This is a genomic window from Flavobacterium sp., assembly GCF_041911335.1.
Taxonomy (GTDB): domain Bacteria; phylum Bacteroidota; class Bacteroidia; order Flavobacteriales; family Flavobacteriaceae; genus Flavobacterium.
Genome location: NZ_JAYRPD010000019.1, coordinates 1 through 57,671, shown reverse-complemented (window position 1 = coordinate 57,671; position 57,671 = coordinate 1). Strand labels below are relative to the sequence as shown.

The 57,671-nt window shown below is 32.2% G+C and carries 51 protein-coding genes, 3 tRNA genes and 1 pseudogene (1 of these 55 running past the window's edge); 26 read left to right on the top strand and 29 right to left on the bottom strand.

What is annotated here, in order from left to right:
• The 5 genes and pseudogenes from acs to ACE3PD_RS02250 all read right to left on the bottom strand — a co-directional run.
• Nucleotides 1-685, bottom strand: partial view of an acetate--CoA ligase gene (acs, locus tag ACE3PD_RS02270; protein ID WP_374399132.1) — the 5' portion only. 1,223 nt of this gene lie to the left of the window's left edge; only the first 685 of its 1,908 coding nucleotides appear in the window; it begins with the start codon at nucleotides 683-685; the stop codon falls past the left edge of the window.
• A gap of 199 nt (nucleotides 686-884) precedes the next feature.
• Nucleotides 885-2,780 carry an acetate--CoA ligase gene (locus ACE3PD_RS02265; RefSeq protein WP_374399130.1) on the bottom strand — a complete coding sequence of 632 codons (1,896 nt, stop codon included), beginning with the start codon at nucleotides 2,778-2,780 and terminating at the stop codon, nucleotides 885-887.
• 198 nt (nucleotides 2,781-2,978) lie between these two features.
• On the bottom strand, nucleotides 2,979-5,648 hold the full coding sequence (locus ACE3PD_RS02260; RefSeq protein WP_374399128.1) for a tail fiber domain-containing protein: 2,670 nt from the start codon (nucleotides 5,646-5,648) through the stop codon (nucleotides 2,979-2,981).
• Between the two features lie 293 nt (nucleotides 5,649-5,941).
• Nucleotides 5,942-6,106, bottom strand: a pseudogene (locus tag ACE3PD_RS02255) (response regulator transcription factor); the annotation flags it as partial.
• 8 nt (nucleotides 6,107-6,114) lie between these two features.
• Nucleotides 6,115-8,091: a thiamine pyrophosphate-dependent enzyme gene (locus ACE3PD_RS02250; RefSeq protein ID WP_374399126.1), complete on the bottom strand. Its 1,977-nt coding sequence runs from the start codon at nucleotides 8,089-8,091 to the stop codon at nucleotides 6,115-6,117.
• Between the two features lie 313 nt (nucleotides 8,092-8,404).
• Here ACE3PD_RS02250 and ACE3PD_RS02245 point away from each other — a divergent pair, with 313 nt between their 5' ends.
• The 8 genes from ACE3PD_RS02245 (at nucleotide 8,405) to ACE3PD_RS02210 (ending at nucleotide 14,221) form a co-directional block, all read left to right on the top strand.
• Complete coding sequence (locus ACE3PD_RS02245) at nucleotides 8,405-9,358, top strand: isopenicillin N synthase family oxygenase (protein ID WP_111565848.1); 954 nt, start codon at nucleotides 8,405-8,407, stop codon at nucleotides 9,356-9,358.
• Nucleotides 9,359-9,504: 146 nt separating this feature from the next.
• A complete protein-coding gene (locus ACE3PD_RS02240; RefSeq protein WP_374399123.1) occupies nucleotides 9,505-9,888 on the top strand; it encodes a GxxExxY protein in 384 nt (127 codons plus the stop codon).
• 52 nt (nucleotides 9,889-9,940) lie between these two features.
• A complete protein-coding gene (locus ACE3PD_RS02235) occupies nucleotides 9,941-10,273 on the top strand; it encodes a translation initiation factor (protein ID WP_374399222.1) in 333 nt (110 codons plus the stop codon).
• A gap of 50 nt (nucleotides 10,274-10,323) precedes the next feature.
• A complete protein-coding gene (locus ACE3PD_RS02230; RefSeq protein ID WP_374399121.1) occupies nucleotides 10,324-11,190 on the top strand; it encodes a nucleoside phosphorylase in 867 nt (288 codons plus the stop codon).
• 51 nt (nucleotides 11,191-11,241) lie between these two features.
• The gene (locus tag ACE3PD_RS02225; protein ID WP_374399119.1) at nucleotides 11,242-12,087 is read left to right on the top strand and encodes a substrate-binding domain-containing protein; all 846 of its coding nucleotides are present in this window, start codon (nucleotides 11,242-11,244) and stop codon (nucleotides 12,085-12,087) included.
• A gap of 27 nt (nucleotides 12,088-12,114) precedes the next feature.
• Nucleotides 12,115-13,044 (top strand): transglutaminase, encoded by a 930-nt coding sequence (locus ACE3PD_RS02220; protein ID WP_194095478.1) that lies wholly within the window; start codon nucleotides 12,115-12,117, stop codon nucleotides 13,042-13,044.
• 38 nt (nucleotides 13,045-13,082) lie between these two features.
• Entirely contained in the window at nucleotides 13,083-13,676 is a 594-nt protein-coding gene (locus ACE3PD_RS02215) for a hypothetical protein (protein WP_374399117.1), read from the top strand.
• An 11-nt stretch (nucleotides 13,677-13,687) separates the two neighbouring features.
• Nucleotides 13,688-14,221 carry a hypothetical protein gene (locus tag ACE3PD_RS02210; protein WP_374399115.1) on the top strand — a complete coding sequence of 178 codons (534 nt, stop codon included), beginning with the start codon at nucleotides 13,688-13,690 and terminating at the stop codon, nucleotides 14,219-14,221.
• 409 nt (nucleotides 14,222-14,630) lie between these two features.
• On the opposite strand, the gene ACE3PD_RS02205 is transcribed toward ACE3PD_RS02210, so the two are convergent.
• On the bottom strand, nucleotides 14,631-15,296 hold the full coding sequence (locus ACE3PD_RS02205) for a uracil-DNA glycosylase (RefSeq protein ID WP_374399113.1): 666 nt from the start codon (nucleotides 15,294-15,296) through the stop codon (nucleotides 14,631-14,633).
• A gap of 83 nt (nucleotides 15,297-15,379) precedes the next feature.
• Here ACE3PD_RS02205 and ACE3PD_RS02200 point away from each other — a divergent pair, with 83 nt between their 5' ends.
• The 3 genes from ACE3PD_RS02200 to ACE3PD_RS02190 all read left to right on the top strand — a co-directional run bounded on the left by ACE3PD_RS02200 (nucleotide 15,380) and on the right by ACE3PD_RS02190 (nucleotide 18,256).
• Nucleotides 15,380-17,548, top strand: coding sequence for a DNA mismatch repair protein MutS (locus ACE3PD_RS02200; RefSeq protein ID WP_374399111.1), 2,169 nt, complete (start codon nucleotides 15,380-15,382; stop codon nucleotides 17,546-17,548).
• A gap of 69 nt (nucleotides 17,549-17,617) precedes the next feature.
• Nucleotides 17,618-18,040: a thiol-disulfide oxidoreductase DCC family protein gene (locus tag ACE3PD_RS02195; protein ID WP_374399109.1), complete on the top strand. Its 423-nt coding sequence runs from the start codon at nucleotides 17,618-17,620 to the stop codon at nucleotides 18,038-18,040.
• Nucleotides 18,041-18,112: 72 nt separating this feature from the next.
• Nucleotides 18,113-18,256, top strand: coding sequence for a hypothetical protein (locus tag ACE3PD_RS02190; RefSeq protein ID WP_374399107.1), 144 nt, complete (start codon nucleotides 18,113-18,115; stop codon nucleotides 18,254-18,256).
• A 33-nt stretch (nucleotides 18,257-18,289) separates the two neighbouring features.
• On the opposite strand, the gene ACE3PD_RS02185 is transcribed toward ACE3PD_RS02190, so the two are convergent.
• Nucleotides 18,290-19,168 carry a T9SS type A sorting domain-containing protein gene (locus ACE3PD_RS02185; RefSeq protein ID WP_374399105.1) on the bottom strand — a complete coding sequence of 293 codons (879 nt, stop codon included), beginning with the start codon at nucleotides 19,166-19,168 and terminating at the stop codon, nucleotides 18,290-18,292.
• A 139-nt stretch (nucleotides 19,169-19,307) separates the two neighbouring features.
• The gene (gene aroC / locus ACE3PD_RS02180; protein WP_374399103.1) at nucleotides 19,308-20,372 is read right to left on the bottom strand and encodes a chorismate synthase; all 1,065 of its coding nucleotides are present in this window, start codon (nucleotides 20,370-20,372) and stop codon (nucleotides 19,308-19,310) included.
• A 264-nt stretch (nucleotides 20,373-20,636) separates the two neighbouring features.
• Here aroC and ACE3PD_RS02175 point away from each other — a divergent pair, with 264 nt between their 5' ends.
• Nucleotides 20,637-21,338, top strand: coding sequence for a hypothetical protein (locus ACE3PD_RS02175; protein ID WP_374399101.1), 702 nt, complete (start codon nucleotides 20,637-20,639; stop codon nucleotides 21,336-21,338).
• Between the two features lie 50 nt (nucleotides 21,339-21,388).
• Nucleotides 21,389-21,892 carry a hypothetical protein gene (locus tag ACE3PD_RS02170; protein ID WP_374399099.1) on the top strand — a complete coding sequence of 168 codons (504 nt, stop codon included), beginning with the start codon at nucleotides 21,389-21,391 and terminating at the stop codon, nucleotides 21,890-21,892.
• 33 nt (nucleotides 21,893-21,925) lie between these two features.
• Here the strand turns inward: ACE3PD_RS02170 and ACE3PD_RS02165 are convergent, their stop codons facing one another.
• The 12 genes from ACE3PD_RS02165 to ACE3PD_RS02110 all read right to left on the bottom strand — a co-directional run bounded on the left by ACE3PD_RS02165 (nucleotide 21,926) and on the right by ACE3PD_RS02110 (nucleotide 34,797).
• Nucleotides 21,926-22,351, bottom strand: a complete 426-nt coding sequence (locus ACE3PD_RS02165) for a protease complex subunit PrcB family protein (protein ID WP_374399097.1) — start codon at nucleotides 22,349-22,351, stop codon at nucleotides 21,926-21,928.
• Nucleotides 22,348-23,481: an N-acetyl-alpha-D-glucosaminyl L-malate synthase BshA gene (gene bshA, locus ACE3PD_RS02160; RefSeq protein ID WP_374399095.1), complete on the bottom strand. Its 1,134-nt coding sequence runs from the start codon at nucleotides 23,479-23,481 to the stop codon at nucleotides 22,348-22,350. The genes ACE3PD_RS02165 and bshA overlap by 4 nt, the downstream gene beginning before the upstream one ends.
• A gap of 65 nt (nucleotides 23,482-23,546) precedes the next feature.
• On the bottom strand, nucleotides 23,547-24,002 hold the full coding sequence (locus ACE3PD_RS02155) for a DUF1801 domain-containing protein (RefSeq protein ID WP_374399093.1): 456 nt from the start codon (nucleotides 24,000-24,002) through the stop codon (nucleotides 23,547-23,549).
• Nucleotides 24,003-24,041: 39 nt separating this feature from the next.
• Complete coding sequence (locus ACE3PD_RS02150; RefSeq protein WP_374399091.1) at nucleotides 24,042-26,960, bottom strand: glycoside hydrolase family 3 N-terminal domain-containing protein; 2,919 nt, start codon at nucleotides 26,958-26,960, stop codon at nucleotides 24,042-24,044.
• A 141-nt stretch (nucleotides 26,961-27,101) separates the two neighbouring features.
• Complete coding sequence (serB, locus tag ACE3PD_RS02145) at nucleotides 27,102-28,325, bottom strand: phosphoserine phosphatase SerB (RefSeq protein WP_374399089.1); 1,224 nt, start codon at nucleotides 28,323-28,325, stop codon at nucleotides 27,102-27,104.
• 21 nt (nucleotides 28,326-28,346) lie between these two features.
• Nucleotides 28,347-28,829, bottom strand: a complete 483-nt coding sequence (locus ACE3PD_RS02140) for an ABC transporter ATPase (protein WP_374399087.1) — start codon at nucleotides 28,827-28,829, stop codon at nucleotides 28,347-28,349.
• Between the two features lie 2 nt (nucleotides 28,830-28,831).
• Nucleotides 28,832-29,434, bottom strand: a complete 603-nt coding sequence (locus tag ACE3PD_RS02135; protein WP_374399086.1) for a hypothetical protein — start codon at nucleotides 29,432-29,434, stop codon at nucleotides 28,832-28,834.
• A 2-nt stretch (nucleotides 29,435-29,436) separates the two neighbouring features.
• Nucleotides 29,437-30,228, bottom strand: coding sequence for a (Fe-S)-binding protein (locus ACE3PD_RS02130; protein WP_374399084.1), 792 nt, complete (start codon nucleotides 30,226-30,228; stop codon nucleotides 29,437-29,439).
• 32 nt (nucleotides 30,229-30,260) lie between these two features.
• A complete protein-coding gene (locus tag ACE3PD_RS02125; RefSeq protein ID WP_374399082.1) occupies nucleotides 30,261-31,583 on the bottom strand; it encodes a 4Fe-4S dicluster domain-containing protein in 1,323 nt (440 codons plus the stop codon).
• 10 nt (nucleotides 31,584-31,593) lie between these two features.
• On the bottom strand, nucleotides 31,594-32,547 hold the full coding sequence (locus ACE3PD_RS02120) for an MlaD family protein (protein ID WP_374399080.1): 954 nt from the start codon (nucleotides 32,545-32,547) through the stop codon (nucleotides 31,594-31,596).
• 35 nt (nucleotides 32,548-32,582) lie between these two features.
• Nucleotides 32,583-33,695, bottom strand: a complete 1,113-nt coding sequence (locus ACE3PD_RS02115; RefSeq protein ID WP_374399078.1) for an N-acetylmuramoyl-L-alanine amidase — start codon at nucleotides 33,693-33,695, stop codon at nucleotides 32,583-32,585.
• 13 nt (nucleotides 33,696-33,708) lie between these two features.
• Nucleotides 33,709-34,797 carry an N-acetylmuramoyl-L-alanine amidase gene (locus ACE3PD_RS02110; protein ID WP_374399076.1) on the bottom strand — a complete coding sequence of 363 codons (1,089 nt, stop codon included), beginning with the start codon at nucleotides 34,795-34,797 and terminating at the stop codon, nucleotides 33,709-33,711.
• A gap of 122 nt (nucleotides 34,798-34,919) precedes the next feature.
• On the opposite strand from ACE3PD_RS02110, the gene ACE3PD_RS02105 reads away from it, so the two are divergent.
• From ACE3PD_RS02105 to ACE3PD_RS02095, 3 genes are all read left to right on the top strand, one after another.
• Nucleotides 34,920-37,562 (top strand): putative LPS assembly protein LptD, encoded by a 2,643-nt coding sequence (locus tag ACE3PD_RS02105; protein WP_374399220.1) that lies wholly within the window; start codon nucleotides 34,920-34,922, stop codon nucleotides 37,560-37,562.
• Nucleotides 37,563-37,573: 11 nt separating this feature from the next.
• Nucleotides 37,574-37,954 (top strand): RidA family protein, encoded by a 381-nt coding sequence (locus ACE3PD_RS02100; protein ID WP_374399074.1) that lies wholly within the window; start codon nucleotides 37,574-37,576, stop codon nucleotides 37,952-37,954.
• A gap of 179 nt (nucleotides 37,955-38,133) precedes the next feature.
• Nucleotides 38,134-38,460, top strand: a complete 327-nt coding sequence (locus ACE3PD_RS02095) for a hypothetical protein (protein ID WP_374399072.1) — start codon at nucleotides 38,134-38,136, stop codon at nucleotides 38,458-38,460.
• Between the two features lie 12 nt (nucleotides 38,461-38,472).
• Here the strand turns inward: ACE3PD_RS02095 and ACE3PD_RS02090 are convergent, their stop codons facing one another.
• The 5 genes from ACE3PD_RS02090 to ACE3PD_RS02070 all read right to left on the bottom strand — a co-directional run bounded on the left by ACE3PD_RS02090 (nucleotide 38,473) and on the right by ACE3PD_RS02070 (nucleotide 46,454).
• Nucleotides 38,473-38,844 carry a methylglyoxal synthase gene (locus ACE3PD_RS02090; RefSeq protein WP_374399070.1) on the bottom strand — a complete coding sequence of 124 codons (372 nt, stop codon included), beginning with the start codon at nucleotides 38,842-38,844 and terminating at the stop codon, nucleotides 38,473-38,475.
• Nucleotides 38,845-38,931: 87 nt separating this feature from the next.
• Complete coding sequence (locus tag ACE3PD_RS02085) at nucleotides 38,932-39,783, bottom strand: BadF/BadG/BcrA/BcrD ATPase family protein (RefSeq protein ID WP_374399068.1); 852 nt, start codon at nucleotides 39,781-39,783, stop codon at nucleotides 38,932-38,934.
• A 69-nt stretch (nucleotides 39,784-39,852) separates the two neighbouring features.
• Nucleotides 39,853-40,863, bottom strand: a complete 1,011-nt coding sequence (gene gap, locus ACE3PD_RS02080) for a type I glyceraldehyde-3-phosphate dehydrogenase (protein WP_374399066.1) — start codon at nucleotides 40,861-40,863, stop codon at nucleotides 39,853-39,855.
• A gap of 27 nt (nucleotides 40,864-40,890) precedes the next feature.
• Nucleotides 40,891-41,877 carry a 6-phosphofructokinase gene (gene pfkA, locus ACE3PD_RS02075; RefSeq protein ID WP_374399064.1) on the bottom strand — a complete coding sequence of 329 codons (987 nt, stop codon included), beginning with the start codon at nucleotides 41,875-41,877 and terminating at the stop codon, nucleotides 40,891-40,893.
• Between the two features lie 137 nt (nucleotides 41,878-42,014).
• Entirely contained in the window at nucleotides 42,015-46,454 is a 4,440-nt protein-coding gene (locus ACE3PD_RS02070) for a translocation/assembly module TamB domain-containing protein (protein WP_374399062.1), read from the bottom strand.
• Between the two features lie 162 nt (nucleotides 46,455-46,616).
• On the opposite strand from ACE3PD_RS02070, the gene tsaD reads away from it, so the two are divergent.
• The 8 genes from tsaD (at nucleotide 46,617) to ACE3PD_RS02030 (ending at nucleotide 54,005) form a co-directional block, all read left to right on the top strand.
• A complete protein-coding gene (gene tsaD / locus ACE3PD_RS02065) occupies nucleotides 46,617-47,639 on the top strand; it encodes a tRNA (adenosine(37)-N6)-threonylcarbamoyltransferase complex transferase subunit TsaD (RefSeq protein ID WP_374399060.1) in 1,023 nt (340 codons plus the stop codon).
• A gap of 4 nt (nucleotides 47,640-47,643) precedes the next feature.
• Entirely contained in the window at nucleotides 47,644-48,612 is a 969-nt protein-coding gene (locus tag ACE3PD_RS02060) for an alpha/beta hydrolase family protein (protein ID WP_374399058.1), read from the top strand.
• A 6-nt stretch (nucleotides 48,613-48,618) separates the two neighbouring features.
• The gene (locus ACE3PD_RS02055; RefSeq protein ID WP_374399056.1) at nucleotides 48,619-49,323 is read left to right on the top strand and encodes a 16S rRNA (uracil(1498)-N(3))-methyltransferase; all 705 of its coding nucleotides are present in this window, start codon (nucleotides 48,619-48,621) and stop codon (nucleotides 49,321-49,323) included.
• Nucleotides 49,316-49,954: a DUF4159 domain-containing protein gene (locus tag ACE3PD_RS02050; RefSeq protein WP_374399054.1), complete on the top strand. Its 639-nt coding sequence runs from the start codon at nucleotides 49,316-49,318 to the stop codon at nucleotides 49,952-49,954. The genes ACE3PD_RS02055 and ACE3PD_RS02050 overlap by 8 nt, the downstream gene beginning before the upstream one ends.
• Before the next feature lie 160 nt (nucleotides 49,955-50,114).
• Complete coding sequence (locus ACE3PD_RS02045) at nucleotides 50,115-51,074, top strand: zinc metalloprotease (protein ID WP_374399051.1); 960 nt, start codon at nucleotides 50,115-50,117, stop codon at nucleotides 51,072-51,074.
• Between the two features lie 80 nt (nucleotides 51,075-51,154).
• Nucleotides 51,155-52,249: an AI-2E family transporter gene (locus ACE3PD_RS02040; RefSeq protein WP_374399049.1), complete on the top strand. Its 1,095-nt coding sequence runs from the start codon at nucleotides 51,155-51,157 to the stop codon at nucleotides 52,247-52,249.
• A gap of 2 nt (nucleotides 52,250-52,251) precedes the next feature.
• Nucleotides 52,252-53,430 carry a class I SAM-dependent methyltransferase gene (locus ACE3PD_RS02035; RefSeq protein ID WP_374399047.1) on the top strand — a complete coding sequence of 393 codons (1,179 nt, stop codon included), beginning with the start codon at nucleotides 52,252-52,254 and terminating at the stop codon, nucleotides 53,428-53,430.
• A 5-nt stretch (nucleotides 53,431-53,435) separates the two neighbouring features.
• Complete coding sequence (locus ACE3PD_RS02030; protein WP_374399045.1) at nucleotides 53,436-54,005, top strand: hypothetical protein; 570 nt, start codon at nucleotides 53,436-53,438, stop codon at nucleotides 54,003-54,005.
• A gap of 148 nt (nucleotides 54,006-54,153) precedes the next feature.
• Here the strand turns inward: ACE3PD_RS02030 and ACE3PD_RS02025 are convergent, their stop codons facing one another.
• The 4 genes from ACE3PD_RS02025 to ACE3PD_RS02010 all read right to left on the bottom strand — a co-directional run bounded on the left by ACE3PD_RS02025 (nucleotide 54,154) and on the right by ACE3PD_RS02010 (nucleotide 55,106).
• Nucleotides 54,154-54,735 carry a nitrite reductase gene (locus ACE3PD_RS02025; protein WP_374399043.1) on the bottom strand — a complete coding sequence of 194 codons (582 nt, stop codon included), beginning with the start codon at nucleotides 54,733-54,735 and terminating at the stop codon, nucleotides 54,154-54,156.
• A 109-nt stretch (nucleotides 54,736-54,844) separates the two neighbouring features.
• Nucleotides 54,845-54,918: transfer RNA gene (locus tag ACE3PD_RS02020), tRNA-Arg, on the bottom strand.
• Between the two features lie 14 nt (nucleotides 54,919-54,932).
• Nucleotides 54,933-55,007: transfer RNA gene (locus ACE3PD_RS02015), tRNA-Pro, on the bottom strand.
• A gap of 15 nt (nucleotides 55,008-55,022) precedes the next feature.
• Nucleotides 55,023-55,106: transfer RNA gene (locus ACE3PD_RS02010), tRNA-Ser, on the bottom strand.
• A 269-nt stretch (nucleotides 55,107-55,375) separates the two neighbouring features.
• Here ACE3PD_RS02010 and ACE3PD_RS02005 point away from each other — a divergent pair.
• Nucleotides 55,376-56,554 (top strand): acetyl-CoA C-acyltransferase, encoded by a 1,179-nt coding sequence (locus ACE3PD_RS02005; RefSeq protein WP_374399041.1) that lies wholly within the window; start codon nucleotides 55,376-55,378, stop codon nucleotides 56,552-56,554.
• 87 nt (nucleotides 56,555-56,641) lie between these two features.
• Nucleotides 56,642-57,403, top strand: coding sequence for an NlpC/P60 family protein (locus tag ACE3PD_RS02000; RefSeq protein ID WP_374399039.1), 762 nt, complete (start codon nucleotides 56,642-56,644; stop codon nucleotides 57,401-57,403).
• The last annotated feature ends 268 nt before the right edge of the window (nucleotides 57,404-57,671 follow it).

The following is a 57,671-nucleotide window of genomic DNA, read 5'->3' as shown; positions in this document are numbered from 1 at the left end:
CATCCATTAAAGGTTGCAACCATAAATCTCTTCCTTCTTTCATGTTAACTTCCGTATTGGTTCTTTTTACAACCAAAACTGTTTCAACACTTGGACATTTCTCTAAAGCTTCGTCTACAATTCCTTTTAAATCGATAGCTTTATTTCCGCGGTAACTTCCATCTGAAGTAATGACCATCTTACATTCGCTATCATTAATACGAGCTGCAACGGCAGAAGAAGAAAATCCAGCAAATACAACTGAATGTATTGCTCCAATTCTAGCACAAGCTAAAACAGCTACAGCTAATTCTGGAATCATAGGCAAATAAATACAAACTCTATCTCCTTTTTTAATTCCTTGTTCACGTAAAACATTAGCTAATTTCGAAACTCTTACATATAATTGATTGTACGAAATATGTTGTGCTGCTTCGCTTGGATCATTTGGTTCAAAAATAATAGCAGTTTTATCACCACGTTTTGCTAAATGTCTGTCGATACAGTTTTTAGTGACGTTTACTTTTGCATTTAAAAACCATTTGAATTCTGCTTCTTGCATATCAAATTCGAAAACTTTGTCCCATTTTTGATACCAAGTAAAATTCTCATCGGCAATACGATCCCAAAACTTTCTTGGTTCGCGCACCGATTTCTTATACATTTTAAAATAATTCTCTAAGTCTTTAATTTTATAGTAACTCATTTTTTTAGCTTTATTTTTAATTGATTATGTAAATATAATCAATCCGTTTTAAGAATTTATTATTTTTTTGCTAAATAGATATAGTTAAAATTTCAAAATCAAGCTCAAGTCAAAAAAATCAAATTCAAAATTGAAACAAAAAAACTTAGTGAACTTTGTGCCTTCATTGTGTTCTTAGTGGTTAAAAAATTAGAACATCCTATTTAAAACAACCAATTTTAGCATGTTCTAAAACTTCTCTGATTTCATCGATAATAGCTTCATCATCAATAGTTGATGGAATTTGAAATTGTTCGCCATCAGCTATGCTACGCATCATTTTTCTAAGAATTTTTCCAGAACGTGTTTTTGGTAGACGATTTACCACAACTACATCGCGCAATGAAGCAACGGCACCGATTTGTTCTCTAACCAAATGCACTACTTCATATTGCAATTGGAAATGTTCTATATCTTCACCGGATTTTGCAACAACTAATGCTAAAGGAATTTGTCCTTTTAATTCATCATTTATTCCAATAACAGCACATTCTGCAACCGAATGATGAGATGCCACAATTTCTTCCATTTCCGCAGTTGAAAGTCGATGACCTGCAACGTTGATAACATCATCTACTCGACCTGTAATGTATATGTAATCATCATCATCTTTATATCCACCATCTCCAGAGAAATAATAACCTGGGAATTTATTCAAATATCCTGCTTTGAAACGTTCGTTATCTTTCCATAAATCCAATAAAGTTCCTGGAGGTAAAGGCAATTTGATAACTACGTAACCTTCTTCATTTGGGCCTAATTCTTGTCCGTTTTCTCCAAAAATTCGGATATCATAACCTGTCACAGCTTTTCCGGCTGACCCAGGTTTTATTGGTAAATATTCCACTCCCATCATGTTAGCAATCATGGGCCAACCTGATTCTGTTTGCCACCAATGGTCGATAGCAGGAACTGGAATATGTTCGCGATACCAATCCAAAGTCGCTACATCACAACGTTCTCCTGCTAAGAACTGAATTCGTAAACTGCTTAAATCATATTGTTTGATGAATTCTCCATTTGGATCTTCTTTTTTGATGGCACGAATGGCTGTTGGAGCCGTAAACATGATATTTACTTTGTGCTCCGCAATAACTCGCCAAAACGTACTCGCATCAGGTGTTCGGATAGGTTTTCCTTCAAATAAAATAGTAGTATTTCTATTAATTAATGGTCCGTAAACGATATAACTATGACCCACAACCCAACCCACATCAGAAGCTGCCCAAAAAACATCACCTTCTTTGGCATCGTAAATATGTTGCATGGAAAATTTAAGTGCGGTTGCATAACCACCTGTATCTCTGACAATTCCTTTTGGTTTTCCAGTGGTTCCAGAAGTGTATAGAATATATAATGGATGTGTCGAATTTACAGGAACACAAGGCGTTTCTTCTGAACCGTAAACTAAAGCATCATAATCGACGTCATGTTTCTTAAAGGGAACTCTAGCTCCTAATTTTCTATTGAAAACCACTACTTTTTCAGGTTTGTGATTCGCTAATTCAATAGCTTCATCAACTAAAGGTTTATAAGCAATTAATCTGTCGATTTCTATTCCTGATGAAGCGGTTATAATAGCTTTTGGTTCACAATCATCGATACGAATGGCTAATTCATGTGGGGCAAAACCTCCAAAAACTACCGAATGTGTTACTCCTATTCGAGCGCAAGCTAACATTGCGAATGCGGCTTGTGGAATCATAGGCATGTAAATCACAGCAGTGTCGCCTTTTTCTAAACCAAGCGATAATAAACCTCCGGCTAGTTTGGCAACTTCGGTTTTAACTTCGTTAAATGTATACTTTTTAACAGTTTGTGTAACGGGTGAATCGTAGATGATAGCAACTTGTTCGCCATAGCCATCTTGAATGTGTTTATCAACTGCAAGGTAACAAGCATTTAAATTTCCATCAGCAAACCATAAAGGATAGCCATTTTTATCGGTTGATAAAATGTTGGAAGGTTGATTATACCATTCTAATTGATTCGCTTGTTCTTTCCAGAATTCTTCAGAAGAAGTGATGCTTTTATTATATATATCGCAATAATTCATTTGTATTATTCAATTTATGTGATTTATTTTCTTTAGTAAATGTAGAAAATAAAATAATGCCAAATGAATTAATGTTGCTAAATAGGTATATAAATAGCTATATTGATTTTTTTTGTATAAAATTTATATCACAAAAATCTCTTAAATAAAAAATGCTACGATTAACTCGTAGCATTTACAATTTTTTAAGAAAACAATTTAGAATTTATCATTTAAAGAATCTAACTTCTTTTTCATTTCTATAATCAATTTTTGAAGTTCTAAAATTTGCTTTTGTTGTTCTAAAATTTGCTTTTGTTGTTCTTGTGTAGCTAATATCATAGGAGCTAACAAATCATTATAGCGTACACCTAACATACCATTATCATCGGTACTAATTATTCCTGCATTTTCTACTCCAAATTTTTGCAACGATGCTTGAAGTTCTTGCGCAATAAAACCGTATTCTACAGATTTTTTTACATCATTTTTTCGTGTATAAGACACAGGTTTTAGTTGGTTTATAAAGCTCAATCCTAAATTAGAAGGTTGAATATTATCTTTCCAACGTTCATCTGAGGTTGTTGTCCATCCTACTTGTATTCCTGCATAAGTTATGTTTGTATCTCCAATTCGTACTTGATTTGAGTTAGTTGCAACTGGTACTTGTGCATTATAACCAATACCTATATTATTGCTACCCGTTGTAACTAAATTTAAGGCTTGTTGTCCAATACCTACATTTGTTTGACCTGTTGTGACGCCAATAAGCGCGTCTCTACCAACAGCAACATTTTGTGAACTAGTAGCGTTATATAAAGCATTAGTGCCAATAGCTATATTATCATTTCCTGTTTGATTAGTACGTAAAGCATATATTCCTAATGCGGTATTATTAAATCCTGTTGTGTTGCTATATAAGGATCTTGTACCAAGAGAAATGTTTTGTGAACCAGTTGTGTTACTGTACAAAGAACGATATCCATGACTAACATTGTCATTCCCTGTTTCGTTGTAAAACAAACTCTCTTCACCCATTGCAATATTTGATTGTCCTGCAGTGTTTCTGTTTAAGGCATAGCTTCCTAATGCAATATTTATATTTCCTGTAGTGTTAAATCGTAATGCATCTAAACCTAAGGCTATATTATTGCTTCCAGATGTATTAAAAAACAAAGATCTATAATTCATAGCAATGTTATTCATTCCTGTTGTGTTAGAATATAAAGCCAATCTACCAAAACCTATATTGTTTTCACCTGTTGTGTTACTAAATAAAACATTGTTTCCTAAACCTATATTATGTATACCAGTCGTGTTGTTATACAAAACTTCATCACCAACAGCAATGTTGTTATGTCCTGTTGTGTTAAAAGCTAAAGTTTCGTTTCCTATACCAAGGTTGTTAAAACCTGTTGTGTTTCTAAGTAATGATTGATAACCAATTGATGTATTGTTATAACCTGTTGTGTTTGCCATTAATGTTTGAAACCCTAAAGAGATGTTGCTATATCCAGTGGTATTAGCAGTTTGTGAGACGTAACCTATTGCTATGTTGTTTGAAGCAGTATTGTTTAATAAAGCATTCATACCAGCTGCAAAATTGTAATTTCCATTTATGTTTTTAGTTAATGTATTTAAACCTAATGCTATATTATCTCTACCAACGGTATTTGTTTTTAAAGCTTCTGCTCCTAATGCAATGTTTCCTCCACCTGTTGTTGTAGAAAATAAAGTTTGATAACCAATTCCAATGTTTGAATAAGCTGAAGTATTGTTTTTTAGCGACTCATAACCTAATGCAACATTACTATTTCCTGTGGTGTTTGATGTTAAGGCTTCATATCCAATACCTATATTTCCTCCACCTATAGTATTAGAAAACAAAGAACGATAACCTCCTGCAAAGTTTGAATATCCTGTTGTGTTACTGTATAATACTTCGTATCCAATTGCGGTATTGTCAGACCCAGAAGTATTATTTCTCAATGAAAAATTTCCCAATACATTGTTTCTTGAGCCAGAATTGTTTTCCATCGAATTGCTTCCAACGGCAATGTTATATTGGCCAACTGTATTGTTTTTTAATGCGGATTCTCCAATTCCTATATTATAACTTCTATTTGTACTACTCTTTAAGGCATCATTACCAATGGCAATGTTTCTATTTCCTATGGTGTTTGATGTTAATGCTGCAACTCCTATTCCAATATTAAAATTTCCCGATGTATTTTGTTTTAGAGCATCATTTCCTAAAGCAAAATTATACTCACCAGTTGTGTTGTTATGCATTGCCGCTGTACCAATAGCTGTGTTTTGACTTCCTGTTGTGTTTTTGTTTAACGCATCGTTTCCTATTGCTGTTAAATAACTTCCTGTGGTATTTGCACTTAATGATGAAACACCCATAGCTACCAATCCTAAACCTGTTGAAGCTGGGTTTAAAGAATTGTATCCAAATGAAGTTCTGGAATCATTTAACAATCCTGATGGTGTGTTGTTTCTTTTAAAAACTAAATCAATATCATCTATGGTTCCTAAAAAATTAGTTGAAGCATTAGTTCCTGTGTTTCCAGTAGTTAACCACGAATTGTTAGTACCTGCACCAGTTTGGAGCCGAACCCATTTAGCACCATCCCAGTAATAATAACCTGGGGTTACATTATTAGGGGATATACCCGCTGTTGCAGTATTATAAACTAATTCGGAAATAGTTGGTAAAGTTAATGGACTTGCTACATTGCTAGCAGTTAAAGCCACTCTTGGTATCAACAAGCCGTTATCTGTAGATGACACATCTAATGCCGCATTTGGTGAAGTTGTTCCAATACCTACTTGTGCAAATGTGGGGCTTGCTAATAAACCCAGAAATAATATTACTTTTTTCATATTTACATAAATTAATATACAAATATAATGATTAAAAAAAATAAAGTTAATTTTATGTTATTTTTTCTCTTGTAAACTTAGAAAATAAAATAATGCCAAATGAATTAATATTGCTAAATAGGTATAGATAGAAATAGAAATTAGAACATAGAAATAAGAGGAAACAGAATTTCTAATTGAAAGCTGGTTTGCGTTAGGGATTGTAGCAATTGTTTGAGCTCTTAATTAAAATACCTTAGGATTTTAATTAAAGCGAGTGCGAAAAGCCCGACCCTTGTGGTAACGCCCAAATTTTATGATAATAACTCCTCCACTTTTTCCACCACTTTCTTAATCGAAAACGGCTTTGTCATGTAAGCATCGGCACCTAATTCTAAACCTTTTTCAATATCGCTTTCTTTGTTTTTTGCGGATAAGAACATGACTTTGGTATGTTGTAGTCTTTTTTTTGTTTTGATTCTAGGAATTAATAAGCCAATAACTCTTTTAATTCTTTTTCAAATCTACCTTTTGGCAAATATTGATCTTCTAACGTTTTCATAAAAGGAATTGCTGATTCCAAACTTCCAACTCTTCTAACTGGAGCGTCTAAGTATTCGAAACAGTTTTCCATAATCATAGCAGAAATATCGCTTGCTACACCACCAAACAAGGTATCTTCTTGTAAAATGATTACTTTATTCGTTTTCTTAACTGAAGAGTAAATCGCATCCCAATCCATTGGTTGTAACGTTCTTAAATCTAATAAGTCTGCTTTAATTTCTGGATTTTTAGCTAAGGTTTCTAAAGCCCAATGAACTCCAGCTCCAAATGAAATAATCGTAACATCTGTTCCTTCTTTAATTAACGAAGCTTTCCCAAAAGGTAACGTGTAGTAATCTTTTGGTACATCTTGATACACACTTCTATACAATTGCTTGTGTTCGAAGAATAATACTGGATTTGGGTCGTTAATTGCAGTATTTAATAATCCTTTTGCATCATAAGGAAATGCTGGATACACTACTTTTAACCCTGGTGTTTTGGTAAACCAAGCTTCGTTAGTTTGTGAATGGAAAGGTCCGGCTTGAGTACCACCACCACAAGGCATACGCACCACTACATCCGACTTTTCTTGCCATCTGTAATGTTGTTTTGCTAGTAAGTTTACAATTGGATTAAATCCGGTGGAAACGAAATCGGCAAACTGCATTTCCATCACCGCTTTATATCCGTTTATTGATAATCCGTTAGCCGCTGAAACTACAGCACTTTCACAGATTGGTGTATTTCTTACTCTTTCTTTTCCAAATTGAGCCACAAATCCGTCTGTAATTTTGAAAGCACCACCATATTCAGCGATATCTTGTCCCATAATCACTAAATTCTCATGGCGTTCCATCGACTGACGTAAACCATTCGAAATCGCATCAATCACACGAATATTTTCTACTTCAGAAGATGGATTAAATGCTTCAAATTCATAAGGTTTATAAACATCTCCTAATTCTTCTTCCAAAGAAGCTACAATTTCTGGTTCTTCCTGAACTTTAGCCCAATCGGTATCAATTTCTTTCTTAATTTCAGCTCTAATAGCGTCATCATCTTCATCCGATAAAACTGCTGTAGCTTTTAAGTAATTTCTATAATTTTCTACTGGGTCTTTCACTGCCCACATGTCTATCAATTCTTGAGGAACGTATTTCGTACCACTCGCCTCTTCATGTCCACGCATTCTGAATGTTTTAAACTCTAACAACACTGGACGCGGATTTTCAACCATAGAAGCTTTTAATTCCGAAATCAAATGATACACTTCTAATAAATTGTTACCATCAACAACATGGCTTTCCATTCCATATCCAACACCTTTATCAGCTAAGTTCTCACAACGGTATTGCTCATTTGTTGGTGTTGATAATCCGTAACCATTATTTTCAATCACGAATAAAACTGGTAATTCCCAAACAGCAGCAATGTTTAATGCTTCGTGAAAATCACCTTCCGAAGTTGCGCCTTCACCTGTAAATACAGCGGTTACTTTTCCGTTCTTTCTTAGTTTATTAGCTAAAGCGATTCCGTCTGCAATCCCTAACTGAGGACCTAAATGCGAAATCATTCCAATAATCTTATATTCTTGCGTTCCAAAGTGGAAACTTCTATCGCGTCCTTTTGTAAATCCGTTTTTCTTTCCTTGCCATTGTGAAAACAAACGGTGCAACGGAATATCTCTTGTAGTGAATACACCCAAATTACGGTGCATTGGTAAAATATATTCATCCTTATCCAAAACCGAAGTTATTCCTACAGAAATAGCTTCTTGCCCAATTCCAGAGAACCATTTCGATACTTTTCCTTGACGGATTAGAATCAACATTTTCTCTTCAATCAAACGCGGTTTTAATATTTTCTTGTATAAATCAAGTAGTTGCGAATTCGATAATTCTTTTCTTTCAAAGTTCATGATGATGGAACAATTAAATTTTGCTCAAAAGTAATAAAAATAACATTTTGAAAGCGAATTGTTATAAAAAAGAAAGTTAAAAAATCAAAGTCAAGGTCAAGAACAAATTCAAATTTGAATTTTAACACTAAGAATTAATTTCAGGATTTGTAAAACTACTTCAAGCTAAATTTCAACTTATCACTTTTCACTAATCACTATTCACTTTCACCCAATTGTTAATAACTTTACTTTTTTGAATTTAAAATATTTAATTACTTTTGTATTTACTTGGGTTAAAGCCCATTTGATTTATTAACAATAAAGCTTAAGTATGCAACAAATTCCTAGTGTTGACTTACGTGATTTCCTGTCGGATGATCCGGCACGTAAACAAAAATTTGTAAATGAAATCGGAAAAGCCTACGAAGAAATCGGCTTCGTAGCATTAAAAGGTCATTTTTTAGATGACAAATTAGTTGAAGGATTGTATTCAGAAGTAAGAAACTTCTTTTCACTTCCTTTAGAAACCAAAGCTAAATACGAAATTCCAGGCATTGGCGGGCAACGTGGTTATGTTTCTTTCGGTAAAGAACATGCTAAAGGTCGCTCTGCTGGAGATTTGAAAGAGTTTTGGCATTTTGGACAATACGTGAGCGAAGGTTCAAAGTACGCTGGCGAATATCCAGATAACGTAGAAGTAACGGAATTACCTAAATTTAATGAAGTAGGTAAAGAAGCGTACCAAATGTTAGAAAAAACAGGTGTTTATGTGTTAAGAGCGTTAGCACTTTACATCGGATTAGACGAATTCTACTTTGACAAATACATCAAAGACGGAAACAGTATTTTACGTCCAATCCACTACCCACCTATTACTGACGAACCTAAAGACGGTGCCGTTCGTGCAGCAGCACATGGTGACATCAACTTGATTACCTTATTAATGGGAGCTCAAGGAAAAGGATTACAAGTACAAAATCACAACGGCGAATGGATTGATGCTATGGCACAACCAGACGAGTTGATGATTAACGTAGGTGATATGTTATCAAGACACACCAACAACAAGTTGAAATCAACAATTCACCAAGTGGTAAATCCACCTAGAGAATTGTGGGGTTCTTCTCGTTATTCAATTCCTTTCTTCATGCACCCAGTAAGCGATATGAGTTTAAATTGCTTACCAGAATGTATCGATGAAAACAATCCAAAATTATATGAAGATATCACCGCTGGTGAATTCTTACATGAACGTTTGGTAGAATTAGGATTGATTAAGAAATAAAGGAAATCACATTCCAAATAAATAAAATTCCAAATTCCAAGTAACATTGGGGTTTGGTTTTTTGTTTAAAGATTAACATTTACACGCCACAATGGAACGCGGATGAAACGGGTTTTTCGGATTACCGCAGATTAATAATAAAAATTATGAGTAGTATTTTACACAAAGAGTTAACAGGTTCAATTTTGAAATTGTTTTATGAAGTATATAATGAACTTGGATATGGTTTTCTTGAAAAAGTTTATCAAAATGCATTATATAATGAATTAAAAAATAATGGCTTTGATGTTGAATCTCAAAAGCAAATAAAAGTTTATTACAAGAATGTTGAAGTAGGAGAATATTATGCCGATTTAATAGTAAACGATAAAGTAATTTTAGAATTAAAAGCTACTGAATCAATTACTGATGCTCATGAATTTCAACTACTTAATTATTTAAAAAGTACAAATATTGAAGTAGGACTTCTATTAAACTTTGGAAAAAAACCTGAGTTTTGTAGAAAAGTATTTCAAAATTACAGAAAATAAAATCAGCGGTAATCCGAAAAACCCGTTTCATCCGCGTTCTAAAAAATTAATTATGAGTGGTTTAGAAGAACAACTAAAAAAACTATTTCCAGATCATCAGCCTTTAGAAGAAGAAAAAGAAGAAATTCTTACTCACGAATTATTCGTTCAAAAAGAACCAATGATTTGTAAATATGAGAAGCGTAAAGGAAAACCTACCACGATTATTTCAGGATATGAAGGCGAAGATGAGGATTTTAAAATCTTAGCCAAGGAAATCAAAAGCAAATTAGCGGTTGGTGGTACTTTTAAAGATGGCGAAATCATCATTCAAGGCGATTATCGTGATAAAATCATGAAACTATTACAAGACAAAGGATTTAAAACAAAACGAGTTGGAGGATAAAAGTACCAAACACTTTTAAACTTTTAAACTCATAAACTAATAAACATAAAATGATAGCAGCATCAGAATTAATATTAAATCCAGACGGAAGTGTATATCACATCAATTTAAAACCTGGACAAATCGCTAACGATATTATCTTCGTTGGGGATCAAAATCGTGTAGAAAAAATCACAAAACACTTTGATTCAATTGAATTTACGACTCAAAAACGTGAATTTAAAACACAAACGGGAACTTACAAAGGCAAAAGAATGACCGTGATGTCAACTGGAATTGGTCCAGACAACATCGACATCGTGATGAACGAATTAGACGCTTTAGTAAACGTTGATTTAGAAACTAGAACAGTTAAAAAAGAATTGACTTCATTAAACATTGTTCGTATTGGAACTTCGGGTTCGTTACAAGCAGATATTCCTTGCGATAGTTTTGTAATGAGTCAGTATGGATTAGGATTAGACAACATGCTTCGTTCCTATTTAATTGACGAAATTTCGGAAACAGAAATGGAAGAAGCATTCATCAAGCAAACGAATTGGGACATGAGAAAAGGTCGTCCATACGTAATTGCAGGAAGCAAAACGTTAGAAAAAAGATTAGAAAGCGATAAAATCTTCAAAGGATTCACAGGAACAGCAGGCGGATTTTACGGTCCACAAGGTCGTGTAGTACGTTTAGGAATTCAAGATCCAGAATTAAATTCTAAAATGGATAGTTTTAATTTCAACGGAACACGTATGACGAATTTAGAAATGGAAACTGGCGCTATTTATGGTTTAGGAAAACTATTAGGTCACAACTGTTTATCCTTAAATGCCATCATTGCTAACCGTGCAACTGGAACTTTCAGTGAAGACCCATACAAAGCTGTGGATGAATTAATTGAGTATACTTTAAATAAGTTAGCAGAGTAACAAAAAGGAACACTTTTAAACTCTTAACCATTTAAACTTTTAAACTTAAGAATGAAAACAATCAAAATAGCAGGTGTTCCCGAGCATTTCAACTTACCTTGGCACATGTGTATCGAAGATGGCGAATTTGAAGCCATGGGAATCGATTTACAATGGACTGACGTTCCAGAAGGTACAGGAAAAATGTGTCAAATGTTGCGCGATGGCGAAACCGATATTGCTGTAATTCTTACTGAAGGCATAATAAAAGATATCGCAGCTGGAAATCCGAGCAAGATTGTGCAAGTTTATGTCCAAAGTCCTTTGATTTGGGGAATTCACGTTGCTGCTAATTCTAATTATAAATCACTTTCCGATTTAGAAAATAAAACAGTTGCGATTTCTCGAATTGGTTCTGGTTCTCATTTAATGAGTATTGTGAATGCGCAAAATCAAAATTGGAACACCGAAAACTTACAATTTGAAATCGTAAACACCATTGATGGAGCGGTTGAAAGCTTATCTTCAGGAAAAGCAGATTACTTCATGTGGGAGCGTTTTATGACACAACCATTAGTAGATAAAGGAATTTTTAGAAGAATTGCGGATTGCCCTACGCCTTGGCCTTGTTTTGTGATTGCGGTTCGCAATGAAGTTTTGGAACAACATCCAAAAGTTATTGAACAAATTTTAGACATCATCAATACCACAACCGAAGAATTTAAAATGATTCCGAGTATTGACAGAACCTTAGCTTCTAAATACAATCAAAAAGTGGAAGCGATTCAAGAATGGTTAAAATTAACACGTTGGTCGCAAAAACAAATGACAGCTCCAACTCTAGATAAAATAATGGAACAACTTTTGAAGCTTCAAATTATCGATAAAAAACTACCAAAAGAGTCGATACTTAAATAATTCCGTATTTTTATCGTTTTAAACGAAATGACAATAAAAATCCCAACTATCGCCGAACTCAAAGAAAAGCTTTCTTTACCGAAGCCGTGGGATAATGTTGTCATTTTTTTGTTGAATATCTTAATTGCTATTCCACTTTTTTTAATTGCACATCAAAATTTAATCGATTTAGAATGGTCACTGCATTTGGATCGAATCATCATATTCATCCTTATTCTCGTAGCTATCCAACTTGTTCTTCGATTGGTAAAAACCATCATTATTCTGATTGTTTTTCTATACCTAATTGCTTTGTTGTACGGCACTTTATTCGGAAATTACGGTTTTAATCGAGTTTTTGAAGATTATCGTTATATGGTGTATTCTATGAGCGAAACACCAAATCCACAAGATATTATTGTAGCCAAATTGCTTCCTTTTCCCAATAAATCTAAAATAATTAATGCGGTAGATTTTTCTAATCCGAAAGTTAGAAACTTTGCCTTATATGCTACAACGAAACATTTCAGAGAAATCAAACAAACTGGCGAAACCCGAAGAATGATTCAGTGTTTTGCTGTTTTTAAAGAAATTAGAAACCGCTGGAATTATGTTAACGATCCAAAAGGAAGAGAATATATCGCTTATGCTTCAGAAAGTTTACAACATTTTTCGGGGGATTGTGATGATCACGCTATTTTGATGGCAGCATGTATTAAAGCAATTGGCGGAACACCTAGAATTATTCATACGGGAGGACATTTGTACCCTGAAATGTTGATTGGCAATAAGACCGACTTAGAAACTGCCATTTATTTAATTAAAGAAGTGCTTTTTAAACAAGAAAGTCATAATCAACAAATTCATTATCATATTGATGAAAGAGGTCAAATTTGGTTAAATTTAGACTACACTGCCACCTATCCAGGTGGTAAATTTATGAGCGAAGAAATTCTTGGCGAGCTGACTTTTAATTGATAAAAATTTCTATATTTACAAAAATATTAACCTTACACATGAAAAGAATTAGCTGTTTATTAGGCCTATTTCTGTCGCTAAGTACTTTTGCGCAATCAAACGATAGCGGTGCTACCGACACAATTACATCTCCTATATTTTCTAAAAAAAACGAAATAAAAGTAGATGTCTTAAACTTAATTGGTAATGGAAGATTAGGAATATCTTATGAACGATTTCTAAATAAAGATTTTTCAGTTGGTATCTCGGGATTAGCTTTTAACAAATCAAATAAAAAAGAAGACTTTCTTAAAGATGATACTCGAACGATGATTGAATATCAAGTTGTTCCTTATGTTCGCTATGCGATGTCTAAAAGCGCTACAAATTTATACTACTTAGAAGCTTTCTCTAATATAAATGGAGGTCAATATAAAGAGCTAAAAACGTTAAATAATGGCGCAGCCGATTATGTTGTGGTAACTAAAAAAGATTACAACGATATTGCTTTAGGAGCAGCCGTTGGATACAAACTATACTTTAAAGAGAGTTTTGTTATCGATTTAACAGTAGGAATTGGAAAAAATTTATTCAATAGTGATAGCCCTTCAACTGTATCTCGTTTAGGTCTTAACTTAGGTTATCGTTTTTAAAATAATATACAATGAAAAAATACATACATTATCTAACTATAGCTATCATCACATTATTATTCACAGGTTGTACCGAAAGTGATGATGAATTTTTTTCAACAAAAGCGGTTACAGTTAACAATAAAATCGAAGTCAGCGCTTCTGGCAATGTTTTAAATGTTAGTTGCAACTTTGACAGAATCCTAAATTATGGCTCAGGTTCTCCCCTTGATTTGTTTTTAACAACAACTTCAAGATCTTTCTTTTTTAATTATTCAATGCAAAAAAGAAACGCTTCAGGAACTTGGGAAAACTATATCCCAACTACTATTACCGCTACAAAAGGAGATAATTTCGTAGGAAGCTATATTTCAGGTATCCAGCAATTAGACACTTTAGATACTATTTACGAATATAATACTGATATCACATTAAGCCCAGGACAATACAGAGTAGTTGTAGAACCACGAATAGTTTCATTAGATTCTCAAGATGAAGTAACCGTAATAATTAATACTACTACTGTTGGTGCTACAAACAATATTCTAGAGTTTACAGTAAATTAGGTATGTAAAATAAAATGAATAATAAGCAAAGTAAATATTTGATATTTTGCATTTCTTTAATTGTTGGGATATTATATTTTTTAATTGGTCCAAATTATTAAGGAATTATTAAAAAATTTAAAGGTGGCTATGTAATTGATGTACTACTCACATTAAATCTTTACTTATTACTTCAATTAGGCTTAAGAGACTAGCTAACAGTAACTAAATCAAGAATATTTGTTGCTGTATATACTTTTTCATTTGGAGTTATTGTTGAGTTATTTCAACTAAATAAAATTCCTCTTTTCTGAACAACTTACAATCCTTTAGATATTCCTAATGTATGGAATAGGTGCTGGATTAGGATTACTTATGGATTTTACGATAATAAACAGATTAGAAAAGTCTAATTATTTAAAATAATTAATTACCACTCTATCGCTTCTTTTCCCTTTTCTTTCAAATACGCATTCGTCAATTTAAAATGATTATTTCCAAACCACATGCCTCTGTTAGCGCTTAAAGGTGACGGATGTCCGCTTTCTAAAACCAAATGTTTTTCTCTATCGATAAGTTTTCCTTTTTTCTGAGCAAAACTGCCCCATAATAAAAATACCACGTTTTCCGATTTTTGATTTATCACATCAATTACCGCATCTGTAAAAACGTTCCATTTTAAATGTTTGTGGCTGTTAGCTTCGTCTTTTCTTACCGTTAAACCAGCATTTAATAACAAAACACCTTGCTTTGCCCAACACTCTAAATTACCCGATGTTGGAAAAAGAATTCTATCGTACTCCGAATTTATTTCTGTAAAAATATTTTTCAACGAAGGCGGAATGGCAACTCCATCATTCACCGAAAAACACAAACCATTCGCCTCACCTGTTCCATGATACGGATCTTGTCCAATAATCACCACTTTCGTATCTTGAAAATCAAATTGTTCAAAAGCAGAAAAAATCAATTCTTTTGGCGGAAAACAAGTCGTTGTGGCGTATTCTTGCTCCACTTGTTGCATGAGTTTTACGAAATAAGGCTTCTGAAATTCAGATTCTAATAAGGTTTCCCAACTCTGGTTTTTGATAAACATTTTATAATTTTTACCAAAAATATAAATTTCTGTTGCAATATGGATTTATTACTTTGTAACTTTGACCTAACAGAAAAAGAAAAATGATTTCGATTACAGAAAAAACGCTACAAGATTTAGAATTCAATACGGTTTTAGAAACCATTGCCAGTCGCTGTAACACTGATATTGGTGAAGAAAAAGCGATGGCCATAACACCGTTTAAAAATAAAGAAGAACTGCTTATTAACTTAAAGCAAACTTCTGAATATTTATCTTCGTTTTCCAACAATAACGCTATTCCGAACCACGGATTCGAGAACATCAACTACGAACTAAAATTCTTAGCTATCGAAGATAGTTTCTTGGAAGTTGGAAGTTTTAAAAAAATTGCCAATCTATCAGAAACGGCGATTACATTGATTCAGTTTTTAAAGAAATTCGAAGATTATTATCCAAATCTTCATCAAAAAGCTTCTCAAATTGACATTGTAAAATTAATCATCCAACGTATTGATGAAGTGGTTGATAAATTCGGAATCATAAAAGACAACGCTTCCCCTGATTTGGTGGATATTCGCCGAAATATCAATGTAGTACGAGGAAAAATCAACCAGAGTTTTGGTATGGCTTTGAGTCAATATAATTCACTTGGTTATTTAGATGATATTAGAGAAACCGTGGTTGAAAATCGTAGAGTTTTAGCGGTTTTAGCTATGTATCGTAAAAAAGTGAAAGGTTCTATTTTAGGAAGTTCTAAAACAGGTAGTATCGCTTACATTGAACCAGAAGCAGCGCAACGCTATTCTCGTGAGTTAAATAATTTAGAGTATGAAGAACGCGAAGAAATCATGCGAATTTTAAAACGCTTAACGAATGAAATTCGCCCGTTTACCGAAACTATTGCGGCTTATCAAGACTTTTTGAGTGATGTTGATGTGATTGCTGCAAAAGCAAAATATGCCAACAAAATCAATGGAATTCTTCCAAATATTATCGAAGAAAAGCGAATGTTTTTCCGAGAAGCCTACCACCCTATTTTGTATTTAAACAACAAGGAAAAGAAAGCAGTTACCTATCCACAAACCATCGAATTGCATAACGAAAGTCGCATTATTGTGATTTCTGGTCCGAATGCTGGTGGAAAAACGATTTCCTTAAAAACCGTTGGATTACTACAATTGATGTTGCAAAGTGGGATATTAATTCCGGTTCACGAACGAAGCGAAACCTTTTTATTCGATAGAATTTTAACAGATATTGGTGATAATCAATCTATTGAAAATCATTTAAGTACGTATAGTTACCGATTGAAGAACATGAACTACTTTTTAAAGAAATGTAACGCTAAAACCTTGTTCTTAATTGATGAATTCGGAACGGGTTCTGACCCTGAATTGGGAGGTGCTTTGGCAGAAACATTTTTAGAAGAATTTTATGCTCGTGAAGCTTTCGGAATTATAACTACCCATTACAGTAATTTAAAAATATTAGCCAACGAATTGCCTTACGCTTCCAATGCAAACATGATGTTTGATGAAAAATCATTAGAACCGATGTACAAATTGATTTTAGGTCAAGCCGGAAGTTCGTTTACGTTTGAAGTAGCGCAAAAAAATGGCATTCCTTTCGGATTAATCAATCGTGCTAAAAAGAAAATTGAAGGCGGAAAAGTTCGTTTCGACAAAACCATTGCAACTCTTCAGAAAGAACGCTCTAAATTAGAAAAAACGTCTTTAACATTAAAAGAAGAAGAAACGAAAGCCCGTGAAGAAAGCAAAAAAATGGAAACCATCAATGCGAAAATTCAAGAGAAATTAGAGCGTTATCAAGAATTGTACGATGCCAACCAACGTTTGATTTACATCGGACAAAAAATAGATGATATTTCGGAAAGCTACTTCAACAACAAAGACAAAAAGACGTTGATTGGTGAGTTTTTGAAAATGGTTGAAATCGAAAATTCAAAACGTAGAAAACTCTCAGCTAAAGAAAAGAAAGTCAAAGAAGTTATTCAGAAAAAAGTAGAAGAAGAAGTAAAAGTCAAGGTAGAGGAAATTCGAGTAGTTAAAAAAGAAAAGAAAATCAAAGCCAAAATTGAAGAAGAAAACAAACCTAAAGTTGTACTAAAAGTTGGTGACCGAGTTCGAATGAAAGACGGAAAAGCCATTGGAACTATAGACGCTATCGAAAAATCAAAAGCAACTGTGAACTATGGAATTTTCACCTCAAAAGTAAGTTTAGACCAATTGGAATACGTGCAACCTGTTTAAGTTACAAAGAGATATTTTCCCAATTTTTAAACTTGAAATTGACATTGAATTTGAACTTGACCTTGATATATGGAAATAGCTGATTTACCACAAGATAAAAAGATAATATTATTTGATGGTGTTTGCAACCTTTGCAACTCATCCGTTCAATATGTTATTAAGCATGATAAAAAAGATGTTTTTCGGTTTGTTTCGCTTCAATCAGAATTGGGCCAAAAAATTTTAAAACATATTGGAATTAATCCTATTCATACAGATAGTATCGTGTTGTATGAACCTGGAATTTCCTATTATTACAAATCAACAGCTGCTTTGCAAATTGCAAAAGGATTGAGTGGTATTTTTACTTTAGCAACTGTTTTTACTATATTACCAACGGGATTAAGAGATTTCGTTTACGATTATGTAGCAAAAAACCGATACAAATGGTATGGCAAAAAAGACGCTTGTATGATTCCAACCCCCGAATTAAGAGCTAAGTTTTTAGAATAAGTTACATGATAATTATCAGGTAATAAACAATTGTTAAATTATATCTTTGCTTAAATTCTAACCTTTGTAACTATGACAAATTTATTATTACCACTTTATTCGCATAGCAATGGAACATTCATCATGATTATTGTTTTTGCACTTGTGTGTCTCGGTTTAGTAGGCGCAGTAATGCTAATGATGAATAGTGATAAAAAGAAAAAAAACGACCAATAATTTGGTCGTTTTTGGTTTTATGTAGTTAAGAAATTATTGTTTAATAAATTTCTTAGTTGTTTTTCCTTCTGCAGCTTCAATTGTTAAGAAGTAAACTCCTGAATTTAAATCAGAAACATCAATTTCAGAAAATGAATCACTTTGTTTTTTAATTTTTCTACCATTTATATCCGTTACAAAAACGTTTCTTATTTCATAAATATTAGCATTTGAAATACTTAAAATAGAAATAACAGGATTAGGATAAAGTGCTATTTTATCAAGACTATTATCTCCAAAATTATCACTTGATAATGTTAAATTAGCATCAATCGTCATTGCAAAATTATTGGCTAATCCAAAATTTCTTGCACATCCATTATTGGTTCCAGAACTACCACAACGAGTTGCAAAACCAAATCCTGTTTCTCCAGCAGGCATACTACCAATAGTAGGTGTTTCACCTAATATCCAAAAGACATTTGCTCTACTTGCATTTATCATCACAGTAATTCCATTATCTGTTTGCCCTGATAAATCTAGACCGCTATAAGGAAAAACGACTTCGAAGACTGTTCCTAATGTTGCAGGTGGTGCAGTTACATTAACGGTAACTGAGGAACCTGGAATTAATGTACCTATTCCAGAACCACAAGCTCCAGCTCCAGTTACTGTTGGACAATCAGAATATAAAGTCATTGTAACAGAAAAAGGGGTTGCATCATTTAAATTAAACAAATCAACTGTTATAGAATTCAAATATCTTGCAGTTCCTCCTAAAACTATTGCATCACCCATTTGACATGCTGGACCATTTGCTGTAGGTGTAATTTCGGCACCTGTAGTACCAGCGTGGGTAGTTTCATAAATTACTTCTTGTCCATAAAATGAATTTGAAGTGATTAATAAGATAGAGAGTAGAATTTTTTTCATATAAAAATGTTTTAAAGTTTTAACAAATTTATAAAAAAAATAATACTAAATTAATATTATACTGAAAATTAACAATTTAAATTATTACTAAAATATAAAAACTTTTAAATCTAATTATTTTAAACACAAAGAGTCACATTTAAATACTATAGACTTTATCTTGTAAAAAATAATCGGCAATAACTAAAGCAGCCATAGCTTCTACAATAGGAACGGCTCTTGGTACCACACATGGATCGTGACGCCCTTTTCCTTGTTGCTCAATAATTTCACCTTGATTGGTTAATACTTCTTGTTTTTGAATTAATGTTGCAACAGGTTTAAAAGCTACTCTGAAGTAAATATCCATTCCATTAGAAATTCCACCTTGAATTCCTCCAGAAAGGTTACTTTTCGTAGTTCCATCTGGATTGTATGAATCGTTGTGTTCGCTACCTTTCATTTTGGCACCACAGAAACCACTTCCAAATTCAAATCCTTTTACAGCGTTAATTGATAACATAGCTTTTCCTAATTCGGCATGTAATTTATCAAAAACAGGTTCGCCTAAACCAATCGGTACATTTTGAATAACACAAGTTATTGTTCCTCCAACCGTATCGCCTTGCTTTTTAATTTCTTTGATGTGTTGTTCCATCTTTTCTGCAGTTGCTGAATCAGGACAACGAACCGCATTACTTTCAATCTTTGAAAAATCTAAATCTTGATAAGGTTTATCGATGAAAATTTCGCCAACAGAAGAAACAAAAGCATTTATTTTAATGTTTGGGATAATTTGTTTAGCTATAGCGCCACCTACAACTCTACTTGCAGTTTCACGTGCCGAACTTCTGCCTCCACCACGATAATCTCGAATACCGTATTTCTGTTCGTAAACATAATCGGCATGGCTTGGACGATAGGTATCTTTTATATGTGAATAATCATCAGATTTTTGATTGGTATTTGGAATAATAAAACCTATTGGTGTTCCTGTAGTTTTTCCCTCGAAAATACCTGATAAAAATTGTACTTCATCTTCTTCCTTTCTCTGTGTTACAATAGAGGATTGTCCAGGCTTTCTTCTTTGCATTTCTGATTGAATAAAATAAAAATCAATTGAAATTCCAGCTGGACAGCCATCAAGTATACCACCTAAAGCTTCCCCATGCGATTCACCAAAAGTGGTTAATTTCAACAACTTTCCAAAAGTATTTCCTGCCATAATTAATATTTATCTGAATTCATTTAACATATAGTAACAAATGTAATGATTATTTGAAAAATAGTAGAAATAAAAAAAACATTCCCATTTTTAAATAAAATATTCTCAATAAATTAAGTTAAAATAGTATATTAGCATATTAATTTAACCCAAACTGACATGAAAAAAATCATTCTTTTAACATTTTTTACTACCACATCTTTATTTGTATCCTGTTCAAGTGAGGATGAAAGTGGTAATGGAGGTGCTAATTTTACAATACCATTGAACAATAATAATTATTGGACTTACGATGTAGATAGCCAAGGTACATTAACTAGAGATTCATTATACATATCTGGAGATGTTGTTTTTAACTCTAAAACCTATAAAAAATTTCAAACTAGAGATGATATGGCGACAGGATTTTACTCGTCATCACTAAGAAATAATGGAGTTAGAAAAGTTGATTCAAGATTGTTATTATCAGGAGATTTGTCTTTAGCTTCGGGTCAAAATTTGCCAATAAATTTGGATTTATCCTTAGATGATTTTGTTATTTTCAATAGTAATGCTTCTAATAATCAAGCTTTAAATAGTTCGCCTGTAACAGGTGTTATCCAAGAAACATATAATGGATATCCATTAACTATTAGCTATTCTTTACAAAGTTATGGAGGCGAAAGTTTTACAACTTTTACTTCTCCAAATGGAGATTCTTTTCCAAATGTAAAATCAACAAAAATTAAACTTAATGTATCTGTTGTCTCGGAACAAACAGTTGGTGGTTTTACTATCCCTATAACCGTTTTAGCGCCACAAGATTTAATAGTATCAACAATTTATACTGCTGAAGGAATTGGCGTTGTCTATGTAAATACTGATACAACATATAGTATAAACTCAACTGTTGCAACACAATTTGGAATCGATCCATCAGGTACTCAAAATCAAAAAGAGTATTTAGATATTTATGTAGTTAATTAAATTGGCATAGTATTTGTAAAAAATTGGCTATATTTGTAAAAACATTTATTATGAAGAAATTAATTTTATCTGCTTTTATGCTACTAGGCTTAGCATTCAGCGCACAGGCTCAGGACATTTCTAAAAACGCATTAGGTTTACGTTTAGGAGACAATGATGGCTTTGGTGGTGAAATTTCTTATCAAAGAGGATTAAGTAAAAACAACCGCTTAGAACTTGATTTGGGATGGAGAGATGGAAAAGAATATAGTGCATTCAAATTAACAGGAATTTATCAATGGGTATGGAACATTGAAGGTGGTTTTAATTGGTACGCTGGTGTAGGTGGAGGAATTGGTTCATGGAATGGTAAAGATTATACATTTAATGGCGTTAGATACAATGGTGAAAGTGAAACAGTATTATTTGCTGCAGGAGATATAGGAATTGAATATAATTTCGAGGAAGCACCAATACAATTATCTCTTGACTTTAGACCAGAAATTTATTTTAATGACAATATTAATAATGATTTTGGTCCAGATATCGCTTTAGGAATCAGATACAGATGGTAAAATATAAAAGTCCCGATTTAATCGGGACTTTTTTTATTCTATAATTAATTTATTTCCTTTAGGAATTAACGCTATACAATACGGAGTAGTTATTACCGTTGTAGCTATCTCCCCTTTTTTGGGGCCAATTTCGCTTTTCTTTACTACTATTGTATTGTCATTATTACTGACAGATTCTATATCAATAGCGTAACCTCCTGAGTTTTTTTGTCCCTGAAATAAAACCAAAACATTCTTCTTCTTAAAATCTACTTTTAAAAAATTAGCATATTCTGATTCATCCAATTTTAATGATTCTATAAACTGAATATACGCTTCATTATCTTGTATTAAAAGATGTCCTGGTTTATCAGAACCACCAATTTCACTTTTATGAATGATAGAAAATGAATTATCTGAGACAGTTTTAGGCGAACTACATGACATCATTAAAAAAAGTAGTGGTAAAATTTTAATCATAATTTACAATTTAAAGCTTTAAAATACACTTGTTCATACAATGGCATTATGTTTTGAATATCGAAAAGTTTAGCTGTTTCTAATGCATTTACTTTAAACTGAGCCAACTTATCTTCATCTTTTAACAAAGAAATAGCATCACGACTCATTTTAGCAACATCTCCTACATCACTTAAATAACCTGAAAAACCATCTTTATTTACTTCAGGTAAACCACCAGAATTACTAGAAATTACTGGAACTCCACAAGCCATTGCTTCTAAAGCTGCTAAACCAAAACTTTCTGTTTCTGAAGGCAATAAGAATAAATCTGAGAAGCATAAAATCTTATCAATTTCATTACTGTTTCCGAAGAAAATCACTTTGCTTTGGATGCCTAATTGTTCACATAATTGCTCTGCTCCTTCTTTTTCTGGACCTTCTCCCACCATCATTAATTTTGATGGTACTTCTTTCTGAATCTCATAAAAGATGCGTACAATATCTTCAATGCGTTTTACTTTTCTGAAATTGGAAATATGTGTGATGATTTTTTCTTCTTCATTTGCCATTAAAGATCTATGACAAGGAATGTTTTCTTTCAATTTGTCTTTGTTTAATTCAATGAAATTTGGGATAACTTCAATTTCATTTTTGATATCAAACAAGCGATAGGTATCATCTTTTAAGCTTTGTGAAACGCTAGTTACAACATCTGATTTATTGATACTAAAACTAACTGCAGGCTTATAAAATGGATGGTTTCCAACCAACGTAATATCGGTTCCGTGCAATGTAGTTACCATTGGAATATGAATGCCTTCATCCGCTAACATTTGTTTTGCCATGTAACCCGCGTATGCATGTGGAATTGCATAATGTACATGTAAAACATCTATTTTGTACAATTTTACCATATCAACTAACTTACTCGAAAGCGCTAATTCATAAGGTTGATAGTGAAACAACGGATATTCGGGAACGTGAACTTCATGGTAATGTACATTTTGATTTAATAATGCTAAACGCACAGGCTGACTGTAGGTTATGAAGTGAATTTCGTGACCTCTTTTAGCTAATTCCAAACCAAGTTCGGTCGCTACAACACCACTTCCTCCAAATGTAGGATAACAAACTATCGCAATTTTCATTTATATAAATTTTGAAATAAAATTACCACTTCTAGCGTTGGCAATTCTAAAACATTTGTTAAAAATTATTTTTTAAATGCCGCTTCGTAGGTTGCAATCCAATCGGCTACTGTGACTTTTTTCACTAATTCGCCAATCAATTCAAACGGAATATTTTCAGGCTTTTTGATGCGCAAACAACTCTTACCAATGTCTAATTTTTGTTTCGAGTGTTTTGGATATTCGGTTACAAACCAATCATACAATTCAGGTTTTGCATAAATTCCCATGTGGTAGAAATTGATACTGTTTTTCTGACTTGCAAATCCCATGAAAGGTAAAGCTTGCTTTGGATTACAATGATAACCTTGTGGATAAATGGAATGTGGCACCACATATCCTGCCATACCATATCCCATGCCTTCCTGAAATCCTTCTGGAAGATTTTCTAAGATTATATTTCTAAGTTTATGCAACGCTTCTCTTCTATCTTCTGGAGCTTCGTTAATGTATTGATCTACTGTAGTTGCTTCTGATGTCATGGTTTGTCTTTTTAAATTAGAGAATTAAATTTACAAAAATTACTCAACAATTGCTTCGTAAATTACTCTTTGAATATTCTCTCTGATATTTTCTTTAGATAGTTTATTCGCTGCGTTAGAATCTGGATACGTTCTGTTTGATAGGAAAACATATACAATTTCTTTTTCTGGGTCAGCCCAAGTCATGGTTCCAGTAAATCCTGTATGTCCGAAACTTGTTAAGGAAACACAACCGCATGTTGGACCTTCATTTCCTAATTGCGGTTTATCAAAACCAACTCCTCTTCTATTGCCGTCTTTACAGAAATAACATGTATTAAAGGTGTTAAACGTATTTTCGGTAATATATGTTCTTCCGCCATAAGTTCCTTTTTGAAGATACATTTGCATCACTTTAGCTACATCCAAAGCATTTGCAAATAAACCAGCATGACCTGAAATTCCTCCTTGCATCGCCGCTGCCATATCGTGAACATAACCTTGCACAACTTGATGTCTGAAATAATTGTCATTTTCTGTTGGAATTACTCTATTCGCATTCATTTTTCGCAACGGATTATACATGATAGAATTCGCTCCAAGTGGCTCAAAAAAATTATCGTGTGCTAAATCTTCAAGCGATTTTTTATTATGCATTTCCAAATATTCTTTAAATAGAATAAAAGTAAAATCACTGTATTTGTATTGTTTTTTAGGCAATAATTCGCTGTCCAAAATAGTTTTAACAATCGAATCATTGTAGTCTTTTCTTAAGTATAATTTATCGGCAACATGAATTGGAAATTCTGTTGAAAATTCACTTCTATAATAATGAGTACTAGGTCGGTTTAAACTATCCAAAGTAGCTTTATAAAACGGAATCCAAGGTTGAAAACGGGCTTGATGGGTTAACATATCTAAAACCGTCGCATTAGCTTTATTCGAATTTTTAGCCGCTGGCAACATGGATTTTAACTTCGTTTCTAAAGTCAAATGACCTTGATCAAATTCTTGCATTACATTAGGTAAAGTAGCTACAATTTTTGTTAGAGAAGCAATGTCATAAACATCAGTGTTGCTCACTTTTTGATTCGATTCATACGTGTGATTTCCAAAGGATTTTTGGTAAATAACTTTCCCTTTTCTTGCAACAACCACTTGAATACCCGGTGTCATTTTCTTAGAAATAGCGTAGTTGGCAATGGAATCGATTTTAGTCAAAACTTTTGAATTCATGCCCACATTTTCAGGAATAGAAAACCCTAATCGTTTAATTTCTAAAGTTTCAATTCCTTCGTTTACTTTGAATTCGTCGTCAATTGAAACAGGTAATTTCCCTTTTGCTCCCATAGCTCCAAAGATAATTTGAGGGGCAATAGTTTGAGCAATATCATTGTTTTGATACGCCACAACAATAGTTTCAATATCCTCGAAGTTTTTTAAATTGGTTAAAGAATATGGTTTTGTGAAACAGGTTAAAATAACATCATTTTGTTTTGCAATTTGGTTAATCCAAAGCATTTCTTTGAAATTTAAATTGTGATTTCTCCAAGCGCCATCTTGTTTGTGATAACCAATAATTACTTTCGTATAATCTTGTAATTGTACTAAAACCGAATCTAAATTCTTATTGGTAATTTCACTAATTGAAGCGTAATTTCTCAAATTTGCCAGAAAGGTATCGGATTTATCGTTTCCTAATTTAATGTAAGCGATTTTCTCTTTTTCAATATCGCGAACCGGAACTAATTTATCGTGATTTTTGATTACTGTTATTGCGTTTTCGTATAATTTATAATTCAAAGCATCATATTCAACTGCATTCAAATCTTTGTATAAATTATCTAAAACGATTGGTTGATAGTTGTTCAAGTTCGCTTTGTATTTATACGCTAAAATCTTTTTTACCGAATACATCAAACGTTTCTCTGTAATAATTCCAGCATCAAAAGCTTCTTTGAATTTTTTAATCGCAACCGGAACATTTTCAGCAAATAACAAAACATCATTTCCAGCTAAAAAAGCTTCTAAATCTATATCTCCAGGCTTTTTGAAATTACTTGCACCTTTCATATTCAAGGCATCTGTAAAAATTAAACCCTCAAATTGCAATTCTTTTTTTAGAATATCAGTAACTACTGGGTACGAAATTGAAGTTGGATAATTTTCTCTTGGCTCTAAACTTGGCACATTCAAATGCGCCACCATAACACTAGTTAATCCGTTTTTAATCAATTCTTTATAAGGAAAAAGTTCTACATCGTTCAAACGATTTCTGTCGAAATTTACAACAGGTAATGTATGATGTGAATCGGTTGATGTATCGCCATGACCTGGGAAATGTTTCGCTGTTGCATAAACACCTTCATCTTGTAAACCTTTCATTAAAGCAATGGCTCTAGCGGTTACGTTTTCTTTAGTTTCTCCAAACGAACGATTGCCAATAATTGGATTTTTTGGATTCGTATTGATGTCAACAACTGGAGCAAAATTGAAGTGAATTCCCATTCGTTTTGATTGTTTTGCCATTTGATTTCCGGCTTTTTCAATCAATTTCATGTCTTGAACTGCACCTAATGTCATGTTCCATGGATAACGATAGGTAGAATCTAATCGCATGCTTAAACCCCATTCGGCATCAATTCCGATGAACAATGGCACTTTTGATTTTGCTTGATATCTATTGGTTAATTTTGCTTGACGCACTGGTCCACCTTGAAAGAAAATTAAACCTCCAATTTTATATTCTTCTACTAATTTATCAATGGATTTATTGTGTGCTTCATCTTTATTAGAATATGCGGCAACCATAAACAACTGCCCAACTTTTTCTTCAAACGAAAATTGGTTGTATATACTGTCGACCCAAACCTGTTGTGAAACTACTTTTTTAGCAGTTAAAACAGGTTTAGTTTTATTTTGGGAAAATGATATATGTATGAAAACTACCGAAAATAGTAGTGTGAGCACTCTTTGCATAAATTATAGTTTGATTTTTTAACTTAGAACTAAATCCATGCCAAAATACTACATCTTTACTTTAAAATAAAGTGTTTTAGGTTTATTTTATGAAGAAAGTTGTTAACGAAAGATTCTCAACTTTTTAAGTAAGATTAAAAATTAATCCATCAAATCAATATGACGATCGTGATAGCCTAATAAATATAAAACGCCATCTAATCCTATACTTGAAATAGAACTTTGAGCGTTGTCTTTTACTTTTGGTTTCGCATGAAAAGCAATTCCTAAACCAGCAAGATTTAACATAGGTAAATCATTAGCTCCATCACCAACAGCAATGGTTTGATTAATATCGATTCCTTCTTTACGAGCGATTTCTTTTAGATATTCGGCTTTTTTATTTCCATCTACAATTTCACCGATATAACCACCTGTTAGAACTCCATCTTTAATTTCTAATTCATTTGCATAAATGTAGTCGATTCCCAATTCTTTTTGCAAGTATTTTCCAAAATAAGTAAATCCACCTGATAAAATTGCAGTTTTGAAACCGTATGATTTTAAAGTATCAATTAATCTTCTTGCACCTTTTGTGATGGGTAAATTAATGGCGACTTCTTCCAGAACTTCTTCACTTAAACCTTTTAAAAGAAGCATTCTTTGCTTGAAGCTTTCTTGAAAATCAATTTCGCCTTGCATGGCCGATTCTGTGATAGCTTTTACTTGTTCGCCAACACCTGCTAATTCAGCTAATTCATCAATTACTTCGGTTTGGATTAGAGTGGAATCCATGTCAAAGCAAACTAAACGTCGATTTCTTCTAAAAATATTATCTTCCTGAAAGGCGATATCTAAATTCAATTCGGATGAAATCGCCATGAATTTTTCAGTAAATTCAGATTTATCATGTATGGCGCCTCGAATTGATAATTGAATGGAAGATCTTGGATAATCATCTTCTTTAACTAAAGAAACTCTTCCTGTTAATCGTTTGATAGCATCAATATTCAAGTTTTTTTCAGAAATTACTTTAGTGACTTGAGAAATTTGTTCGGCAGTTAATTTTTCTCCCAAAAGGGTTACAATATAACGATCTTTACCTTGAAGCTTTACCCACTTTTCGTATTCCTCGAGAGGAATTGGTTTGAATTTGGCCTTTATTCCTAATTCATACGATTTGAATAAAATATCTTTTAAAACTGCGGCCGATTTTTTTCCAGATTTAATTTGAAATAAAATCCCTAATGAAAGTGTATCGTGAATATTTGCCTGACCAATATCAAGAACATTCGCATCATACTCTGCTAAAACAGCTGTTAATGAAGATGTTAATCCAGGTTTGTCGTGTCCTGAAATGTTTAATAAGAATATATTGCTATCCATGATATAGTTTGAAAATGGAATCTAAAAAAATCGATTGTGCCAACTTTCGCTAGCTGGAACTTCCCAAAATTCTTTTAATTCACCTAAAGTATTTAGCAAATTATTAAATACAATCGTATTTTCTGATACTGCTTTTTCTTTGGCCATTTTTTTAAATTCAATAAGTGGTTTGAAAGCAACGTGATCGCCAACTTTAAAAGTAACGTTCATTTTATCTAATAAATCCACATTGTATTTTTGTTCTAAATTTTGAATAAATTGAACCGATGCATCAATAGAACAACCTGTAGCTGCTTGCACTTCTTGATTTACCGCAATAATGATAAAACGATTATATCGAGTAATAAATGAAGCTTCAAGATGTTGTCCATGTGCAGTCCAATTTTCTAGAAAAGAAGTTAAATCTTTTTCAATATCTTGAATTTCTTCATCAGAAAATTTTCGATTGGATTGATAAATCCAAATTTTTGATTCTTCTGGCAAGCTATCAAAAGGTACAAACATGATTATTTTTTTATGATATCAGTAACAATTTTATACGATACAAATTGACCTAATTTAGCATCAAATAATTCCATTTCATAGTAGGTAACATCAACAGCATCAGTAGTTTTCAAAACGTTATCTGTTAATAAAAATGAATTATCAAAATTACTCAATAAAATAAACTGATTGTTTTTTCCTGAATCTTCTTTAACAATAAAAGTTAAAAATTGTTCCAATTTAATTTCCGATATTTTACCAGATATCATTAAATCTGCTTCTGGAGCTTCTTCAACATTACCTTCTTCTTCATCTAACATAAATTTAAAAACAGTAGGACATTTCAATCCCATTCTAGCTCCAATATTTGTAGCTAACTGTTCCATTTTTTCATCGTTAGAAATGACATTTTTACCATAATGTTTTTCTACGTCTTTTTCGAAAGCATTAATTCCTTCAAGTAAACAAATTCCAATTGTTAATTCGAAATTTTCTTTTGTAATCTCTTGTTTATTTGCGCAATCACAAGCTTTATCTGCTAATTTGTCGGTTAATTGATCTTTTGTAAGTTTTTGAGCAAAAGTAATATTTCCGACTAAAACTAGTAATAATAATATTTTTTTCATTTTTATAAATCTTGTGCGTTAGCAATTATTTCTGCAATATCTAATACTTTAACTTCATTTTCTTTGTGTGCAAATTTTACTCCATCGGTCATCATTGTATTACAATAAGGACATCCCGTAGCTATAATATTTGGAGTAGTTTCAAGAGCATCTTGAGTTCTTAAAACATTAATCTCCATATTTCCTTTTTCAGGTTCTTTAAACATTTGAGCTCCACCAGCACCGCAACATAGAGCATTATTTTTACTTCGTTTCATCTCAACAATTTGAGCATTAGTCTGCGATAGTATTTCTCTTGGAGCTTGATATTCATTATTTGCTCTACCTAGATAACATGGGTCGTGAAATGTAATACGACTTCCTTTGTACGTATCTTTATTAAAGTTGATGCGTCCTTCTTTTAAAAGTTGCTGAATAAACTGAGTATGGTGAACAACTTCATAATTTCCACCTAAACTAGGATACTCATTTTTTAAACAATTAAATGAATGCGGATCGCAGGTTACGATTTTTTTAACTTCATATGCATTAAGAACTTCAATATTCATTAAAGCTTGCATTTGAAATAAAAACTCATTCCCAGCTCTTTTAGCCACATCACCCGTACAACTTTCCTCGGTTCCTAAAACAGCGAAATTCACATTCGCTTTATTTAAAATTTTAACGAAAGCTCTAGATATTTTTTTTGCTCTGTCATCGAAACTACCAGCAGAACCTACCCAAAATAAAATTTCAGGTTGTTTTCCTTCGGCCATCATTTGGGCCATTGTTGGTACAATTAAATTTTCTGACATATTATATACTATTTAAGATAGTTAATGTAAAATTATTCGTTTACCCAATTTAAACGATCCATTTGATTGTATTGCCAAGGAGCGCCATTGTTTTCAATATTACTCATCATATTGTTTAATTCCATTGGTGCTGCACTTTGCTCCATTACCAAATAACGACGCATATCGATAATAATTGATAATGGGCTAATATTAATAGGACATTCTTCAACACAAGCATTACATGTTGTACAAGCCCATAATTCTTCTGGAGTGATATAATCGTTTAGTAATGATTTTCCATCATCAACAAAAACTCCTTTATTTAAATCGATATTTCTACCCACTTCCTCTAAACGATCACGTGTATCCATCATAATCTTACGAGGCGATAACTTTTTACCCGTTTGGTTTGCTGGACATGATGAAGTACAACGACCACATTCTGTACAACTGTAAGCGTTTAATAATTGTACCCAATTTAAATCTTGAACATCTGAAGCTCCAAACTTAGCTGGAACTGCATCAGGATTTGCTGGCGCTGCAAAAGGATCAGCACTTGGGTCCATCATTAATTTTACTTCATTAGTTACACTTTCTAAATTGTTTAATTTCCCTTTTGCGTTTAAATCAGCGTAAAATGTATTTGGGAATGCAAGTAAAATGTGTAAATGTTTTGAATAATATAAATAGTTCAAGAAAACTAAAATTCCGGCAATATGTAACCACCAAGCAGCTCTTTCAATAATTACAACCAAGCCCTCACTCATTCCGTTAAACATTGGCGCAATGAATTGAGATATAGGAAAGCTTCCCGCTTGATTATAATGACCAATACCTAAGTTTTGCAAATGGAAATCAGCTGCATTCATGACTAAGAATAACGTCATTAAAACCATTTCGAAATATAAGATGTAATTAGCATCGTTTCTTGGTTTTCCATCTAAATCTGAACTAGCGAAACGACCTAATTTGGTAACATTTCTTCTAACCCAGAATACAATTACAGCTACTAATACTAAGAAAGCCAAAATTTCGAATGAACCAATTAACACATCATAAAATCCTCCCATGAAAGACAAAACACGATGTGTTCCGAAAAGTCCATCGATAATAATTTCGATTACTTCGATATTGATAATGACGAAACCTACATAAACCACAATGTGTAAAAATCCGGCAATAGGACGTTTTACCATTTTAGATTGTCCTAAGGCAACCATAGTCATGTTTTTCCAGCGTTCTGATGGATTATCAGTTCGATCTACATCTTGACCTAGTTTAATGTTACGAATTAGTTTTTTTACATTGATTGTAAAATAACCTATACCTGCTACTAAAAGCAATGCGAATAAAATATTATCTAAAAAACTCATCGTGTAAAATTTACTTTTTAATTGTATCGTTTACTGGCGCCACATAAGGTTTATTTTTCTTTCCAAAAAGAGAAACATTTACATAACGTGTTGGATTTAAGCGAAGATCTTGAAGCAATAACTCTAATTCTTTCGAAGTCTTAGTAAAATTATTGTACATAGCATCGTCTTTCACTAATTTACCCATAGTTCCGTTACCTTTTTCGATATCAGCCATGATTTTATCAACGCTTGCCAACGTTTTTTCCAAATTTTTAACGGTTTGACCTAAATTTGCTTGTGCAAGTGAATCTGACATTTTAGAGAAATTAGCTGATGTTTTATCTAAATTAGACATTGTCGAATTAATTTTCGATTTGTTATCAGCAAGCATTTCGTTGATGTTTTTAGAAGCTACACTAAATTCAGAAAGTGTTTTATTCAATTCAGCAATACTACTTTTAAGATTTTGCTTTGTTGAAGCATCTAAAACATCATTAATATTAGATACCATAGCATCTGCATTGTCTAATAATTTCTGAACTTTGTATTGAAGTGGCTCTAATTGTTGCGCCAAAGCATCCGTGATACCTAATTTGCTGCTCGCTTTTAAGTAATCCCCAGATTTGATATAATCTTTATCCTGAAAGTTAGGTTTAATTGCAATTTGTCTCCCTCCTACTAAACCCGAATCATAAATTTCAGCAATACTTGATTTAGAAATGGGAAAATCAGTAGTGATTTGCATTTCCACCAATAACTTTCCATCAGGTTGAATGTTTATGGAATTTACTTTCCCAATAGCCAAACCATTTAAAGTTACAGGTGCAGAATCTACAAGTCCAGCAACGTTATCATAAACAACATAAACTCTTGTACTGCTATCAAATAAGTCTTTTCCCTTTAAAAAATTATATCCCCAAATGAACAATAATATTGATACAATAACGAGGACAGCGGTTTTGATTTCTCTTGTTAGTTTCAAAGCGTAATAATTTTTAACAAAAATAAACTTTTATTTTATTTTATCGCATCGGTAAGGCTTATTTTTATTCCGTCTTTATAAGCTACAATAAAAGCTGTTGAATACCCTTTTTGTTTGGCTATTTCTAATTTTTGTTTAGCAGCATCATAGCTTTTTTCAGAGGCATAAAAATATTTGTATAAATTACCAGATGGTTCAACAGAAATTGGACTTAAACCTTTAAAATTTGAAGGTGTCGTATCTAATTCTTTTGTACTAGCTGAGATTTGAATTTTAAAGACAATTCCTTTTTCTGTTACTTTTTCAGGAGTTTTTGCTGGTACTTCTTTTTTAGGTGTTTCTTTAACGATTATATCCTCTTTGTAATCTTCTTTTATATTGTCATTATTTGAAGGATTGAAAAATTCGTTTTTGTAATCTAAAATAGCACTTGCAATTGCTTCAGCTAATAATTCTTGTCCTTCTTCAGAATTTAAAAATTCGCCTTCTTCTTTATTAGAAACAAATCCCATTTCAATTAAAACTCTAGGCATCGTAATTTGTCGCAATACTAAGAATCCGGCTTGCTTTACACCTCTATTTTTTTTATCTGTTTTTTTAGTGAAAAATTCCTGAACTCTACCTGCTAATTCTATACTTTGATCTAGGTGTTCTTCTTGAAGAATTGAAATTCCAATAACCGATTCAGGTGAATTTGGATCAAAACCATCATATTTAATTTTATAATCGGTTTCTAAAGTAACTACCTCATTTTCATTTTTTGCAACTTCTAAGTTTGAGGCATTTCGGGTGATACCCATCACGTAAGTTTCATTTCCTGAAGCTGCTTGATTTTTATTCGCATTACAATGCATGGAAACAAAAATGCTTCCTTTGGATTTATTGGCAATATTAGCTCGCTGTTGTAATTCTATAAAAACATCAGTTTTTCTCGTATAAATAACATCAACTTGTGGATCTTTTTCTAAAATAGCTCCCACACGCAATGCTGTTTTTAAGGCAATATTTTTCTCAATATTTCCATGATATACAGCACCGTAATCTTTTCCTCCGTGCCCCGCATCTAATACTACTTTAAATTTTTGGTTTTGACTGTATCCAGAAAAAACACTCATTGCAATCACTACAAAAACAATTCTCTTTAACATATGCAAATGATGATTAATTCGTAAAGGTTACTATATAAGCTGATGTAAATCCTTTTTTCTTAGCTTCTTCTAATTTTTTCTTACAAGCATCATAATCCGATTCTTCACCGTAAAAATACTTGTATAATTTTTTCTCTTTTTGAACAGTTATTCCTTTCAAACCTTTAAAATTAGAAGGTTTTGTTTCTAATTTTCTAGTACTAGCTGAAATTTGAACCTTATAATACGTTTTATTCGATTTTGAATTTTCTTTATCTTTATCAGAAGTAACTTTTGAAGTGTTGGATGTTTTATTTGAAGCCACTGATTCAGGTTCAGCTACATCGTTTCCATTAAAAAAATCACTTTTGTATTTTAAAATTGCGTTAGAAATAGATTCTGACATTTCTTCTTTTCCTCTCTCAGAATTCAAGTACTTAGCTTCATCTGGATGCGAAATAAATCCAAGTTCAATTAAAACTCCTGGCATCACGGTTGCGTCTAAAACCCAAAGCGGTTGTTGGTGAACGCCTTTATCTTTTCTTTTTAATTCATCTCGAAACTGATTTTGAACTAAAGTAGCCAATTCAATACTTTGTAACAAAGATTCTTCTTGAATAATTTTTAAACCAATTAATGTTTCTGGATTGTTAGGATCAAATCCTTTATATTTTGTTTTATAATCGGTTTCTTGAAAAATTACGGCGTTTTCTGTTTTTGCAATTTCCAAATTGGTTCCGGTTCTCGACATTCCCATTACCAAAGTCATTGCTCCAATTGGATTTCCTGTTTTAACCGAATTACAATGTACGGAAACAAATAAATTAGCTTTAGCTTTATTTGCAATGTTAGCACGTTCTCTTAATTCTATGAAAACATCTGTTTTTCTAGTGTAGACAACTTCAACATCTTTATTTTTTTCTAAAATTTTTCCAATTTTTAATACCACATCAAGTGCAACATCTTTCTCTTGCACTCCATTTTTTACAGCTCCTGGATCTTTTCCACCGTGACCGGCATCTAAAACCACTTTAAATTTAGCATTATTTTGACTAAATCCAAAGGTAATAGATAAAAGTAAAACCCATAAAAACAGCTTTTTAGTATTTTTTTTTGATGGCATAAAACAAATGATAGGTATTATAAGTTATAATTTTATTAAAACATTATTTTTGCAAAAAAATATATGTAAGTTTGACACTTCAAAAAGTGAGCCAAATTTTTACAAAAATACTATTAAAAGCATTGCATACAAAGTTATTTCATATCGTTTTTTCAGTAATTTTTCTAACATTAGGAACCACCTCTATTTTTTCTCAAGAAAATCCAATTCCAGGTACCGTTACTTTAACAAAATCGGATCTTCAAAAAGCGAAAGATTCTACCTCTACTTCTGCTGACACAACAAAAAAGAAGAAACCTTTTTTAGATGGTGTAGTAAACATGAAGGCAAAGGAATATGAAAAACTTGACCAAAAGAAAAAAACAGTTACACTTCATGACGAGGCCGAAATTTACTATACCGATTTTGAACTTAAAGCAGGTAGAATTGTTTTAGATTATGAAAAAAATCTAGTTCATGCTGGACGCCTAAAAGATTCAGCAGGAAATTATATTCAACGCCCCGTTTTTAAACAAGGTCAAAATATTATTGAACCTGATTCGATTATTTTCCACACCAAATCAAAACGAGCAAAAGTTTGGAACTCAAGAACGAAGCAAGGAGAATTATTCATTAAAGCCGAAATTTCTAAAAAAGAAAACGATTCCGTTTACTTTATGAAGAATGCTCGCATGACCACTTCAAAAAATATTGATGATCCTGAATATTATTTTTTAGTTAGAAAAGTAAAATTTGTTCCAAAGAAAAAAGTGGTAGCAGGATTAACGAATATGGTAATTATGGACGTTCCTACTCCCATAGGCTTACCATTTGCTTATTTTCCAATGACTGAAAAAAGCTTATCTGGATTTATTATGCCAACTCCTGGACAAAATAATAGACAAGGGTATTTCCTTCAAAATGGAGGTTATTATTTTGCTTTGAGTGATTATTATGATTTAGCTGTTCTGGGTGATTATTACACTAATGGAAGTTATGGTTTACGAGCCGAAAGTAGTTATGCAAAACGATACAAATTTAATGGACGCTTAAATTTTCGATTTGAAAACAATATCATTAGTGAGCGAGGATTCCCTGACTATGTGAAATCAAAACAATACAATATTCAGTGGTCGCATACACAAGACACAAAAGCTTCTGCTGATTCTAGATTTTCTGCCTCTGTAAATTTAGGAAGTAGTCAATACTTTAGACAGTCTATTAATATGAATAACGTTGGCTCTAGTTTAAACAACAACTTAAGTTCATCGGTATCTTTTTCTAAAACATTTAGAACTGTACCGCAAGTAAACATGTCTGTTTCAGCAACGCATTCTCAGAATACGAATACTCAAATCATTAACATGACACTACCTACATTTCAAGCTAGTGTTGATCGTATTTTTCCGTTTGCTCCAAAAGATGGTATTAAAAAAGGAATAATAAAAAATATCAATCTTCAATATAATTTAAGAGGAGAAAATAGAATCCAAACTAATGATTCTTTGTTTTTTACTTCTCAAATGTTTAGAGATGCAAAATCTGGTTTTCAACACTCTATTCCAATAAGTACTAATTTTAAAATATTTAAATATTTTAGTGTTTCTGCTGGAACAACTTATAATGAAGTCTGGGTTATGAATACCATTAAAAAGAGTTTTAGCCCAACAGAAAACAAAGTTATTACTCAAGATGTTAATGGATTTGAAGCTTTCAGAACTTATAACTTTACAGCGGATATTGGAACTACGCTTTATGGAACCTTCAATTTTGGAGAAGATAAAAAAATTCAAGCTATACGTCATGTAATGCGTCCAAACATTGGTTATGGTTATACGCCAAATTTCAATCAGTATTTTGAAAAATATGCTTTAGATGCCACGGGTATTAATTTTGCAGATTATACCAAATTTGAAGGTGGTCTTTTTGGATCTCCATCTAATAATTTTTCAAATCGTATGAATTTTTCATTAAGTAATACATTTGAAGCAAAAGTACGAGATAAAGAAAGTAAAAAAGGAGAAGCTAAAAAAGTAATGCTTTTAAACAATCTTAATTTCGCAGTAGGTTATGACATTGCTGCCGATTCTTTGAAATGGTCAGAAATATCAGTATCAGGAGGAACACAACTTTTTAAACAAAAAATGAATGTTAACTTCGCTGCTATATTAGATGCATTTGCTATTGACAATTCAGGTAGAAGAATTGATAAATTAAACATTGATAATGGTGGTAGTTTATTGCGTTTACCAAGAGCTAACATGACGATTAACTACAATTTTTCAAGTAGCGATAACAATTCAAAAAGCAAAGAATCGCAACAAAACCTACAAAACGGAGGGACAGGAGATGATTTGTTTGGAAGAAGCACTGATTTAAGTGATTCTCGTCAAAGTTTATTTAACAAGGATAAAGAAAATGATAATAAAAATTTAGAATGGTACAGTTATAAAATTCCTTGGGATTTAAGATTGGCGTATTCTGTAACTTACAATAATTCTAACAGACAAAATGAAATTCAATCTCATTCTGTTATGGCTTCAGGAAATTTCGAATTGGCTCCAAGATGGAAAGTAGGTTTCTCGTCGGGTTATGATTTCAAACAAAAAGGAGTAACTTTTACACAACTACGTTTTGAACGCGATTTGGAAAGTTGGAGAATGAGTTTTAACTGGGTACCTTTTGGAACCAATACCTATTGGGGATTCTTCATCGGAATTTCATCTTCAATATTTAGTGATATTAAATACGAAAAACGTCAATTACCAGACCGAGTATTCAGATAATATATAACAATATGAAAAAAATTATTTATACCGACAAAGCGCCTGCTCCTATTGGGCCTTATAACCAAGCCGTTTTAGTTGGCAACACTTTGTATACTTCAGGACAAATTGCATTAAACCCATCTACTATGGAGTTGGTTTTAGACGATATTGAAACCGAAACCAAACAAGTAATGGAAAACATGAAAGCCGTTTTAGCCGCAGCCGACATGACGTTTGAAAACGTAATTAAAACCACCATTTTCATCATGAATATGGGCGATTTCACAAGAATTAACGCTGTTTACGGAAGCTATTTTGACGAAGCCACAGCTCCAGCAAGGGAAACGGTACAAGTTGCGTGTTTACCAAAAAATGTAAATATTGAAATCTCAATGATAGCGGTTAAATAAATTTGCTACACTTTATAATTTGAAATCCTCGCAATTTTTGTGGGGATTTTTTTATATTAGCAAAACGTAATAACTTTATGACATTATTTTTGGTTATGTGTTATTTTGGTCAAATAAAAAGGTTTTATAGTTAATAATTATTAGATGAAAAAATAAAATTAACACGAGAAAGTGTCGCTATGGGAGATGATATTGATGCTCCTCATCTTTTGAAAATAGAAATCCAATCTAATTGGACAATTTTAGATATTCTAAAACACATTTTAAAATTAAATTACTTACCTCAAATATATGGAGGAAAAGCAACATGGAGTGTTGCTATAAATGAGCCTATAGCAGTTTTGTCTCAAGATAATTCTGAAAATCCAATGCTAATTTGTCTTCCAGATTATCCATATCACGAAACTTTAGGGTTTGTAAATATTGAACATATACATATTAATTATCATGCACAAAAAAAACCTACCGAAGTATATGAAGTTTTATCGAAGTTTAGAGTTAAATAATAGAATTAAAAACTAAACTTCATCCAATCCCATTAACAACAACTGAGCAGTAGCTTCATTTGTTGCTAAAGGTACATTGTGAACATCGCAAATACGAATAAGCATGTTAATATCCGCTTCGTGGGCGTGACTTGAGTTTGGATCTTTAAAAAACAATACCATTTTGGTTTTTCCTTCTGCTACACGTGCTGCAATTTGAGCATCGCCACCTAAAGGTCCTGAAAGCATTTTCTTTACTTTAAAACCGGCTGCTTCTGCCCTTCCACCTGTGGTTCCGGTAGCAATAATTTTTATATTTTCTTTCGATAAAATGGTTTTATTCTTATTTAAAAACTGCACCATATCGGCTTTTTTTCCGTCGTGTGCTATAATGGCTATTTCCATGAGTAAATATTTTCCTTACAAAGGTAAAAAGAAAAAATCCCAAATCAATTGCTTCTGATTTGAGATTTCAACTACTTTAAATTTATTTTATTTGTTTAAAATGTGATATTCAATTAAACCATCGATTGGTCTTCGTAACACATTCCCTATTGTTATTCCGCGTTTTTCTAAAACATTGGTTAATTCGTCTTTCAAATAAAAGGCAATTGAGCCAATAAAATGAACAGGAACTTCTTTGCAATTTTCGAACTGTTCAATATAATTTTCAACAAAAGATTCCATTTCTTTTTGAATCAATTTTTGGCAAAATTCAGTGTCTTTATGACGAATTAAAAACTTCGCAAAGGTTGCTAAATATGCATTTGGATTGGGTTCTTTGTATAAATTGTGTTTGATATAATCGGCATCTACATTGTATTCTTCTTCAAATTCTTGCGCCAATTCTTTCGGCATTTTGTTGAAGTAATAGGCACGAATCAAATGGCGTCCAAAACGATTACCTGAACAATCATCCATCGCAATGTATCCTAACGATTGTACTTTTTGATGCAACACTTTTCCATCAAAATAAGAACAATTTGAACCCGTTCCTAAAATACAAACAATCGCTTTTTCGTCTTTTGGTGTGGTAGCATAAACCGCTGCATACGTATCTTCGTGAACGACTACAACTGCATTTTTAAAATATTCTTGAAAAACTAACGTTAGAAAGTCTTTCATTCTATCGGTTCCGCAACCTGCTCCGTAGAAGAACAAGTGCGTAGCTTTGTCTTTGTTGTGAGAAATATCAAACTTATCTTCTAATCGATTGATAATTTCTTCTTTGTCTAGTACTTCAGGGTTTAATCCTAAAGTTTGTGTAGTGAATAATACTTTTCCGTTTTCATCAATTGCAATCCAATCGGCTTTAGTAGAACCACTGTCAACAAGTAATTTCATTTGGTTGGTGTTTAGTTTAGGGAGCAAAAAATCCCGCACACAAATGTAACGGGATTTTTTAAAGAAATATTATTTTAAACCAGCAACATGCACTGATAAATCAATTAATTTACTTGAATAACCATATTCGTTATCGTACCAAGAGACCAATTTGAAGAAAGTTGAGTTTAATCCGATTCCTGCTTTAGCATCTACTACAGAAGTTCTTGAATCACCCACAAAATCTTGAGAAACTACATCGTCTTCTGTAAATCCTAAAATACCTTTCATTGAAGTTTCAGAAGCATTTTTAAGTACTTTCATGATTTCTTCATAAGTCGTTTCTTTAGCTAATTTAACCGTTAAATCTACTACAGAAACGTCAACTGTTGGTACACGGAAAGACATTCCTGTTAATTTCCCGTTTAATTCTGGAATTACTTTTCCAACCGCTTTTGCAGCTCCTGTTGAAGATGGAATAATGTTTACACTAGCTGCACGACCGCCTCTCCAATCTTTCTTAGAAGGTCCGTCAGCAACCATTTGCGTTGCAGTTGAAGCGTGAACGGTTGTCATTAATCCTTCTACAATTCCGAAATTATCGTGAATTACTTTTGCTAAAGGAGCCAAACAGTTCGTAGTACATGAAGCATTAGAAACAATAGTATCTGTAGCTTTTGCTTCTGTATGATTTACTCCCATTACAAACATTGGTGCATCTGCTGAGGGAGCTGAAATTACCACTTTTTTCGCACCACCATCAATATGAGCTTGAGCTGTTTCTAAAGTGGTGAAAATTCCAGTACATTCTGCTACAACATCTACATCAACACTTGCATCGTCCCACTTGATTAATTTTGGATCTCTTTCTGCAGTTACACGAATAAATTTATCGTTTACATATAATTGTCCGTCTTTCACTTCTACTTTTCCATTAAAACGACCATGAACTGAATCGTATTTTAATAAATAAGCCAAATGATCTACGTCTAATAAATCGTTGATAGCTACTACTTCTACGTTATCTCTGTTGAATGTTTCTCTGAATACAATTCTTCCGATTCTTCCGAATCCGTTAATTCCTAATTTTACTTTTGACATTTTTATTTTCTTTAATTTACTAATTCATTATGATGATACGATATCGGATACTTTTACCAATTCCATATCGATTTCACTTTGTCCTTTGATGGCTTGCTCTAAAGGTGTTAAAGTAATTTTATCTTGATTTAAACCCACCATGTAGTTCGATTTTCCATCTAATAGCGTTTCCACTGCTTTAACTCCTAATCTTGAAGCTAAAACTCGGTCAAAACAAGAAGGAGAACCACCACGTTGCATGTGTCCTAAAACCGAAACACGAACATCATATTCTGGCATGTTTTCTTCGATGTAATCTTTTAATTCGAAAACGTTTTTACCAATTTTATCTCCTTCAGAAACTACGACAATACTTGAAGTTTTTCCTGAACCTTTACTTCTTTTTAACGATTCTACAAGGCGGTCTAAACCAAAATCTTCCTCTGGTATTAGAATTTCCTCTGCTCCTGCTCCAATTCCTGCGTTTAATGCAATGTGCCCAGCATCTCTTCCCATTACTTCTACGAAGAATAATCGGTTGTGTGAATTTGCGGTATCTCTAATTTTATCGATGGCATCAATTACGGTATTTAAAGCGGTATCATAACCTAATGTGTGACTTGTTCCATAAATATCATTATCAATTGTACCTGGGATTCCAATTACTGGAAATCCAAATTCTTCATTGAAAATTTCAGCACCAGTAAAACTACCGTCACCACCAATTACAACAAAAGAGTCAATACCAGCTGCAACTAAATTATCGTATGCTTTTTTTCTTCCTTCGGCAGTACGAAAATCTGCTGAACGAGCGGATTTTAAAATAGTTCCTCCTTTATTGATAATATTTTTCACATCACGAGGTCCCATTTCTTTGAAGTCACCTTCTATCATTCCTTGGTAACCTCTGTAAATACCTACACATTCCAAATTATAATAAGCACAAGCTCTAACAACTGCGCGAATTGCAGCATTCATTCCAGGAGAATCACCTCCAGATGTTAAAACACCAACTTTTTTAATCTTTGTCGACATATTATTTTTGATTGTTTATGTAAAGTTATAAAACGAAAAATTAAAAAACAGCGATTTTTGCTAACTATTTAATAATAGTGGCAAATTCAAACGTTTTCGTTAATAACTTTTTGATTTTTATACTAAAAAACTACGAATTAATCTATTTCAGGAACACGAATAGGTTCTGGTTTAATTGCCTCGGTTGACTTTGTTTTTCTTTGATTAATGAAATCGATAAACTCTGGTGGAAATTCAGAATCAGGTAAATCATCTTGCGATTTAGATGGATCTTTCTTCTTTTTATTTGTATTGAATATTTTTTGCATCATTTCCTTGAAGGTGTCAAACTCAACATTATAAGTAATTCCTAGACCTTGGGTATATCCAATTCCTTCTCCTACGTAATTAATGTCGTTTTCACGGTTAAATACGTGGGCGTTAAGCGAACCGTCTTCATTAATTTGAATTAAAACTTCTAAATTACCCACAATAACAGATTCCGTTACTCCACCAACAGGAACGTTTGCTTTACCGTTAATTGTAATTCTGTCGTTTACTCTTGTACTTAATGTAACACCAACTCGATCCGAAATTTCGGTTAATCTATTTCCTTGAGAATAATCTAAACCTAATTGCAAATTACTATCTTCATCTGCAAACAAGCCATTAATGATTGAGCTTGCTCCTTCAATTAACGAACCATAAGCTGCGTTTCCTCCTGATTCTGCTGTCACAAACGTTCCCGTAGCCATCAATGCAAAAGCCTGAGTTTGACGTGTATCTTTATCTTGTAATTTGTAATCTATTTCACTTTTTAAAACAGAACTCACTGTTGGGAAATCGATATTAAAATCAGGTTGCGGATTACTTAAATTTCCGTTAAGTAAAATAGTTACATTGGTATCCACTTTTCTATTAAAAGAAGCACTCTCAACTAAAACTGCAGGGTTTGCCATAGTTTTATAAGTTGCTTTTAAATCTAAAACTGCATTCATTGGTTGACCATCCCAACGAATTGTTCCTCCTTTTTCTACACTAAATTTTTTATCGATAATTCCTCCATATTTAAAATTATATTGCCCTTCTTGAACAATAAAATCGCCAAACATTTCAAATTTACCGAGTGTATTTATATTCATTTGCATAGAACCTACTCCAGTTCCTTTCATGGCATGACCTGTTTCACGGTTTAGAATAATCTCAATGTCAGCATCAGTGTCAATATCAAAATTGAAATCAAGTTCTAATCCTTGATATCTATTTTCTTTTGCAATTTTACCCAAGAGAGATTTTTGATATTCTTCCACCGTCATAAAGTTAATAAAGGAATTGTTTCCTAAATCTTCTTCATCGTTTACCGGAATTTTTATAGAAGTTCCTTTTTCAGATTCACCCGCAACTTTAATATTTAATGCATCTACAGAGCCTGTTATACTAGCTTTTCCTTTCATAAAAGCTGTTCCGTAATAATAAGCATCTTCTGAATCTTTAGTATCTAATGCTAAAATATTATCCGAAATCAAATGCAAATCGAGTTCCCAATCACCAAGATTTTCATGACGAATAGTTCCATCAATAACCCCTTTTGTTTTGTATTTGGTATCGGTAACTTCAATTTTTCGAAGACTAAATTGGTGTTCTGTTAAATCTACAATCGCATTTTTTTCGAAAGCATAATCAACATTCAAATAAGGAACTCGCATTCCTGCATCATTTAGATACAAGCGACCATCCATTTCTGGTTTTGTTAAAGAACCACCAATTGTGGTTCTTCCTGTTGCATTTCCTCTTACATCAGACAAAACACTTCCAAGTAACGAACCGAAAGGAGCTAAATTAAATTTTTCAAAGCCTGCTACTAAATCTAAACTTGATTGTTGTCCCTCAAAATTTATTTTTCCGTCCAAGAAAAAGTGCTCTTGACCTTCTTGTTTCAAACTGGAATTCACTTTAAACTGATTGAAATTTTCGTTTCCTTCTATTTTAAAATCTAAATCACCTAGTAAAAACTGATTGATCTTCAGACTATCAATTGTTAGATTTGATATCGGTTCATACTTATTTCTATCTTGTTTATAAGTAATATTTCCATTAATTTTTCCACCGAATGATAAACTATCTAATGCTGGTGTGACTTTATTCAGATCTACATCATCAAAGGACAATTTAAAATCTTTATAAGTGGAATCGCGCATGGTTCCAAAGAAATCAATCTTTTGGTCGTTATGCGATAAGGTTAACTTTTGGAAATCGAAATCTTTAAATTTTTTATCAAATACAATTTTATTGTCTTCCGTTTCTTCTTCGTTGATGAACCATAAATAATCTTTGAATTTTATCTCTGATTTTTTAAATCCAACAATAGATTGTTTGTCTTCATTAATAGTATGATACAAGTTCAAGTCATATGAATCTTGACTTTTAGGTCCGCCTTTAAACTCAGAACGAACAAATAATGTATCATTCAATGTAAGATTAATCAAATTGAAGTCTGCAATTTTATACTTGCTATTTTTAATTGAATCAACCGTAATGTAAGCATTATATAAAGGATTCTTATTGTCAATTTCAATATTTACATTTTCAATTGTATTTTCATATGCAATAATATTTGGCGAAGTAAAATCAAATACAAATTTGCCCTCATCACCACTTATTTTTCCTTTAGCTTTTGTGTTTTCGGATATTTTGACATCTGGTATAAAAACTTCAACAATTTTATCATAAATCGTTAAGTCAAAATTTATAAATTGACCTTTTTCTAATTTATTTGGAGAATAATTAGCATACAAACTTCCCAGTGCGTTTTCAACCATTCTTTGCACTTGGTTTACTTTGTATTTCCCTACAATTTGCCCTGTAATAATATCTGGAGAATTAATTTCAATAGTTCTAACTCGTTCCGCATCAAAAGAAGATGTTATTTCAAAATCATCAAAAAAGTACGAATCTTTACTATTTTGGTACGAAACATTATTAATTTTTAAAACTCCTGCCAAATCATCAATTGAATTTCCATCTGCTTTGAAATCGATTGTCCCTTTAAAAATAGAAATGGAATCTGTTTTATAGAAATTTAAAATATGTAAATCAGCATAGTCAATTTGGGCTTTAAAATCGTAGTTTTTAGCTTTTAAACTTAAATCAATAGTTCCATCAAAATCCATTTTCAAATTGGGATCATTACTATTGAAATACCCTTTATAGTAAGGCATTTTCATGCTTCCATCAACCGTAATGTTTTGATAATTATATCCGTTATAATAAAATTTATCAATTTTTCCTTTGATAGCTGTATTCAATAATTTTTGAGTGAAACCTTTTCCGTCAACATCTAAATCTAAAGTAGTTTTTCCAATCTGTTTTTCACTTAAAAGTGTTCCTAAATCAAAAGCGTCTAACTTAATATTTCCTTGATAGGAAGCATTATCAATAGTATTGATGTTTTGCATTGCTAAATTACCTTCTAAATAACCCAATTGCGATAACATCGAAACATCGGCATTGATGTATTTTTGAGTTAATTCTACAGCACCAGAAATATTTACATTTCCTAATTTAACCAAAACCGATGGTAAATTATTACCTAAAATTCGAGGTAAAATCGATTTTAAATCTTCGTAATTTGATGTAATTCGATCAAAGTTTCCTTTCATGTAAAACTCTTGATTTCCTTTTCCAAAAAGATTTCTAAAATTGGCAGTTCCAATAATCTCTGATTGATTCTTATCTACTAATTTTAAATTATATGTCGTGAAATTATTCAATGTTCCAACCAAATGCGTGTCAACATAAAAAATATTATTTTTACCGAATTCATTGTAAAAATAATTTAAATCGTTTGAAGCAATCGTAGCTTTATCAAACTGAACATCAAAAATAACTTTGTTATTAAAATCTGAAAAATCTTTTCTGTTGTACTTCAACTCTACTCTACCTTTCATTTCAGATGAAGGCGTTTTCATTACTAGTTGTTCTAACAATATATTTTTCTTGGTATACGTAAAATCAGCCGTAATATTTTCGACTAACAAACCGCGATGATCTTTGAAAGATAGCTTATCTATAAATGTATATACATTGGGACCTTTGATAAAGAAATCTTCGATTTTACCGTTTAATTGCGTAAAATCAAGCATTTTTGGCGTTTGAAGATTGTAATCGATGTATTGAAAACGACTATTATAAACCGTCATCTTATTCGCTTTCATTCTAAATTTACCTGAAGAAGGAGAGCCATCATCAAAAGCTTCAATGAATTTATCTAAGTTCGTATAATCTTCGTTTTTGTAATTTACAATTCTAACATCCATTCCATGCAATAAAACATCTTTCAAATAAGGATGCCCTGGGTCGTAAATTTTCTTAAAACTTAAAATTGACGTATTTAATTTCTTGATATAAAACAACGTATCTTGATGATGATCTAAAACTAAAACATCACCAAGTTTTACGCTTCCAAAAGGCGTAATAGCAACTTTTCCTATCGTAATATTTGTTCCGAAAGACTTATTTAAGCTATCAGTCGCATATTTTCCTAAAGCAGTTTGCACAAATGGCAACGACAAAAGAATACCCAATAAAAGAAACAGCAATAAAATTGCGATTAGGGAACGAAATAGTATTTTTTTAAATTTTTTGATACGTTCTTTTGTTTTAAATTTGCTACCAATTATTTAACTGGGTGTATAATCCAACAAAAATAAGGAAATTTGTAAGATAATTACAATATCCCTATTCCAAATTTCATGCCTAAAATGTCAGAAAGAAAAATATATACTTTAGCCATCGAAAGTTCCTGTGATGATACGTCCGCAGCCGTACTTTGTAACGATGTTGTTTTGTCTAATATTGTGGCGCGACAAGCGATTCACGAAGAATATGGTGGCGTAGTTCCAGAATTAGCTTCGAGAGCGCACCAACAAAACATTGTTCCGGTAGTAGATGTTGCTATAAAAAAGGCTGGTATTACCAAAAACGACTTAAATTGTATCGCTTTTACACAAGGTCCGGGATTAATGGGTTCGCTTTTAGTGGGTGGTTCTTTTGCAAAATCAATGAGTATGGCTTTGGATATTCCGTTAGTGGCAGTAAATCACATGAAAGCGCATATTTTGGCGCATTTTATTGATGAAGAAGGTTTTGATAAACCAACTTTCCCTTTTTTAGCGTTAACTATTTCAGGTGGACATACGCAAATTGTGAAAGTGAATAGTTTTTTTGATTTGGAAATTATTGGAGAAACTACTGATGATGCGGTGGGCGAAGCTTTTGATAAATCGGCTAAAATCTTAGGACTTCCCTATCCTGGTGGCCCTTTGATTGATAAATTTGCGCAAGAAGGAAATCCGAAAGCGTTTCCGTTTACCAAACCAAAAGTAGATGGTTTGAATTTTAGTTTTAGCGGTTTAAAAACTCAAATTTTATACTTCATACAGAAAAATGTAGCTTTAAATCCAAATTTTATTGAAGAAAACAAAGCCGATATCTGTGCGTCAATTCAATACACCATTATCAATATTTTAATGGACAAGCTAAAATTAGCTGTTACTGAAACTGGAATAAAACAAATTGCTATTGGCGGTGGTGTTTCTGCAAATTCAGGGATTCGAACCACATTGAAAGAAGCAGAAAAAAAATACGGTTGGAAATCCTACATTCCAAAATTTGAATACACAACCGATAATGCAGCTATGATTGGAATTGTAGGTTATCATAACTTTTTAGAAGAAAATTTCAGTCATGCTGATGTAACTTCTAAAGCACGAATTGAATTTTAAAACTATGAATAAAGTTTTCTTTCTAATCTTGATTTCTTTAACAACTTTTGGTCAAAAAAAACCAGAAGATTTTGGATATAAGTATATCAGATTAGATTACAAAAAAACCAAAGTTGATGTTTTAATTCAATCAAAAAAAGGAGAAGAAAATACAAAAAAACCTTTATTTTTTTTCTGCCAAGGAAGTATGCCGCAACCTTTGTTAAAATATGATGAAACTGGATTGTATGGTACCTTTCCTTTTGATGTTAACGATTTTTTAGATGAATTTCATGTAGTTATAGTTGGAAAACCAGGTATTCCTGTAATTTCTAATGTTAAAGATCTAAAAAATAATTATCAATATTTAGTTGAAAACGACAATGTACCAAAAAAGTATTCCGATAACAATTATTTAGATTATTATGTTAATCGAAATGATTTTGTAATCAACAAATTATTGAAAGAAAATTGGATTTCAAATAGCAAATTAGTTGTCGCAGGACATTCTGAAGGAAGCACAATTGCAGCCAAATTAGCAACTAAAAATGATAAAGTAACCCATTTAATTTATTCTGGAGGAAATCCTTACGGTAGAATTTTAAGTATGCTTCAAGAAGAAGTATACAAACGAAAAAATTATGATTTGATTGAATATTGGAAATTTGTTGTTGAAAATAAAGATAATTTAGATTATAACGGTGGTGATACTTACAAAGCTACTTATGATTTTTCTCAACCCTCAGCTATTTATCTTAAAAAACTTAAAATTCCAGTTTTGATTACTTATGGCACAAAAGATTGGAATGCTCCTTACAACGATTTATTACAAATTGAAAGTATTCAATCTAATTTGAAAAATTTAACGTTCAAACCTTATTTTGATGTAGAACATAATTTTTTCCCAGTTAATGAAAATAGAGAACCAAACTATGAAGTTTATAATTGGGAGAACGTTGGAAAAGATTGGAAAATTTGGTTAGATAAAAATTAAAACAGTATGCAACTATTCTATAATTCCGACATAAAACAAGGCGCTACAACTTTCTTTTTTGACAAAGAAGAAAGTAAACATATAGTTAAAGTTTTACGTAAAAAAGAAAGTGATATAATATTTATTACTAATGGATTAGGTTTTATATTTGAATCGGAAATTATTTTAGCTTCTGAGAAAAAATGCGAAGTAAAAATCACAAAAGAAACCTTCCAAGAACCTGATAAATTTTACACGCATATTGTAGTTGCTCCAACTAAAATGAACGACAGATTAGAATGGTTTTTAGAAAAAGCAACCGAGATTGGTATTCACGAAATCACGCCAATTATTTGTGATCATTCCGAACGAAAAGTATATAAAGTTGATCGAGCTGAAAAAATCATTCAAGCTGCAATGAAACAATCGCTTCATTATTATATTCCAAAAATTAATGAACCTATTTCATTCGCACAATTTGTAAAATCAAATATCGGCGGACAAAAATTCATTGCACATTGTGAAGAAACCGATAAAAAATCGTTTAAAAACGAAGTCAAAAAAGATGAAAAAGTCACCATTTTGATTGGTCCAGAAGGTGATTTTTCAACAAAAGAAATCAATTTGGCCATTGAAAATGAATTTATTCCTGTAACTTTGGGAAACACAAGGTTACGAACAGAAACCGCAGCTTTAGTAGCTTGCCATACAATTGCAATGATAAATGAATAGAATTTTAGTCCTTATTATATTAGTATGGAATTTGGGATTTTCCCAAGAAATTGCTGTTGCAAAATATTCAGGTGGTGGCGATTGGTATGCGAATCCTACTTCTTTACCTAATTTGGCTAAATTTTGCAATCAAAATATCAATACTAAAATCAACACTAAAATTGCTACTGTTGAAGTTGGAAGTTCGGAGATATACAACTTTCCATTTGTACACATGACAGGTCATGGAAATGTTGTTTTTAGTACGAATGATGTTATAAATCTTCGCAATTATCTTACTTCAGGAGGATTTTTATATATTGATGATAATTACGGTATGGACGAATACATTCGAAAAGAAATTAAAAAAATATTTCCTGATAATCCATTAACGGAAATTCCTGCTAATCATATTTTATTTCAAGAACCTTTTAATTTTTCTGGTGGATTACCCAAAATTCACGAACATGACAATCAAAAACCACAAGCTTTTGGAATTTTCATCGAAGGGCGAATTGTTCTTTTATACACTTATCAAACAGACTTAGGAGATGGTTGGGAAGACGCAGAAGTACACAATGACCCTATTCAAGTTAGAGAAAAAGCACTAAAAATGGGTGCTAATCTTCTAAATTATGTGTTTAAAAATTAAACTCTACCAAAAATATTACAAAAAACACAAAACATAATCAAATTCACACTATTTTGATGCTTTTTTATATTATTTAATATTTTTTTACAAAAATATTTTTTTTATTCATTTTTTTTGTCATAATATTGCCACACTATTAATCACCAAAAACTAACTATTTATGAAAAAAATCCTTTTATCAGCAGTTTCTTTACTGTTATTGGTTTCATGTAGTAATGATGAAACAAGTTCTTCAACAGATTTAGCTACAACAGCACACAAACACCACAGAGGTTGCGCTTCACATGAAGTTCATGAGCAACAATTAAGAGAAAATCCAGGATTAGCTGCAAAAATGCAGGAAATTGAAAATTTTACTCAAAATGCTATTACAAACGGAAGACTTGTTAATGGAAAAATTGAAATCCCTGTTGTTGTTAACGTACTTTACAGAACCACTGCTGAAAACATCTCTTTGACTCAAATTCAATCGCAAATTGATGTATTAAACAAAGATTTTAATGCTTTAAATAGTGATTTCAATCAAGTTCCAACAACATTTTCAGGTGTTAAAGCTAATGTTGGAATTTCATTTGTATTAGATGCTGTTTATAGAAAATCAACTACAAAAACATCTTGGGGAACTCGCGATGCAATGAAAAAATCAACTCAAGGAGGAATCAATCCTACTTCACCAACTACTAAGTTAAACTTATGGGTTTGTACAATTGGTGGTGGAATTTTAGGTTATGCTCAATTCCCAGGTGGTTCTTCTGCAACTGACGGAGTTGTTATTGATTCTAAATATTTTGGAACTACTGGAACTGCAACAGCTCCTTTCAACAAAGGAAGAACTGCTACACATGAAGTAGGTCACTGGATGAATTTAAGACACATTTGGGGCGATGCTACTTGCGGAAGCGATTTAGTAAGCGACACACCTACTCACAATGCAGCTAATAACGGAATGCCTGTATTCCCTCACTACTCTACTTGTACAGGAACACCTATTGAAATGACTATGAACTATATGGATTACACAGATGATGCTGGTATGTACATGTTTTCAAACGGACAAAAAAGCAGAATGTTAGCTATTTTTGCCTCTGGAGGATCAAGATTTTCATTTGCGCAGCCATAATCAAATGAAACATTTAAGTTAATTAGGAAAACTCACCATTATTTGGTGAGTTTTTTTTATTTTAGCAAAAAAGAAAATAAATGACTTCAAAAGAATTATCCTACGGAATTGTTCGAGCAGTTGCGGTAATTGCTGCCATTTTACTTCTGTTGTTATTCTTGTACAAAGTAGCAACTGTAATTGTTTACTGTATAGTTTCAGTTGTATTTTCGCTTTTACTTTATCCTTTAGTATTGTTTTTAAGACGAAAACTAAAATTCAGAAACACACTAGCGGTAGTTGTTTCTTTACTATTGGTTATTTTTTTTATATCTGGAATTGTTTTACTTTTTGTTCCTTTAATTATTTCGCAAGGTGAAAATTTATCGCTTTTAGATATTAATTCACTTGAAAACAATTACAATAGATTATTAAATGATGTAACTATATACTTAGGTTCTCATAACATCGATTTACAACAAATTGCTAAAAGTTCAAACCTGACATCATTTTCGAATTTTGAATTTATTCCAAATTTCTTAAATAATATCGTTAGTACCATTGGAAATATCGGAATGGGTTTTGCTTCGGTGCTATTTATTTCTTTTTTTATACTTAAAGAAAGAAGTTCATTTTCAATAGCTTTCAAAAATGTTTTACCTGTAAATCAAAAAGAAAAAGTTTTAAATTCCGTAGAAAAAATAAACGAAATGCTTTCCAAATACTTTTTAGGATTGCTTTTACAACTATTTATTATTTTAGTTTTATACTTCATTGTATTTCTAATTTTTGGAGTCGAAAATGCGCTAATAATTGCACTTTTATGTGCTGTTTTCAATATTGTTCCTTATGTAGGTCCAATTATCGCCACTTTTGTAGCCGGAATATTAATCATGATTAGCAGTATTGGAACTGGTGCTGATTTTAGCACAGAAACTTTGCCAACAACTATTTATGTTTTAATCGGAATGTTCATTGTACAATTGATTGATAACAATGTCAGTTCTCCTTTAATTTTTTCAAAAAGCACCAATTCGCATCCTTTAGAAATCTTTTTAGTGATTTTGATTGCTGGAATTTTATTTGGCATTACCGGAATGATTATAGCAGTTCCTTTTTACACTTCATTAAAAGTAATTGGAAAAGAATTTTTACCGGAAAATAGAATCATCAAAGCCCTTACCAAAAACTTATAGTTTTGAATTTAGAATCTCTTTTACAAACTGAAATACAAGATTTTATCAACAAAAATCTGAATGAAGATACCTCGAAATTAGCTTTGAAGAAAAATCCATTTACCGAAGTGAATTATTCGGTTATCATCAATCAAATTATTGCTAAAAAGAAAGCTAAAGACAAACTTCCAACTTGGTTTTCAACTGAAAATATTATTTATCCTGAAAAAATTTCCATTGAACAAACTTCGTCAGAAACTACAGCAAAATATAAAGCTTCATTAGTTTCAGGTGAAAAATTAATCGATTGCACGGGAGGATTTGGTATTGACGATTACTACTTTTCAAAACAATTCAAAACCGTTATTCATTGCGAATTAAATGCTGATTTGTCTAAAATCGTAAAACATAATTTCGAAGTTTTAAAAGTTTCAAATATCGAGTGTTTTCATGGCGATAGCTCAGAAATTTTAGAAAATTTGAATCAAAAGTTCGATTGCATTTACATTGATCCTTCAAGAAGAAATGACGCAAAAGGTAAAGTTTTCATGTTAGCCGATTGTTTACCAAATGTAGTCGATTTACAAGATTTTTATTATCAATTCACTAATACTATTTTAATCAAAACGGCTCCTATTTTAGATCTTCATGCTGGATTATTGGAATTAAAAAATGTATCAGAAATTCACATTGTTGCTGTGGATAATGAAGTAAAAGAATTGTTCTGGAAAATTGAGAAAAATTTCAATGAATCGCCAGAAATTATTGCAGTTAATTTAGAAAAAGAAAAACAAACGATTACCAAAATTGAAAGTACAAAATCCTATTTTGCTTCTAATAGTTTACCAAAAAAATATCTGTACGAACCCAACGCATCTCTAATGAAATCAGGCGGATTTGAAGCGGTTTCCGAATTGTTTGCTGTTGGAAAATTGCATCAACATTCGCATCTATATACTTCGGATGAACTTATTGATTTTCCTGGAAGAAAATTTCAAATTGATTCGATTGTTCCGTTTCAGAAAAAAGAAATTTCACAATTTATCCAAGGCAAAAAAATGAATGTTTCCACACGAAATTTTCCCATAAAACCAGAAGAAATCAAGAAAAAATACAAAATTACAGATGGTGGAACAGTTTTTGCTTTTTTCACCACAAATATGAATAATGAAAAAATAATTTTACTTTGCACCAAATTATAATCCAAATGAAACACCTTTTATCGCTGCTATTGTTACTTACACTTAGTGTTAACGCTCAAAAAAAAGATTGTATTTACGATATTGAAGAAAAAACAGATTCAACCTCATTAAGAGTTTTACCAAACGTTTTAATGCACGAAAAAATATTTGGGAACACCAATGAATACCTATTCTTTGCTCTTTTAAACGACAATGGAACTCCAATGTTAAGCATTCAACAATTACAAAAAAGCAAAGATTTCATCAAGACAAATTGCATAGCTAAAAATTCAAAAATCATCTTACAATTAATGAATGGAAAAATCATAAATCTTATTAGTTCCGACGAAGAAGCGTGTAGTGTCTTAACCTATGATGCTAAAGAAAACAATAACATTCGTGTTTTAGATGGTTATTTTTACTTCACCAAAACCAATTACGAAGAATTAAAAAATAGTCCGATTAGTTTAATGCGTATTCAATTTGCAGGAGAAACAAAAGATTATGTATTAAAAAGCGAATTAAACTCAGAAACATTAAAAACAACTTCTAAACCTGATAGTTATTTTATGCAGTTTTTAAAGTGTGTGGAGTAGAGAAACGTCGTTCTAAGGCTTGATTTCATTAGTATTGAACCAACACCAAGCCATTATAAATATTACAAAACATTCCATTCAGCAGCGGATTTTCCTATGAAAAATCCAAAAATAGCAATTGTAACTAAACGGCTGTTGTCAGTAGCATTTATTTTTGTTCTGTACTTACTAGTTTTAACTCTCCGTTCTCAATTTTCCAAATTTCAACTTCAATAATTCTGTTTTTATTAGGTTGAGTTATATGTCGTTCAATAAGAATTGGAATTTCATTTTCTAGTTTGTAATAATCTTTGTAAAACCGAATATAATCTTGCCATGATGAAATGATTATTTTTTTTTCATTATCGAATTCAGGAAATATAATTTTTTCATAGTCAGTATTTTTTTCAAATAATTGAGTTTTTGGATTAAAAATCCAATATAGGGATGAAATTATATCGTCCGGAATAAATTTAATGATTCTAAAATCTAACTGATTATCGAAATTTACATCTTCAATTTCAATCAAGCTTTTATTATTTATGAATGAATAAAAATAATTTTCAGTTGGTATTATTTCTTGAATAAATTCTCCGTTTTTAAAGACAATAATTTTACTGATTTTACATTCACTAATTTTACAATCTTTTGTTAGATAAAATGAAAATTCTCCTTTACTATATTCTAATATCTCTTGAGAATAAAATTTAATTGAAAGTAAGAAAGATATTATTAGCAGAGTTTGTTTCATATTACTGGTAACTTTTTAATATCCTCAAATATATAAAACATTTATCGAAACCAAACCATTTCAGGAAACTACTAAAAACAAAAAAGCCTTGCAAATGCAAGGCTTTTTGTGATCGCGCCAGGATTCGAACCTGGGACCTACTCATTAGAAGTGAGTTGCTCTATCCAGCTGAGCTACGCAACCTATTATTTTTTTCGTCGGGGTGGCAGGATTCGAACCTGCGGCCTCCTGCTCCCAAAGCAGGCGCGATAACCGGGCTACGCTACACCCCGAAAAAAACAAAAAAGCGGAGAGACAGGGACTCGAACCCTGGCGACGGTTACCCGTCGACAGATTAGCAATCTGCTCCGTTACCACTCCGGCACCTCTCCTATTATTGTTGTAAGAACTTATCTTTTTTGCGGTTGCAAATGTATATTTTCATTCTTAAATATACAACATTTTTGGGAGATTTTTTCAATATATTTTTATAATTTTTCAAAAAACACTTACAATCAATACTATAGCATTTCAATAAAAACCAAACCAAATTATAGAAATCTAAATAAAATCGATTTAATGATTAGAATAACCTTGAAAACCTTGCCTCATTTCGAATAAAAATAGTAAATTCGCAATTCAAATAAAAAACCTTTCTATCATGACTAAAAAAGTAGTTATTGTTTCTGCCGTAAGAACTCCAATTGGAAGTTTCATGGGAGCTTTATCTAGTGTACCTGCTACAAAATTAGGTGCTGCTGCCATCAAAGGCGCTTTAAATAAAATCAATTTAGACCCTAAATTAGTTGACGAAGTTTTAATGGGTAACGTAGTTCAAGCTGGAAACGGCCAAGCTCCTGCAAGACAAGCCGCTTTATACGCTGGTTTATCTGAAAATGTAGCTTGTACTACTGTTAATAAAGTTTGTGCTAGTGGTATGAAAGCCGTTATGCAAGGTGCTCAAGCTATCATGGCTGGAGATGCTGAAATCGTAGTGGCGGGTGGTATGGAAAATATGAGCTTGATTCCTCATTACGTTCACTTAAGAAACGGTGTGAAATTCGGACCAACTTCGTTAGTAGACGGAATGCAAAAAGACGGTTTAACTGACGCATACGATAACAATGCTATGGGTGTTTGTGCTGACTTATGTGCTTCTGAATACAACATTACAAGAGAAGCGCAAGATAACTTCGCAATTCAATCGTATGAGCGCTCTGCGGCTGCGTGGGAAGCTGGTAAGTTTGATGCAGAAATTGTTCCAGTAGAAGTTCCTCAAAGAAGAGGTGACGCAATCGTAGTTTCTAAAGACGAAGAATTCACGAATGTGAAATTAGATAAAATCCCTTCATTAGCTGCTGTTTTCACAAAAGAAGGAACTGTTACAGCGGCTAATGCTTCTACTATTAATGACGGAGCTGCGGCTTTAGTTTTAATGAGTGAAGAAAAAGCACAATCTTTAGGATTAAAACCTTTAGCTTACATTAAATCATACGCTGATGCGGCTCAAGAACCAAAATGGTTTACAACTGCGCCTGCAAAAGCATTACCAAAAGCATTAGACAAAGCAGGAATTTCAATTTCTGATGTTGATTTCTTCGAGTTTAACGAAGCATTTTCTGTTGTAGGGTTAGCTAATGCTAAAATTTTAGGATTAGATAACGATAAAGTAAATGTAAATGGTGGTGCTGTATCTTTAGGTCACCCTCTAGGATGTTCTGGAGCTAGAATTATTGTTACATTAATTAGTGTTTTAAATCAAAACAATGCAAAATTAGGTGCTGCTGCAATTTGTAATGGTGGTGGCGGTGCTTCTGCAATTGTAATTGAAAGAGCATAATTTATAATTTTTACTAATGATGAATTTTGAATTTTAACTACATTTGTAATTAAATTCTTAATTCATCATTTTTTTATTCAGACCTGCATGTTTGGAATTTGTAATTTAGCCATAATACCTGTAAGAGCAGAAGCCAGTGATAGAAGCGAACAAGTTTCGCAATTACTTTTTGGCGAACACTTTAAAATTATCGAAATGACCTCAAAATGGGTTCAGGTAGAAATTGCATATGATAGTTATGTAGGTTGGATTGATAGCAAACAATTTCAAGTAATTAGCGAAGAACATTATAATATCTTAAACGATACTCCTATAGTTCTAAATGCTGATTTAGTTGAATATATTACTACTCCTAACAATCAACTTACATCAATTACCTTAGGTGCTTCATTATCATTTTTAGACAATGAAGAAATCAACAATCAAAAATACCATTTTGAAGGCGTAAAAGTTTGTGGTAAAAAGGATAAATCTGAATTAGTTAAAACAGCATTTATGTATTTAAATGCACCTTATTTGTGGGGAGGAAAAACTCCTTTTGGAATAGATTGCTCTGGCTTTACCCAAATGGTTTACAAATTAAATGGTTATAAACTTTTACGTGATGCCTCACAACAAGCAACCCAAGGAGAAGCCTTAAGTTTTATTGAAGAAAGCGAACCAGGTGATTTAGCATTTTTTGATAATGAAGAAGGTAATATTATTCACGTTGGAATCATGATGGAAAACAATTACATCATTCATGCTTCAGGAAAAGTTCGAATAGACAGATTGGATCACCTTGGAATTTACAATGCAGAGACAAATCGTCATACACACAAACTGAGAGTAATTAAAAAAATCATATAAAAAAAATCCCGATTTTAAAAGAGGGCACTGAAAAACATCGACTATTTTGATTAGTGACGTTTTTAGTCAATAAAAAAACGCTTGTAACAGGATTTTAAACATCCGTTATAAGCGTTTTCTTTTTGCGACTGTTTTTTATTGTAGGTTGTATAAGTTTGTTTTTGGCTTTTACAGGTTGTTTTTTCAAAATACCTGAGCAGATTGCGTTTTCTACATTAATTTGAGAATTCTTTTTAAGTTTACTGTGAATATTGCTATTGCACCTTGC

What these genes read in the sequence shown, in the direction of transcription:
- ACE3PD_RS02140 (WP_374399087.1), bottom strand. Translation starts at nt 28,829, where the DNA reads ATGTTTGTACCTTTTGATAGCTTGCCAGAAGAATCAAAAATTTGGATT.
- ACE3PD_RS02265 (WP_374399130.1), bottom strand. Translation starts at nt 2,780, where the DNA reads ATGAATTATTGCGATATATATAATAAAAGCATCACTTCTTCTGAAGAA.
- tsaD (WP_374399060.1), top strand. Translation starts at nt 46,617, where the DNA reads ATGTCAGAAAGAAAAATATATACTTTAGCCATCGAAAGTTCCTGTGAT.
- ACE3PD_RS02050 (WP_374399054.1), top strand. Translation starts at nt 49,316, where the DNA reads ATGAATAGAATTTTAGTCCTTATTATATTAGTATGGAATTTGGGATTT.
- ACE3PD_RS02155 (WP_374399093.1), bottom strand. Translation starts at nt 24,002, where the DNA reads ATGACATCAGAAGCAACTACAGTAGATCAATACATTAACGAAGCTCCA.
- ACE3PD_RS02040 (WP_374399049.1), top strand. Translation starts at nt 51,155, where the DNA reads ATGACTTCAAAAGAATTATCCTACGGAATTGTTCGAGCAGTTGCGGTA.
- ACE3PD_RS02260 (WP_374399128.1), bottom strand. Translation starts at nt 5,648, where the DNA reads ATGAAAAAAGTAATATTATTTCTGGGTTTATTAGCAAGCCCCACATTT.
- ACE3PD_RS02090 (WP_374399070.1), bottom strand. Translation starts at nt 38,844, where the DNA reads ATGGAAATAGCCATTATAGCACACGACGGAAAAAAAGCCGATATGGTG.
- ACE3PD_RS02195 (WP_374399109.1), top strand. Translation starts at nt 17,618, where the DNA reads ATGGAAATAGCTGATTTACCACAAGATAAAAAGATAATATTATTTGAT.
- ACE3PD_RS02220 (WP_194095478.1), top strand. Translation starts at nt 12,115, where the DNA reads ATGACAATAAAAATCCCAACTATCGCCGAACTCAAAGAAAAGCTTTCT.
- ACE3PD_RS02250 (WP_374399126.1), bottom strand. Translation starts at nt 8,091, where the DNA reads ATGAACTTTGAAAGAAAAGAATTATCGAATTCGCAACTACTTGATTTA.
- ACE3PD_RS02085 (WP_374399068.1), bottom strand. Translation starts at nt 39,783, where the DNA reads ATGAAATTACTTGTTGACAGTGGTTCTACTAAAGCCGATTGGATTGCA.
- ACE3PD_RS02215 (WP_374399117.1), top strand. Translation starts at nt 13,083, where the DNA reads ATGAAAAGAATTAGCTGTTTATTAGGCCTATTTCTGTCGCTAAGTACT.
- ACE3PD_RS02185 (WP_374399105.1), bottom strand. Translation starts at nt 19,168, where the DNA reads ATGAAAAAAATTCTACTCTCTATCTTATTAATCACTTCAAATTCATTT.
- ACE3PD_RS02245 (WP_111565848.1), top strand. Translation starts at nt 8,405, where the DNA reads ATGCAACAAATTCCTAGTGTTGACTTACGTGATTTCCTGTCGGATGAT.
- ACE3PD_RS02210 (WP_374399115.1), top strand. Translation starts at nt 13,688, where the DNA reads ATGAAAAAATACATACATTATCTAACTATAGCTATCATCACATTATTA.
- ACE3PD_RS02135 (WP_374399086.1), bottom strand. Translation starts at nt 29,434, where the DNA reads ATGAAAAAAATATTATTATTACTAGTTTTAGTCGGAAATATTACTTTT.
- ACE3PD_RS02130 (WP_374399084.1), bottom strand. Translation starts at nt 30,228, where the DNA reads ATGTCAGAAAATTTAATTGTACCAACAATGGCCCAAATGATGGCCGAA.
- ACE3PD_RS02100 (WP_374399074.1), top strand. Translation starts at nt 37,574, where the DNA reads ATGAAAAAAATTATTTATACCGACAAAGCGCCTGCTCCTATTGGGCCT.
- ACE3PD_RS02200 (WP_374399111.1), top strand. Translation starts at nt 15,380, where the DNA reads ATGATTTCGATTACAGAAAAAACGCTACAAGATTTAGAATTCAATACG.
- ACE3PD_RS02095 (WP_374399072.1), top strand. Translation starts at nt 38,134, where the DNA reads ATGGGAGATGATATTGATGCTCCTCATCTTTTGAAAATAGAAATCCAA.
- ACE3PD_RS02170 (WP_374399099.1), top strand. Translation starts at nt 21,389, where the DNA reads ATGAAGAAATTAATTTTATCTGCTTTTATGCTACTAGGCTTAGCATTC.
- ACE3PD_RS02165 (WP_374399097.1), bottom strand. Translation starts at nt 22,351, where the DNA reads ATGATTAAAATTTTACCACTACTTTTTTTAATGATGTCATGTAGTTCG.
- ACE3PD_RS02000 (WP_374399039.1), top strand. Translation starts at nt 56,642, where the DNA reads ATGTTTGGAATTTGTAATTTAGCCATAATACCTGTAAGAGCAGAAGCC.
- ACE3PD_RS02060 (WP_374399058.1), top strand. Translation starts at nt 47,644, where the DNA reads ATGAATAAAGTTTTCTTTCTAATCTTGATTTCTTTAACAACTTTTGGT.
- ACE3PD_RS02030 (WP_374399045.1), top strand. Translation starts at nt 53,436, where the DNA reads ATGAAACACCTTTTATCGCTGCTATTGTTACTTACACTTAGTGTTAAC.
- ACE3PD_RS02025 (WP_374399043.1), bottom strand. Translation starts at nt 54,735, where the DNA reads ATGAAACAAACTCTGCTAATAATATCTTTCTTACTTTCAATTAAATTT.
- ACE3PD_RS02225 (WP_374399119.1), top strand. Translation starts at nt 11,242, where the DNA reads ATGAAAACAATCAAAATAGCAGGTGTTCCCGAGCATTTCAACTTACCT.
- gap (WP_374399066.1), bottom strand. Translation starts at nt 40,863, where the DNA reads ATGTCAAAAGTAAAATTAGGAATTAACGGATTCGGAAGAATCGGAAGA.
- bshA (WP_374399095.1), bottom strand. Translation starts at nt 23,481, where the DNA reads ATGAAAATTGCGATAGTTTGTTATCCTACATTTGGAGGAAGTGGTGTT.
- ACE3PD_RS02230 (WP_374399121.1), top strand. Translation starts at nt 10,324, where the DNA reads ATGATAGCAGCATCAGAATTAATATTAAATCCAGACGGAAGTGTATAT.
- ACE3PD_RS02005 (WP_374399041.1), top strand. Translation starts at nt 55,376, where the DNA reads ATGACTAAAAAAGTAGTTATTGTTTCTGCCGTAAGAACTCCAATTGGA.
- ACE3PD_RS02045 (WP_374399051.1), top strand. Translation starts at nt 50,115, where the DNA reads ATGAAAAAAATCCTTTTATCAGCAGTTTCTTTACTGTTATTGGTTTCA.
- aroC (WP_374399103.1), bottom strand. Translation starts at nt 20,372, where the DNA reads ATGGCAGGAAATACTTTTGGAAAGTTGTTGAAATTAACCACTTTTGGT.
- ACE3PD_RS02055 (WP_374399056.1), top strand. Translation starts at nt 48,619, where the DNA reads ATGCAACTATTCTATAATTCCGACATAAAACAAGGCGCTACAACTTTC.
- ACE3PD_RS02240 (WP_374399123.1), top strand. Translation starts at nt 9,505, where the DNA reads ATGAGTAGTATTTTACACAAAGAGTTAACAGGTTCAATTTTGAAATTG.
- ACE3PD_RS02125 (WP_374399082.1), bottom strand. Translation starts at nt 31,583, where the DNA reads ATGAGTTTTTTAGATAATATTTTATTCGCATTGCTTTTAGTAGCAGGT.
- ACE3PD_RS02190 (WP_374399107.1), top strand. Translation starts at nt 18,113, where the DNA reads ATGACAAATTTATTATTACCACTTTATTCGCATAGCAATGGAACATTC.
- serB (WP_374399089.1), bottom strand. Translation starts at nt 28,325, where the DNA reads ATGGATAGCAATATATTCTTATTAAACATTTCAGGACACGACAAACCT.
- pfkA (WP_374399064.1), bottom strand. Translation starts at nt 41,877, where the DNA reads ATGTCGACAAAGATTAAAAAAGTTGGTGTTTTAACATCTGGAGGTGAT.
- ACE3PD_RS02150 (WP_374399091.1), bottom strand. Translation starts at nt 26,960, where the DNA reads ATGCAAAGAGTGCTCACACTACTATTTTCGGTAGTTTTCATACATATA.
- ACE3PD_RS02115 (WP_374399078.1), bottom strand. Translation starts at nt 33,695, where the DNA reads ATGTTAAAGAGAATTGTTTTTGTAGTGATTGCAATGAGTGTTTTTTCT.
- ACE3PD_RS02110 (WP_374399076.1), bottom strand. Translation starts at nt 34,797, where the DNA reads ATGCCATCAAAAAAAAATACTAAAAAGCTGTTTTTATGGGTTTTACTT.
- ACE3PD_RS02205 (WP_374399113.1), bottom strand. Translation starts at nt 15,296, where the DNA reads ATGTTTATCAAAAACCAGAGTTGGGAAACCTTATTAGAATCTGAATTT.
- ACE3PD_RS02235 (WP_374399222.1), top strand. Translation starts at nt 9,941, where the DNA reads ATGAGTGGTTTAGAAGAACAACTAAAAAAACTATTTCCAGATCATCAG.